This is a genomic window from uncultured Slackia sp. (assembly GCF_934630525.1).
Taxonomy (GTDB): Bacteria; Actinomycetota; Coriobacteriia; order Coriobacteriales; family Eggerthellaceae; genus Slackia.
On sequence record NZ_CAKTVX010000002.1, the window covers coordinates 57,672 to 115,342 of the forward strand.

Here is a 57,671-nt window from a genome sequence, read left to right on the forward strand (position 1 = left end):
GCCAAATCGACCGAGGAAGCACCGCCGAAACCGCCGGTAAACTTGCTGAAGAAGTCCATAAACGACATAGAGAGTGTCCTTTTCCGCTTCGTTTTCTCTACGTGTGATAAGCGCGTCGACAATATCGAACATCGCGAATATACCAGCTCGGTATTCTATCACGCGAATGAGCGGCGCTCGCGACGGTAGAAAGATGCACATAATTCGATAATGCAGAGCACCCATTACTACCCCCACCGGAGCGCACGGCAAACAAAGCGAATGCGCCCCGAGATGTCAGCGGCATCCCAGAGCGCTAGCAAAACCATGGCGTGCTTACAAACGAATCGCCCAGGAATTCGTCGCGTCAATGGCCTGTGCGACGCGCTCGATAACCTCAGGCGAAGGCTCGCTTTCAACATTGAGGAACACGAGCACCTCGTGGCAATCGGCGCGCTTGCCAATGGCCATGGTCGAGATATTGATGCCCTCTTCGCCCAGAATGGTGCCCATGCGGCCCACCTGGCCAGGCTCGTCGGCGTACGTGAAAATCAAGGCGTGGTCGCCCGGCACCACGTCGAGTCGATAGCCCAGAATCGAAACGACATGGGTCTCTCGATGCGCGCCCGGCACGGTTGCGGAAATCTCCAAGCCATCGGCCTCCATGCTCACAATGGAGTCGTAGCCGCGCGAATCGCTCGCCTGTTGGGCCTCCATTTTAATGCCGTGGCGACGCGCCGAAGCATCGGCATTTTCGGTCGACACGCTCGCCTGGCCTTCACGCGACAGCATGCCCGAAAGCGTCGCCGCCGAAAGCACCTGCATATCGCCCGCGCATGAACCCGAAGCAACAATAGAGAGTGCCTTGGGAACTTCGCGCGCGAGCTGCGTGAGCACGCTTCCGCACATCTGGCATGCAGGAATATAGGCGGCAGCGGCTTCATCGACCTCTTTGGAAACCATGTTCACGACCGTCGGCACCACGAGGCCCTCAAGGCCGTTGGCGACGTAGCGGGCAATGTTCACGCCGGCGCGCATTTGCGCCTCGAGCGTGTTGGCGCCCAAATGGGGAGTGAGCACGGCGCGGTCGAACTCGGCGAGCGGCGTTTCCGCGGAGGGCTCGGCCTCGAGCATGTCGATGCCACACGCGAAAACGCGGCCGGCCGCCATGAAATCGGAAAGGGCTTTTTCGTCAATGACGCCGCCGCGTGCTGTGTTCACGATGACAACGCCATCTTTCATCTGGGCAAACTGTTCGGCAGCGAACATGTGGTACGTGCCGTCGGTACGGGGAACGTGCACGGTGATGAAATCGGCGATGGGAAGCACTTCATCCATAGAATCGAACAGCGCGACGCCGAGCTGGCTTGCGCGAGCCGCCGAGCAATACGGGTCGAAGCCCACAACACGCATGCCGAACGCATGGGCACGCTCGGCAACGAGACCGCCAATACGCCCGAGGCCGAAAATGGCAAGCGTCTTTTCATAGAGCTCGTGGCCCATGAAGTGATCGCGGCTGAAGTTGCCCGCATGCATCGCGGCATCGGCGGCGGGAATTTCGCGAGCCGCCGAAAGCATGAGCGCCATAGTGTGCTCGGCCGCCGAAACGATATTGCTCGTAGGAACGTTGCATACGGGAATGCCGTGCTCGCTTGCGGCATCGACATCGATGTTGTCGCACGTCACACCGGCGCGGCCGATAATCTTGCAATTCGTCGCGGCCTCGATCACCTCGCGCGTGACCTGGGTGGCGGAGCGAACGATAAGGGCGTCATAGGCGCCGACGCACTCGAGCAGCTCGCTCGGGGACAGGCCGAAGCGCTCATCGACCTCGTAGCCCTTCCCCTTCAAGATGTCGATGCCCTCGTCGACGATTTTATCGGTCACCAGAATCTTCATTGCGATTCGCCTTTCACCGCGATCACGCCCGCACTGCGCGGGTGCGCATTTCGTTATAAGAGATTCGTCGATTATACCCACGCTTCGTTTCGAATCGGGAAACCTTCGGCAAGCGAGCATAGAGCATCTCGCGGGCGGCAAATTGACGATTCGTGAACAACGATCGCGTTCGCTTGCGCCACACCACGGCATTTTGCTAAGGTTGCCCGTCGCAATGTTTCAAGATTACGCCAGCATATATCGGCACGTGCGCCGCATCGAATCCTTCCTCGCTGAAGAAGGGGCGCCCACGCATGCCCCAGTGGCGCCCTCGCTTTCCTCAATGTTGATCTGAGGCTTTTCCCAAATCCCATAGATGCACCGCTTCCGCATAACGCGGCTGTCGCATCGCGCTTATTTTCATCGCCTCTCAGAGCGTTATGCCCTTTTGCGCTCAAACCCCAAACGAAGGAGAACCTTTGACATCCAATCAAGCTTCTGGAAAAACAACCGCACGGCAAATCCGCATCGTGGGAGTCGTGGTGTTCGGCGCGTTTTTGGCGCTGCTGAACCAAACCGTCATGTCGCCCGCGCTGCCCGCGATTATGGCCGACTTCGGCATCGACGCCTCAACCGCGCAATGGATTATGTCGATTTACCCGCTCGTGAGCGGCATCATGGTGCCTGTTTCGGCATTTCTGATCGATAGGTTCTCGACCCGCGCGCTCTTCTTCGCCGCCACGGCAACATTCGCCGCAGGAACCGCGCTTTGTGCAGCAGCGCCTACGTTTTTCCTGCTCATTTGCGGTCGCGTGCTGCAAGCGGCCGCCTCGGGCGTGCTTTTGCCACTTGTTTCCGTCGTCCCGATGCTCGTCTTCCCCGTTGAAAAGCGCGGCACGGCCATGGGCGTTGCGGGCATCGTGATGTCGGCCGGCCCCGCCGTTGGCCCCGTGCTTGGCGGCGCGATTATCGACGCCTACGGCTGGCGCGTAACGCTCGGCTGCATTGTGCCGCTCGCCCTTGTCGTACTGCTCTGCGGCGTATTTTTACTCGAAAACGTCGGCGAAGCAAAGCGCCCCAAGCTCGATGTCGCATCAATCGCGCTTTCCACCATCGCATTCGGCGGCCTGCTCTACGGATTCTCGAGCGCCTCGACGCTTGGCTGGACGAGCATCGCAGTGCTCGGCACTATTATTGCGGGCATCGTATGCCTTATCGCATTCGTCAAACGCCAACTTACGCTCGAGGAGCCGCTGCTCGATTTGCGTTGCCTGAAATCGAGCGACTTCGCCGTTGCCGCCATCGTGGTGACGCTCATCAACGCGGCGTGCCTCGTCACCAACACCCTGCTCCCCATTCTGCTCCAAACGGCCATGGGAGCATCGGCTCTCGAAACGGGCATCGTCATGCTGCCCGCGGCTGCAGCAGGCATTCTCATCAGCCCTATCTCGGGCATCGTATTCGACAAGTTCGGCCCGCGCGCGATTTCCGTGGGAGGCCTCGTGCTTATGACCGCAGCGCTCTTCGCCCTGTCACGCATGAACGCGGATTCGTCGATCGTCCTTGTAGCCGTGCTTTGCGCGGCTCAGGCCGCGGGCCAATCGCTCGCGAACATGCCCGTGAACACATGGGGCATCAATGCGCTTTCCAATGACAAAATCGCCCATGGCAACGCCATCGCCAACACCGGTCGCCAAGTTGCCGGCGGCTTGGGCACGGCACTTGTCGTGACCCTTATGACGAGCGTCACCGCGAGCTCCCTGGGGCAAGGCATGGCAACCGAAGCCGCAACGGCAGCAGGAACGAGCGCCGCCTATATGGCGTGCGCAGCAATTGGCCTGGTCGCGCTTGTCTTCGGCGTGTTGAAGATTCGCAACCCCAAACGTCAGGAAAACGTGCATGTTCTCGAAAAGAACGGCGTCAAGGTAAGCGAATAGCCGCGAAGGCGCTTCGCCAGGCGGCTGAAAAAATCTCAAGAAAGGCGTCTGGCGCCGGTACCGACGCCAGATGAGCTGCCAAGAAGCCTTACCCGCCAGAAGCGTTTTCGCTCCGCTGGAAAAGACCCTTTTACAACGAAACGCCCAGGTGCAACGAGCGCCTGGGCGTTAACTTTTATGATGCTTTCATTGGTGTTTCTAATCGTGAGGTACCTGTTCCACGAAACGACATGCGTCAGAACACGGTCTCACAATCCTGGAAACCGAGAGGCGAGTTCCGCCTTAGACCACGGCGTTTGGCTTGCGCGCTGTAAGCACGCGCGGACGCCCGGCCAAGTCATCGACAATGCGAACGTTAGTAAAACCGCAGCTCTCGGCAAAAGCCGCCGCCGCACCAAGGCAGGTCTCATGGAGCTCCACGGCAAAGCCGCCGCCAGCTGCAAGGGCGCGAATCGCCCACGTCGCCAAGGGCCTATACAAGTCAAGGCCATCGGCGCCACCGTCGAGCGCGAGCTCGGGCTCGTGCTCGGTTACCTCAGTCGGCATGCCGTCGAGCACCTGCGTGGGAATATAGGGCGGGTTGCTCACAACGAGCGAGAGCTTGCCCATGAAGCGCTCCCCCACCGGCGCGCCCAAATCGCCCTGAAGCACGGCGACGCGCTTTCCCAGGCCTAAAGCCGCCACGTTCTCTTTCGCAAGCGCGATTGCCTCGGGGGCAATATCGCAGGCCAGCACACGCGTTTTCGGATTTTCGAAAGCGATTGAGCACGCAATGCAGCCCGAGCCCGTGCAAATATCGGCGACATACAGCACGTCGTCGCACAAGGTATCGACCCCTTCGCGAGATGCCTCAATTGCGGCATCTGCGACGCGTTCGACCTCGCCTTCAACGCCCATGGCCCCATCTTGGCCCGGCAGCGCTCCATCGTCCACACCCGACGCTTCAAGGTCCGCTTTCGCCGCGGCTTCCGCCTGTAGCTCCTCGAATTCATCCACCGTAAGAGTCGAATCCAAGGCACGGCGACGTTCGGGGGCGGGCAAAAGAGCCAACGCCTCGCTCACGAGCACTTCCGTTTCAGGACGCGGAATGAGCACGCCTTCGCGCACCTTCACGGCGATATGACGAAATGCCACCTCGCCTGTGATGTACTGAAGCGGCTCGCCCGCGCCCCTGCGCGCTACCCAGTCGCGCAACGTAGCGCGCTCGTCAGGGGAAAGGGGGCGTTCGAAGTTGACATATAGCTCGACGCGACGCATATGGCACGCCTCGCACAAAAGCCACTCGGCCGAAAGGCGCGGGTTTTCGTCGCCCTTGCGCTGAAGGTAGCCGCGGCACCAATCGAGCGCCGCCTGAATAGTCCACACCTCGTCGGACATCTTTCTCCCCTCTCCCCTCGCAATAAAGCAGCAGGGTCCAATACCATAAAGAAGGACGAGCCCCACCGTGCGTCATAAGGCACGCCTGGAACGTTGTGCCGTTGACGTATGGTGGAGCTCGTCCGGCGGGATGTAATAAACCCTTACTCGGTGGCTTGTTCGAGCTTCCTTGCGCGATCGGCAGCCTGAAGCGCCGTGATCACGTCACCCAAGTCGCTGCCCATGAGCACGCCCTGGTAGGTACCGTTGTAGCCGATGCGGTGATCGGTCACGCGGTCTTGAGGAGCGTTGTACGTGCGAATCTTCTCGGAACGGTCGCCCGAACCAATCTGCGCCAGGCGCTCAGCGCCCTCGGCCGCCTGCTGCTCAGCAAGCATCTTCTCGTAGAGGCGCGCACGCAGAACAGCCATTGCGGCAATCTTGTTCTGCAACTGCGACTTCTGGTCCTGAGACTGAACCACAAGGCCGCTGGGAAGGTGCGTGATGCGCACAGCGGAGTCGGTCGTGTTAACGCACTGACCACCCGGGCCGCCTGCGCGATACACATCGATGCGCAGATCGTTCTCATTGATGTCGACCTCGACCTCGTCGGCTTCAGGAAGCACGGCGACCGTAGCGGTCGACGTATGAATGCGGCCCTGGCTTTCCGTCTTCGGAACGCGCTGCACACGGTGCACGCCGCTCTCGAATTTCATGACGGAATAAACCTTGTCGCCCTTCACCTTGAACTGGATTTCCTTATAGCCGCCAGCATCGGAGGGGCTCACATCCATGGTTTCGGTCTTCCAGCGCTGCGAGTCGCAGAAGCGCAGGTACATCTTGTACAAATCGCCCGCGAAAATGGCGGCCTCGTCGCCACCGGCGGCAGCACGAATCTCGACGATGATGTCTTTCTCATCGGCGGGGTCGCTCGGAATGAGCATGTACTTAATTTCCTCTTCAAGCGAAGGAAGCTGCGCTTCAGCGGAAGCAATAGTTTCCTGGGCAAGCTCGCGCATGTCGGGATCGTCGAGCATTTCCTTCGCATCGTCGATGTCGTCGCACGCCTGAAGGTATTCGCGAGCCTTGGCCACAAGCGGGCCCTGGTTGGAATATTCCTTGGTGAGCTTGGTGTATTCAGCGTGGTTGTTCAGAATCGCCGGGTCGGAAAGCTTGTTCTGGAGCTCCTCGTAGCCAGCGATGATCTTCTCGAGCCTGTCTCGCATGGTTCATCCAATCGGTTGATATGCCGCAGAGCGGCCGCATGATTTGCGTATAAGTTGCCAAACGAGAATACTACCACGTAAAACGCCCGCTCACGCGCTTTCCATAGCGAAAAAGGCTCCTATTTTCCGAAATTGAAAGGAGCAAAGAACCACACGACGCGACCGAGAATGCGCACGGAATCGTTGTCGCCCTCGGCGGACGAATACTTCTTCTTTTTGAAACGTGGGTCATAAGAGCTGGGAACGAGTTCAACGGAACTCTTATGGAAGTTCACGATTTTGACGGTCGCGTCAGTTCCGCCCACGCGCACAGCGTAGATTTTCCCGCTGACCCATTCCGCATCGGGGTCAATAAGCGCAATGCACCCGTCCGGAATGCAGCGATTCATCGACTCGCCCGACACGCGCAGCAAAAAGGAATCTGGATAGGCGTTGTAGATGTGCCCTGGAATAGGCATGGTCTCGCCAACGTCGATCATCTCAATCGGCGCTCCCGCGGCAATCGCCCCGTAAAAAGGGACGTCCACCACATCGAGACCCCTTGCTCGCTTAAGCGTTTTGCAGGCATAGCCGTATTCTTCGCTGAAAATGTCGTCATGCGAAAGCTCGGGGAATGCTTTGAAAAACTCGCTGGCATTTACTTTTCGGGGAAGGCTCTTGCCGTCCTCCCACGCAGATATAGACGTTTGGGAAACTCCAAGAATATTGCCCAGCCCTTCTTGCGAAAAGCCCTTGTGCGCGCGAAATGCCTGAATATTTCGCCCAATGAAATTTTCCATTGACTCCCCTTTTCAACTGCGGATAAAAGTCTAACAGGTTGAATAATGGACATAATTGACATGGACGGATTACCAGTTAAACTGGTAACTACTTATGCTTTGAAACACGAATGGAGATGGGGCATGAAAAGCTGGATGCAGCAAGCCCGCGAAGCGGCGGGGCTTACTACCATCGAATGTGCCAAGGCGCTTCTCCTATCAGAAAAAGAGTATCTCATAAGGGAAAACAACCCCGGCATGTTAACGATTGACGAGCTTGTGGCGCTCAGCTTCGAGCTTAACGACGAGAGCCGCCGCATCATCGTCGAAGGCGTTCGCAGCGCGATTCTGTAGGACCCTCCACCGTTTTCCGCAAAACCAAGCGCGCTTTTCACGCATCGCACACCACAAACACCCGAATCTGTCCGCCAAATCGGCTCAAAAAAAGGCGTCTGAACAGCAGATTTATAGAAAGTAGAGTATACTTTTCCTCAGTTGGAGGGCTCTGGAGCCCCATGGCCACAAAATGTGGAGGTGCGCAATGTCGAACAAGCACGAATTCAAAACGATTGTTGTCCCCTACGACGGTTCCGACCAAGCGAAGCACGCCTTTTCAATGGCGTGCGACCTTATCGGCGACGACCCCGATGCCAAGCTCATGCTGCTGCACGTCGTGCCTTCGGGCATGGTCGGCACAATGGATAATGCAGAAGGCAATACCATCGATGGAGTGCCGTGGGGCTTGCTCGATTACGAAACGTACAAAGACGTGGTCAATGCTGCCCTCGATCGCGTGAAGAAGGAAGTGCTCGACAGCCTTGGCGACAGCGCCAATGATACGCGTATTACCGTCGAAGCCATCGCCGACACCTCGCCCGCTGAAGCGATTGCGAAGTATGCCGCAACGCATGGAGCCGACCTTATCGTTATGGGACGCCGCGGATTGGGAGCATTGCGCGGCATGCTCGGCTCGGTAAGCTACGGCGTACTCCATAGCGCAGAAATGCCCGTGCTCACCGTGAAATAGAGCACACAAACTATGACAGAAAATAAGCCGGGAAGCATCTGCATCCCGGCTTTTTATATGCCACAGCTCGCATCAAACGCGTCGCGAGCCGCATCTTGGCAAACGGGCAATCAAACGCGACAAGTCCGAAGACCTCCTACAGCCGCCAGGCAGCTGCTTCCTTTTGCAGCGCGACCATGCGGGCAAATTCTCCGCCTGCCGCCTTGAGCTGCGCCGGAGTACCCTGTTCGGCGACCACGCCGTCCTTGAGCACAACAATCTTGTCGGCATTTTCGACCGTTCGCATGCGGTGGGCGATCACGATGACCGTTTTGCCAGCGAGCAGGCGAGAAAGTGCCTGCTGCACCACGGTCTCGTTCTCTACGTCCAGGCTCGCCGTTGCCTCGTCCAGCAGCACCATCGGCGCGTCCTTGAGTAACGCACGAGCGATGGAGATGCGCTGGCGTTCGCCACCGGAAAGCTTGGAGCCGTTCTCGCCGATCATGGTGTCGTAGCCCTGCGGCATACGGCGCACGAACTCGTCGCAGTTGGCAGCACGAGCGGCTGCAATAACCTCCTCGTCGGTGGCATCGCGACGGCCTAGACGAATGTTGCCCATCACCGTGTCGTCAAAGAGCAGCACGTCCTGAAACACGATGGCGTAGTCGCGCAGCAGCACCTCGGGGTCCACGCTCGCGACATCCACGCCACCCACAGTAACCTTGCCCGCGGTGGCATCCCAAAAGCGCGCGGCCAGACGGCTAACCGTAGACTTACCGGAACCCGAAGGACCGACCAGCGCCGTAACCTCGCCTTCCTTGGCGGTAAAGCTCACATCGGTAAGAACTTTCTCGCCGGCGCGGCCGTCCTCGCCTGCACCATAACCAAATGCCACGTGATCGAACACCACGTCGTGGCCCGCAGGCTCAAACTTCTCGTCGCCCTGCGCCACGGGCTCCTCCATGATGGAGCGCATGCGCTTGGCCGAAGACTCGGCGGCAAACAGCTCGGTCATCAACATCAACGCCTGGTCAAAGGGCGCATAGATGCGGCTCACCATAAGCAGGAAGGCAAACATCACCAAAAAGTCGACCTGGCCGGCGGCGACCATCGCGGCGCCCGTGACCAGCGTGGTAGCGATACCCAAACGAAGGATGGCAAAGGCGGAGTTAACCAACAGGCCGCTGGCGAGCTCTCCCTTGGTGGTCTCGCGCTCCTCGGCGTCGATCGCGGCGTTGAGGCCCTCAAGATAATGCGTCTCCTGATTGGTCGCGCGAATCTCGCGCACGCAGTCGAGCGTCTCTTGAATGGCCTCGGTGACCTTGACCTTCTCGGCGCGGACACGATCGAAGACCGGGGCCATGGGTCCGCGCGTCATAAACAGCACGGCAAAGGCAACGGGCACGCTCCAAAACGCCGCAATCGCCAGCTGCCAGCAAAAGAACAGCGACGCCACAAACACAATGGCGCTCGCAATGATGGCGCCCCAGAGCTCCCCGAGCACGTGGCTGTAGGCGTGCTCCATGGTCTGGACATCGCCCATGATGGTCTCGGTTAAATCGGCCAGGTCGCGACGGCCGAAAAACGACAGCGGCAGTTTGCGCAAGCGCTCGGCGATCTCCATGCGTTGCTTGCCGCACTCCTCGTAAAAGATGCAGTAGGTGTAGTAGTACTGCTGCCAATTGGAGGCAAAAAGCAGTACGAAAAAGACGACGAGGCCGCCCACGATAGGCAGTGCGTCCGGCAGATCGGCCCCGCTGGTGAGGTGCTCGATAAAGCCGGCCATGACCAGGAACAAAAAGCCCATGCCGGCCATGGTGATGAGATTGGTGAGCGCGGTCCAGAACATGCCGCGCTTTACGCCGGCGATACCTTTGTCGGACAGGAAATACTTCTTTTGGAATGAGGCGAACATTTAAGCCTCGCCTCCCTTCGCGGCGGCAACATCTGCGGTCGCGGCAGTGATCTTCCAGCTCGCGGCCTGCTCATACTCGGCCCACATCTTGGCGTACAGGCCATGCCGACTCAGCAGCTCGGCATGGGTGCCCGACTCCTGCACGCCGCCCTGGTTGAGCACCACAATTTGGTCGGCGCCCACCACGGTCGAAAGTCGATGCGCGATCATAATGACGGTGCGGCCCGCCGCCAGCTTGCTAAAGGCGCGCTGGATGAGCGCCTCGTTCTCGGGATCGGCAAAAGCCGTTGCCTCGTCGAGCACCACGATGGGCGCGTCCTTGAGGATGGCACGAGCAAGCGCCACGCGCTGCACCTCGCCGCCCGAAAGATATGCTCCGCCGGCGCCGAGCATGGTATTGATGCCCTGTGGGAGCTTGGCAACGATATCATCGCACTGCGCCGCAGAGAGGGCCGAACGCACCTCGTCATCGGTGGCAGAAGGCCTGGAGGCGCGCACGTTATCGGCAAGCGTTTGTCGGAACAGTTGGTTGGTCTGAAACACAAAGGCGACCTGGTCCATAAGCTCATGCGGATCCATGTCGCGAACGTCCACTCCGCCTACGAGCACGCGACCCGAGGAGACATCCCAAAAACGAGGGATGAGGCTTGCGCACGTCGACTTTCCGCCACCCGAGGGACCCACTAGGGCGAGGGTACTGCCTGCGGGGACGCTAAAGCTTACGTGGCTGACGGCAGGTGCTTCGGCACCCTCGTACGTAAAGCTCACGTCCTCAAAACGCACATCGCCGCCAACAGGGTGCTTAGGCTGGGCGGGCACGGGGAGCTGCTCGGACTCCATGATGCTTCGGATACGCGCCAGCGAATCGGCACTCATCTGAGATGCTTCGCCCACAAACATGAGCTTGGTCATAGCCGTCGGCACCACAGCAGAGAAGATCGCGTAAAAGGTGAAGTTGGTCAAAAAGTGCGCGAAGTCCGTCTCGCCTGGTGCTAACAGCAGCGCCACAGGTAAAAAGAACGCCACGAGACCGTTCAGCGCGGTCAGGTTGAGCACCTGCGGGCCGCGGCAGAACGTACCCGCATAGTCTTGCGCCATGCGCGCATACTCGGCAATCGCATCGTGGAAAGCCTTAAAAGAGTAGACCGTCTGCTGAAACACCTTGACCACGGGAATGCCGCGCACGTATTCGGTGCCGGTCTTGTTCATCTTGACCAGCGCACCCATGTAGGCCTTCATGAACTCGGCGCCCTTGCCGCTCATCATGGTGGCCATGGCGCCAAACGAAATGACGACCGAGATGAGGCACGCAGCACCCAAACGCCAATCGAGAGCAAAAAGCAACACGAGCAGGCCCACGACCATGGCGGCGGCGCCCGCGGTATCGGGCAGCATGTGCGCGAGCAGCGTCTCGGTAGAGGCGGCACACCCGTCTACGATACGACGCGACTCGCCGGTGGCATGCGTGTCAAAGTAGCCCAGCGGCAGTTTAAGCAGATGTTCGCTCGTAGCCTTGCGGATATTGGACGCGCAGCGAAACGCGGAGAGGTGCGTGCACATGAGTCCCGCAAAATAGACCACGATGCTTGCCAGGGCAAAGCCCACGGCCCACCAGCCATACATCGCGATGTCGCAGGCTTCACTCCAGTTAGGTGCCACGGCGATCAAATCGCGCGCGACAAGCCAAATGCACACGTACGGGCCAAAGCTCAGCAGCTGCGAGAGCGCCGAGAGCACCATGCCCAAATAGGTGAGCGATTTCCTGCTCCCGGCATAATCGAGCAATTGCGCGATTCCTCCGCGTTTGCGGCCTTTCCGATTATTCGAATTACGAGCGGAATCGCATTCCGCAGCGCGCATCGACTGAAAGTCTTCAGACATAGGCATTCCTTCTTCCCAGTTTCGATAATGAATAAAAACTCGGGCATCGCCAAAAGATACTTGTCAGTTACCCAAGCGAAACTTATCATTAAAGGAAGCCATGGCGAACATTTATCGCTACCTCTGTACGAAACCGAAAAAGCGAAAGACAGAATCGAATGGTGACCTCAAATTCGCATCTCTGTATTCCCCGCGCTCTGCGCTCACTTTACGAACCGCAGCTCAACCAATTCGACATCACGCTCCATCCCAATGGGGATGGCTGGTCTGGCACGGGACAAAGCCAATGGGGTCGAGGGTCGGCATGGGGCGCGGCAATAGGCGATTACTGCATCGTATTCAGCCATGAGATATGCATTGAACAAGAAATGAGGCTCATTGAATCGCCCCAAAGCGCGTATGCGTGCGTATGCCTTGTCTCGGAAGACACCCAAGTCACAATGCCAAAAACGATTGCCCAACCTCGCGCTCTGCTTGATGGCTCGCTCTACTCTTTCGTTCAACCCGCGGGACAATTCACGGGCCGCCTTCAAAAGGGCGGCGTCTACGCATCACGGTGCATCTGCTTTCTCCCTGAATATTTCGAAGAACTCGACGCTCAATGGCCCGGTACGTTCGCAGGGATGTTCGAAAGATTCGCGGATCCATGGAACGAAGAGGAATCCCGCGTCATTATGACGACGCTCTTAGGAACAGGGCCTCAACACGCGCCAGGCTTCGGACTGCTCCTACGCGCGCGGGTAGAGCAGATGGTCGCAACACTCGCAGCTGCGCAAAACAAGGAATACACCGCGCAGCAACGATTAGCGGCGCGCAAGAGAGACGGGCTCGCGCTCAAAGCCCAGATTATTATTGAAAGGATGATCGACGAAGGTCGCACACCCGCAGTGGGCGAAATTGCGCGCAGGCTTTTCGTGAGCCGGTCTCATCTTTGCGCACAATTCGACAAGGAAACAGGCCAAAGCATCGGTCGTTACGCAAAGACGCGCCGCATCGAGCGAGCAAAAACGCTGCTTGTGAATGGTGAATCAGTCGGTATCGTCGCAGCCAGACTTGGATGGCCGCGATGCTCGGCATTCTCACAAGCATTCAAACAGGCGACGGGAGTTTCTCCTTCCGAATGGCGCAACCTCTAACGCGACAGCGCCACGGATATAAAACGAGCTTAGTCAAAGAATGCGCTATGCCGCCGCATTCTTCGCAGCGACCTCGGCAGCATTTTCGGCAATCGTGCCGTCGTTCATATCCATGGCTTGAGCAACTTTGCTCGCGGCATCCGACGCGGCATCGGCCGCCTCGCCAGCAGGCATGAACGCCATCTTTTTCGCAACCTCGGCGATGCCGGATGCCTTTACGACGGCCTTGAACGGCTCCGGAGCCTCGAACATAGAGCCGTCGGCGTTAATGGGGGCAATGATTTCAACCTCATAGGTGCCCGGGTCAATTTGCACGCGCGTCGATGCGTTCAATGTGAGCGCGGTGCAAAAATCCACAGCTTCGCCAGCGTCGCTCGTGCCAGAGATATGGGCAATAGCGGGTGATGCCGTTTCAGCGTCATATCCCTCGGCGGAAATACGCATGCCGAGCGTTCCCTTTTCCGCCGCGGCCTGCTGCTCAGCAGTGGGTTGCTCGTTTTCGATAGCTTGCGCGGCGTCGGCCATCGACGAGCCGGAACCCTTTTCCGCATCGCGGGGCATAAGCACGAAAATAATTGCGGCAACGAGCACCACAACGATAAGGCAGCCGACCACAACGGCGGCTTTTTTCTTCGCAGGAGTATCCACGCGCTCGCGAGACTCTTCCGATGCCTGGTTAGATTCGTTGTTGTTTTCGATTTGCCTATCTTCAGTCATTGCGCGCCCGCCTATTCATTGCCCAGGCAGAAACGCATCGCACTCACGCTTACTGAGCCAATGCCTTCCTGCAAAACTCGGCTATTGTACGTCCACATCACGAGGCACGTTCCACGCTTCAAGATTTGCCACATGGTTCTCATCTATTACACGCACCCCTACGTCACGCAACGCAGCGGCAGCAATGCCCCACCCCTCGCAAAGCGTTCCAGAAAAGGTGCCGTCAAACACCGTTCCGCATCCGCACGAGGGACTTTTCGATTTCAAAATCGCGACGCGCGCTCCGCTCGATTGGGCCTTTTCGACAGCGATGCGCGCGCCCGCCTCATACTGAGCCGTGCAATCAACCCCATCAATGGAAATCGCGCGCACGCCATCGGGCGTCTTGCGCAGCTCGCACGGCGCATGGGGCACCGGCAAGCCGCCTTCGACCTCGGGACACAAAGGAATAAGAACGTGACCAGCATCGACAAGGCCGCATACCGCTTCGCAAGGCTTCGACCCGCCATCGTAACGACACGAATAGCCGAGCAAACACGCACTCACGAGAATATCCATCGTTGCCAGCCTTTCGAAAACAGGGGGAACAAAATACGGCCATGCGTCACCACAACACACAGCGGGTTCCATGCACGAAGAACATACGCTGCCATCTTATCGCAGGAAAGAACAACGACATGGTGCCGGTCGCTTCAAGCGCCCTCAGGCCACATCGCTGGTACCGCCGCCAATTGCCACCAATTAGCACTCACGAACGCTCGCAAGGCGCCCTTACGCGAAACCGACAAGCGTTTCGCATTTCAGTAAAGACAGCCGCATGCCGTCCCTCGCAGGTCCCGAGTACGATACAATCTCAGCATCAGTCAACAAAGCGGCAACAATCGCCAAATCGGCCCTATTGATTCCCGCTGAAATGCCCTTCTTGAAAGGAAGCCATCATGAACTGCCCGAATTGCGGAAAAGAATCTGTCGAAGGCGCGAAGTTCTGCGAATCCTGCGGCGCTCCCTTGGTCTCCGAGGTGAGTGAGCCGGCCGCAAAGCCCGCCGCTCCCGTTCCTCCCGCTCCCGCATCACCCTTCGATGCCCCAGAGCCATCCATGCCCGTCAACACCGACATGGCGCAGCCGAGCGCGCCTCAGGCCCCTGCACAAACGCAATCAGGCTATGCGCCTTACGAGCCGCCCGCGCAACCCTACGGCACCCAAAACGGCTATGCTGCCCCCAATGCCAATACGCAGCAGGGTTACTACGCCCAACCCGACCCCTCACAACAAAACCCTTACCAGAATGCCTACCAGGCACCATATGGCCAGCCCGCCTATCAAGGCGCGTATAATGGCGCGATTTACCCCATGTCCGATTCCGATCGCACACTGCGCCTCATCAACTTCATCCTGTGCCTCGTTTCGACCATCACCTGCGCCCTTTTGATCATTCCGCTCGCATGGATGCTTCCCATGACGATCATCAGCTGGGGAATCTACAAGGGCAAGAAGCGCAATACCACCGCATTTGGCGTGTGCACGCTTCTGTTCGTGAATCTCATTGGCGGCATCTTGCTCCTGTGCTCGCATAAAGATCAATAACGACAGCACCGCAACAAAGCTCGAACAACGCAACGAAGAATGGCCCGCAAGGGCCATTCTTTATGGGTATATGCGGTTGTCGCACCTGTGCGTCGATGCCCTCCAACAAACAAAGGCTAACCGGTGCATAAGAATTCCGAAAAGGTTTTGACGCCTGGCTCCTAGCGTTTCTGCAACACCACGTAGCGATTCATCGCGCCGCTCTTTCCGTCGGCGGAAAAACGAGCAATCTCGCGAGCTTTGTTTTGGCTGCATAAGGAATCGACGAGCGCATCGATTTCCCGTTCTTCGAAATGATGGCAATAACGCCACAATCCAGGTTCGTTTTGCCATCCGAGGAAATAATCGCCTGCTTCAAGCTGAGACGCATCGAGGCCAGCAGCGACAAGCTCGCTCGTCGCCTTCGAATTCCACGCTACAGCCTTTTTCGCAAACTTCTCATCGCCCATGAATTGCCAAAACGACGCGCACACAATACCGCCCGGGGCTGCCTTTTGAAGAAGCGCATCGATAAGCTGCGCGCGAAGCTCAAACGAGGGAACGTGGTGGAAGAACCCGAAGCATCCGACCAGATCACACGCGTCAGCATCGATTGCGGTCGCCAAACCCACGCCGGCCGCGAGCTCACCAATGATATCGAGGTTTTGGAAACAAGCGGAAAAGCCCTCGCCAGCAGGCAGGTGCGGAACCAGCCCCGCACAGTCGTCGACGGCAAAGTAGTCAATGTGACGGCCGCGAAGTTCTTCACGGAGAAACGCAGCAAAGCGCATATTGCCGCACGCCGCATCAAGCACGCGAACGGAAGCGCCCTTTCGGTTTGTTCCAGGCTGCACAGTTGCGCAGTCGCATGAACACACGCCCGCGTCATCGCATGAACGAGCATCCGCGTCGTCGAACGGCAGCGCATCTACGCCGCCGCTAGGCTGTTTGCAATCGTCATCGCATGAATACATACCTGCGTCATCGCACGAATGCACGCCCGCGTCGTCGCACAGCCGCAGGGCGCCGCAACCTTGCGCCGCTTCCAAACACGTGCGCCAACCAACCCACGGGGCGTTGCGCGTCGCAGAAAACGAAGGCGCGCAACGCGCATAGAAATCATTGTTCACCTGTCGCAGAAAGTCGATCGTCGTTGCGTCCAATGCGGTTCCCTTGAAAAAACGAGAGCTTACGCCCTCACTCTACTTGCTAAACAAAAGCGGCGCCTCTCACAAAGCGCCGCTTCAAACAATATCTCACGAGCGAGACGAGAATCGCGCTTCGCATGCACGAAACGCCCTCGCCCGCAAAAAGCTCAGCTCAGCCTACTCGACAGCGTTGGCCACAGCGGCAGCCACAACCTCGACCGCGCGCGGATCAAACGGCTCAGGCATGATGAAGTCTTCGCAAAGCTCCTCGTCGGTCACGAGCGCGGCGAGCGCCTCAGCGGCGGCAAGCTTCATTTCTTTGGTGATGCGCGTCGCGCGGGCCTCGAGGGCGCCCTTGAAAATACCGGGGAATGCAACCACGTTGTTAATCTGGTTCGGGAAGTCGGAACGACCCGTACCCACCACGCGGGCGCCGGCAGCGCGCGCAACGTCGGGGAAAATCTCGGGCGTCGGGTTGGCCATCGCGAACAGGATCGCATCCTCGTTCATCGACTGCACCATTTCGGCGCTCACGATGCCCGGAGCGGAAACGCCCACGAAAATGTCGGCGCCGCGCATGGCGTCGGCAAGGCCGCCCTTTTCGTCATTGAGGTTCGTCGTGGCGAGCATTGCGCGCTGCGCCTCGTTGATGCCCTCGCTGGTCGAAGAAATAATGCCACACCTATCGCACAGAAGCAGGTTGCGGAAGCCATAGTTCAGCAGCAGTTTCGCGATGGCGATGCCTGCCGAGCCCGCGCCATTGACGACAACGCGGCATTCTTCCTTCTTCTTGCCCGTCAGGCGCAGCGCGTTGATCACGCCGGAAAGCACGACGATGGCGGTGCCGTGCTGGTCGTCATGGAACACGGGAATATCAAGCTCGTCGATCAAACGGCGCTCGATTTCGAAGCAGCGCGGCGCAGAGATATCTTCCAGGTTAATGCCGCCAAAGCTCGGGGCCAAGCGCTTCACAGTTTCGACGATTTCATCGACGTCCTGCGTGTCGAGGCACAAAGGCACGGCATTCACGCCGCCAAACGCCTTGAACAGGGCGCATTTACCCTCCATAACAGGCATCGCGGCCAAAGGACCGATGTTGCCCAGACCGAGCACGGCCGAGCCATCGGAAACCACGGCAACCGTGTTCGCCTTCATGGTGTACTTGTAAGCATCGGCGGGGTTGTCGGCGATTTTGCGGCACGGCTCAGCAACGCCCGGCGTGTACGCCAGCGCCAGATCTTCGCGCGTTTTGATATCCATCTTCGGAACGGTATTGAGCTTGCCCTGCCACTGCTCGTGCAAACGCAGCGATTCTGCAGCGATATCCATGAAGAATTTCCTTTCAACCCGCGGCTCCACGCCGCAAACGATGCCGACGGCCCTTGGCCGCCAAAGCTAGCTTCGGCGATTATACCCGTTGCGATGCGCGCCCCACGCCGCATAACGACAAGCGGCGCAACATCTGCGAAAACAGCCCATACAAAAAGGCCCCGCATAATGCAGGGCCTTTGCGGAGAAGAACGTACGTTTCCATCTAGAGCGCTATTGCTGGACTTCGCTTGCAAAAAAGCGAGAAGTAAAAATCACGCAAGACATCCCATACTGCCAGCGTTGAAACAACAGGGGACGAACGTCTATCTATTTTAGTTCGTTCCACGCATCGTCTGACCGCCATTAGGGTGGCACTGGCCGCAGGTATCAACCTGCTGGGCATGGCCCTTGTGGCACTCATTGCAATTCAGCTGGCCATGAGGGGAATCGTGCGGATTATACGGTTCCAAATCGGCAGTCTGTTCAGCAAGAGCCTCATAGCTATCACCGTGACACGACAGGCACGTATCATTGTCAACATAATAGCGATCGGCCAAGCCAAGATTGTCGGTATCGCCCGACAGCTGACTTCCAAGCTCAGCAACCTGCGTGTTAATGTCGGCTTTATGGCAGTCAAGGCACGTCGTGCCCTCGTTCACGCCATGCCAATGGGCAAGGCCCGCTCCATTCGTATCGTCGGTGCCATAGTAATTATCAACATGCTCGCTCATAGAGCTATGACATACCGTGCCACAAAAACTCGGCGTATTGTGCCATGCGAAACCGCCGATACCAGCAACAACGAATACGGCAATGACAACGCCCACAACAACGGGCCAGCGCTTTTTGCCGACCTTTTCCGCCTTCGCCGTTTCGACCTGGGCGGCTTCCTTCATTTCTTCAGTCATTTAATTCACCCCCTGCGCGGCGGTCTGGCCCGAAACATAACCAAAGGTCACGCAACGACCAACCGACGGGCCGAAAATATGGCGCGGATAGTTACCCGAGAAAAAGCCGCCCGACGCACCGCCCGCAGCAAACAAGCCCTCAATAGGCTCGTTATCATAATCGAGCACACGGCAATGGTAGTCCACGACCAAGCCCGACACGGTCGCCAAAATAGACGACTGATGCTTGATGGCGTAGTACTTTTCGCCTTCAACCTTCGTAGCCTTGGCCATTGGACGATTGAACATCTCGTCTTTCTTGTTGTCGACAAAGGTATTAAACTGCGCAACTTCGGCCTTCAGCGTATCAGCAGGCACACCCATCCATTCGGCGAGCTCATCAAGGCTCGAAGCCTCATGCGCCCAATCCTTCTCAATATAGGGCTGCAGTTTCTCGAGAATAGCATCGGCGTTTTTGCCAAGCTGGGTGGTAGAAGCCACACGGAAGGTTTTCGTGCCATAATGAGCCTGTGCCGTAATAGCATTGGAGCGAGCCTGGAACGGCAGGCCCTCGCTGCAGAAGCGACGACCCTGCTCGTTGACCATGATGCCCTGCGAGACAAGCGCCGTAATGCCCAAGTTGCTCGCATAGAACGAATCTGGGCTGCCAAAGTCGAAGTTCATGATGGCCGCTGGCAGCGGATCCATCTGACCGCCCACGGCCAAGCCCATCAGCTGGCCGTCGCCCGTCGTGCCCTCGTTGGGGCACCAACTCGCGCATGCGGCAATATCTTCAGCACGACACCACGCCTTAAGCATGGCAGGGTTCGCATCAAAGCCGCCCGTCGCCAGCACAACGCCCTTCGAAGCATTCACGCGGAAATAGCCGTCGGAGTCTTTGCAAATGGCGCCCGTTACGCGTCCCTCGTCGTTGCGCTCCAGCTGCACAGCCGCGGTATTGTAGCGCAGGTCAGCATTTTCGCGCTTGCCCAGCGTATTGGCTAGGTCTGCGACAATGTAAATGCCGGCTCCACCAGCATTTTTCGTCGTTGTCTCGCTCCACTGCTCGCATTTGAATTCGATTTCCGTCTGCGGGACATCGAAATTATGCGCATTCGGGTTGTTGGCCTTATAAACCTCGACGATGCCAGCTTCGCCCTCATCGAATTTCTCCTGCAGCCAATCAGCGGCCTCGCCAGAACGATCCGCCCACAATTTAATGGGGTCGATGGGGACACGATAGTACGCAGCATGACGCATGCGGTCCATCATCTCTGCCTTGTCAACCACGTTGCCGACAGCCTCCATCACGCTGCCGCCAACAACGCCCATGCCCTCAAACATGCCGCGACCCTTAGACATCTTCTCAATGCAAAGTACGCGAGTCTTGCCGTCGTCACTCGCAGCCAATGCAGCAACCGACCCCGTAAGACCGCAGCCGCATACCAAGACGTCGGTTTCCTCGGTGCGAACAATTTCATTTTCCGCGATGGAGCGCATCTCGAACGCAACATTGCCCTGACGCACGATGCCGCTTTCGACATCGATCACGGGCACGTTGCGCGTTTTTACTGGAAACGCGTCGGTGTACAGGCTTTCATTGAAATCGCCGCAACCGCCCTTGTTTTCGACCGCCATGCCACTTTGGGCATTGTCGCCCGAACAGCCAGCGAGGCCCAATGCCCCACCAGCAGCCGCAGCACCAATAAGGCTCAGTCCTGCTGCGCGCACAAAACCGCGGCGGGAAAGCCCTTCAGTCCCTTCTGCCAATGTTCCTCCCTTAATCAACTCGGCGTCACGCGGCTCCATTCCGCAACGACGCCCCTTCCTTCACGCGCAAAACACGCGCCGACGGCCTTGACGAATCCTCAATACAAGGCCGTACATAGTACGGCTTTACGACAAGACGTATCTTAGTACGCTGTACGGAGTATTTCAAGACTACTGTTTGAAGACATTTCGAATGACTCGATTAGCGCACCATGCATTGACGCAACTTATGGGAAGAATGAGGGCAATCGCTCCTTGGCTGCATAACAAAGCGTTAGAATTCAATCAAAACGAAGCCCGCCATTAAAAGCGAGCGAAGCAAGGACCTCTACACCATCCAAGGAGCGTCTGTGGCCGAGAAAACCACCAGCGAACAAGCCAAGAATCGTACGGGCAAATCAAAGCCCGGCATGGAACGATCACTTTCGCAAGGGCAGGTGGTCGATGCAGCATTTCGCATGATTGACGAGCACGGCTACGGGAAATTTTCTATGCGTGCCTTGGCCGATAATCTTGGCATGGGAACCATGAGCATCTACACCTACGTTCCATCCAAGCAACAACTTCTCTTTCTTGTAATTCAAAAAATGATGGACGAGTACGACAATGCCCCCGTCCCGGGAGAGTTTTGGGAAGACACATTGCATCGCACTTGCGAATCGATTCTCACGGTAAACCTTCGCCACCCCAACATTCGCATTATGCAGCTTCAAACGCAGCTCAACCCGCCGCAACAGCATCAACGAAGCGTCTACTACCTGCATGCCGACCAAGGCATGCCGCTCAAGGTATATGAGGTCATGTATGGCGTACTGCGCTCGTTCCTTACTGGCTTCATCGATGCCGCGGCGAAACGCCAGCTCGAACTCGAAGAACAGGGCGACGATTCCAATGCGGGCGGCGAATGGTCGCGCATCTCCGCGAACGACACCGACCTCGAGCTCTTCCGCCAAGGCATCGACTTCATCATCGCCGGCACGCGGACATTCGCCATGCCAGACCCATGCGACTGGCACACACCGAACGATCCGTTAAGCTGGACATGGGGTCGGGGGGAATAGCCGCCCATCTATCGAAACCGCTTGATGCAGCAAAATGCTTTATTTTCGCAGGTTTTAGAATCATCGGCGCAAGGCGAGCGAAAAGTTAGGCGCGAATCCCAGCCCAAAGTCCTGAGCATTAATGAGCTACTCGCGGCAATTTGAAAAAACCTGCGCAAATCGCGGCTTTTTGAAAACGACGTCGGCGCGAATCGGAATCGCATCACGCCTTCCGTTACAATTCGCGTATGGAAGATTTCATTTTGGACATACTCGCTCGCATTCGCGAGCTTGAACGCGCGCTCACGGCAAACGAGCTCGAAGATATCGTGCGCGCCCACAACCAGGGAATACGCGAAAACCAATCGCATATCTCGAAGCGACGCGCACTGCCGTTTTTTCTCAAAGTGCGCGAGAGCGACCCGCAGCGCTGGGCCTCGTGGAACATTTCGACCAACGAAGACGCCCTTCTGCTTCAAACCTTGCGCATGAAACCGCGTCGCACCGCATCGGGCGTCGCCACCATCACCGTCATAACCAAGCCGTGGCTCTGCTCGGGCGCGTGCATCTATTGCCCCAACGACGTGCGCATGCCGAAAAGCTATTTGCACAACGAACCCGCATGCCAGCGTGCAGAACGTAACTGCTTCGACCCCTACCTGCAGGTGTCATCGCGCCTGCGCGCGCTCACGAGCATGGGCCATGTGACCGACAAAATCGAGCTCATCGTATTGGGTGGCACGTGGAACGATTACCCCGAAAGCTATCGCATCTGGTTCGTGCGCGAACTGTTCCGTGCCCTTAACGACGCGAAAGAAAGCGATACGAAGCGCGCTGACAACGCATGCGAGAAGACCTCGGCAGTCGTCCCGCACGATAACTCCCTTACGCAAAGGAGCGAAGTCGACGACAAAAATGACCGCGACGAAATCGCTGATGACACTGATTCAGCCAATCAACCCATCACCGCGCGTGCATTCGCCCACCAAAACGAAACCGAACGTCGCGCGTTCTACGACGAGGTGGGTATATCACACGACCCCGAGGCACTTGCCGAGGCATGCACCTACGCTCAACAGCGCGTATACAACGGCGAAGAGACCCACGCCCAGGCGATTCGCGAACTCTACGGCGATAATCACGCTTGGCAACACGTATCGACCATGCAAATCGCCACGCTCGACGACGTTTTCCACGAGCACGTGCGCAACGTAAACGCCGCGCACCGCAACGTGGGCCTCGTCATTGAAACGCGCCCCGATTCCATCAACTGCGAGTCGCTCGCCCTTATGCGCGCGCTCGGCTGCACCAAAATCCAAATGGGCGTGCAAAGCCTCGACGAGCACGTGCTCAAGGCGAACAAACGCTATACCTCGCCCGAGCAAATCGCTCGGGCATTCGCGCTCTGCCGCCTTTTCGGCTTCAAATCGCACGCGCACTTCATGGCGAACCTGCATGGGGCCACGCCTAACGGCGACGCCTCCGATTTCCGCACGCTCGTAAGCGACACGCGCTTCTTGCCCGACGAGGTGAAAATGTACCCCTGCGCGCTCATCGATGGCACGGGGCTCATGGCGCACTATGCCGACGGCACGTGGCGGCCCTACAACGAACGCGAACTCGTGGGCGTGCTTGCCGACAACGTGCTCGCAACCCCGCCTTACACGCGCATCTCACGCATGATTCGCGATTTCTCATCGGGCGATATTGTCGACGGGAATAAGAAGGTCAACCTTCGCGAAGTCGTGGAAGCGGAAGCCGATCGCTTAGCCGCACAAAACGACACGCCAATCCAGGAGATTCGTCATCGCGAACTCGCGGGAGCGCAGACGGAAATCGGTAAGCTATCGCTCGTCGATTTCGAATACGAAACCTCAAACACAAACGAGCATTTCCTGCAGTGGGTGACGCCCGAAAATCGCATCGCTGGCTTTTTGCGCCTCTCGCTCCCCTGCCAGCACGAGGTCGAAAAGTTGCAAGAAACCGAAGGCGCCTTCCCTATCGAAGCCGGACAAGCCATGATTCGCGAAGTGCATGTATACGGAAAGGTCGCCCAGCTTCACGGCGAGGGGCAAAACGCTCAGCACCGAGGCCTCGGCAAAGCGCTCGTCGAGCGCGCATGCGAAATCGCACGCGATGCCGGCTATCGAAGCATCAACGTCATTAGCGCCATTGGCACGCGCGGCTACTATGCCCGTCTCGGATTTGAACAAGCCGAGCTTTACCAGCGACGAACCCTGCGCTAGCGAGCCGCCGAATGGTTACAATATCGGCAACGCAACCATTCGAGGAGGAATACATGGCGCAAGCTCAAACAAAGCTTACAACGTGGCAAGCCGCATGCATTATTACTGGCTATGGCGTAGGTAGCGGCATCATGACGCTGCCGTATCTCGTCAATCGCGCGGGGATCATTTCATGCATCGTCATCCTGCTTATCGCTTTCTTCTTCAGCTATTGCATGCACATGATGCTTGCAGAAATGATCATCGGCTCGGGTCGCGACGCCCAAATTGTCACCATGTTCAAAAAATTCTTGTTCAAAGGAAAGTTCGCAAGGGTCCTAACCGCAGTTTTCTTCGCACTTACCGTTGTCGTGCTCATCGCAAATTTAGCCGCATACATTGCCGGCGGCGCAGAAATCCTGCAAGCAGCCGGGCTTCCCCCTATGGCAGCCAAGCTCGTCTTCTACGCTATCGCAGCATCGGTTGTCTTGTTCGGATTAAAAGTACTCGGCATGTCCGAGTCGATTTCAATTGCAATCATCATTGCAATCATTGCCGTTTTGGCTGGAGCCTCCCTGTTTCACCTCGACAATCCGTTCAATCTCTCCGCAGGCCAACCTAATGAGCTGCTCGCATTCTTCGGCATGGCGATGTTCTCATTCGTTGCTTTCTTTAGCGTGCCTCAAGCAGTACAGGGACTTAATGGAGACCCCACGAAAGTGCGGCATGCCATCCTCCTTGGGCTTGGACTGAATCTCGCATTCATCGTCGTCATCGTCGGATGCTCGCTAGCTGCATCGGCTTCCATAACCGAGCTCGCCATAATCGGCTGGTCGCAAGGCATCGGCACATGGGCGCAAGTGCTCGGCTCGGTTTTCACTATACTCGCGATGCTCACGACGTATTGGTCTATCTCTTTAGCATTGTCGGATATCGTACGCGAGCAAACCAACTGGAATAAAAATCTCTGCTGGCTCATCGCGACACTGCCTTCGCTGCTCCTCGTACTCGCAAATGCTGGAAGCTTCCTTGATATTATGCGCATTGTCGGCGGACTCATCTCGGTCATGATTGCCATCTTGGTCGTTCCTGCCTATCGTGCTTGTCGAAAAGAAAATGGGCAAACGCTGCTACCAACCTCCCTTAGCAGTCTGCCCATGCAAATCCTAGTTGCTGGAGCATTTATCATTGCGGCCGTCGGAAGCGCCGTGAGCATTTAGGAGGATCGAATGAAAACGGTATTCACCAACGCCATCTTCCATACTATGGAAGACGAGAACGACCTCTGTGGCACCATCGTCGTCGAGGACGGCCGCATCGTGGCACTTGATTCGCCTGCAGGTGGGCGAAGCCCACTTAACATAGATGAGCTCGCGACAAAAGATACCAAAGTCGTCGACCTGCATGGTGCGCATGCATTTCCTGCACTCATTGACTCGCATATGCATATGATGGAAGCAATCGCTTTCAACGCTATGACCGTCGAGATATGCCATTTCGAAAATGGCTCTGTCGAACCACATACTTTAACGGGAGCCGAGAGCATTATTCGCAACCATGTCGCCAACACAAAACCCGATTCGCTTTCAGTATTCGCCAACTACTTCGCCGCAACGTTCGATGAAGGCCGCCTTCCCACGCGCTTCGAGCTTGACGACTGGGGCGCCGGACGCGAGATACTCGTTCTCAATTTCGACGGACACTCAAGCTCCTGTTCTACCTCCCTGCTCAAGGCGGTTGGGCTTTTCGGAAAAGTAGCAGACAATGGCATTCTAAGTGGCCCCGACCACGATGCGAACATCGGAACGCTCACGGCGCATGCTGTAGGGTCTCTCACCCCTGCAGCGATAGCACGCGGCACCGCTGAATTCTGCAACGCATGCGCTTCGTACGGCATCGGAACGATATGCGCACTCGAAGGGACCGACGACGGCCCTCGCGACCGTGCAGTGGAAGCCTTTGCGCATTACGCCAAGCGCCTCCCTCTTGACGTCCGCCTGTTTCCGCAATACATGGATGAGGAAAGGCTCTCCCGAGTACTGCCCACCATGCGCACGCCACGCGTCGGCGGATGCATGAAATGGGAGCTCGACGGGTCAGTCGGGTCGCATACGGCCGCATTCGAAACACCTTATATAAACGGATCGCAAGGTTCGCTTTACTTCGAAACGGAGAAGCTAGAAAAAACCGTTCGAAGCCTCGCCGAACGAGGCTTCACGGTATCGGCCCACGCGATTGGCGAGTTGGCTATTGAACAGCTCGTCGGCATTTACGAGCGCCTCAATGAAAAAGACGCAATCGTCACCAACCCCGATGCCCCAGGTGCGGCGCGCATAAAGCACCGCATCGACCACTGCGAGTTTCCTTCGGTCAGCGACAGGGAACGAATTAACGTTCTTCGACCTTATATAACCATCCAGCCTGGCTACTCATGGATAGACAAACGATACTTGCACGGATATGAGAGGCTCCTCTCACCCGAAAAAATCAATCAGCAAATTCCGTTGAAAGACTTCGCCGAGGCTGGCATTCCAATGCTTGGTTCAAGCGACGCACCAGTGCAAACCGTCGATCCCTATTTACAAATGCGCGGAATGCGAGAGTTTTACTTGGAAGACCAATCGCTCACTGCTTTCGAGGCTCTGAAGACCTATACAGTGAACGGCGGAGCGGCGCTCGGCGAGGCCAAGGGACTTCTGCGCGAAGGATACGAGGCGAGCTTTTTCACCTGTGATGTAGACCTCATAAAATGCGAGCCGTCTGAGCTGGAAGGATTCCATGCCACCAGCCTTTGGATGCATGGAAAGCGCTATGAGCCCCTTCCAGCAAACATTTCAACACTTGCGCGAATTGCCGTTACCAAGCCTCGCCTGATTTAGGAAAACGCAGAATCGAAAAAAATGGGCTGTTCTCAAAAGAACAGCCCATTGCACTTTAAGGGGTAATGTGCCTCGTTTAGGCGAAGTAGCTCACGCCGCCCTCGAAGAGCGGTTGATACTTATCGCCCGGCACATTCTTGTACAAGCCAGCGCCACTGCGCTCAGAGTGACCCATCTTGCCGAAGATGCGGCCATCGGGGCTCGTAATGCCTTCGATAGCGAGCACCGAGCCATTCGGATTTGCGCCGAGCGCCATGCTCGGCTCGCCCGCAGCATCGACATACTGCGTGGCGATTTGGCCGGCGGCCTTCATTTGGGCAATGACTTCATCGCTTGCAACAAAGCGGCCCTCGCCATGGGAAATCGCCACCGTGTGAATGTCGCCCACTTCGCAGCGGGAAAGCCACGGCGAGAGGTTCGAGGCGACGCGCGTGCGCACAAGCCCGCTCTGGTGACGACCAATTTCATTGAACGTCAGCGTCGGCGCTGCGGCGGTCGCGTCAACGATGTCGCCGTAAGGCACCAAGCCCAGCTTCACGAGCGCTTGGAAGCCGTTGCAAATGCCCAACATAAGGCCGTCGCGATTCTGCAGCAAATCGCGCACGGCTTCGGTCACCTGCGGCGCGCGGAAGAATGCCGTGATGAACTTCGCGGAGCCATCCGGCTCGTCGCCGCCCGAGAAACCGCCCGGCAGCATCACAATCTGGCTGCGGTGAATAGCCTCGGCCAGCGCAGCCGTGCTTTCGGCAACCTTGGCGGGCGTGAGGTTGTTAATCACGAACACCTCGGCCTCGGCACCAGCGCGCTCGAAGGCATGCGCCGTGTCGTATTCGCAGTTCGTGCCCGGGAACACGGGAATCACGACATGCGGGCGCGCGATAGAGCCAGCGAACGTAAGCGGTTTGGCTTCAGTGAAGCTCACTTTTTCAACCTTGGCATGCGCGGCAGCGTCGTCGGCGGCGCTGCGATACGGGAACACGCCTTCGATGCCGTGCTCCCAAGCTTCCTGCAGTTCAGCCATATCGAGCGTCTCGTCAAGCGTGCCAAAGACATATGCCTCACTGGTTTCGCCCACATGCTCGATAAGCACGCCATCGGTTGCGGGAATCTCAACGCCATCGGCAAGCTCGATGAAGAAGCTGCCGTAAGCGAGCTTGAACAGCTCATCGGCGGAAAGCACGTCATTAAGCACCACGCCGATCTTGTTGCCCAGGCACATTTTGAAGAGCGCCTCAGCGGAGCAGCCATAGCCAGGCGTTGCCGCAGCGAGCACCGAGCCGTCGCCGATGAGCTTCTCGACGAGCGCGAGCGTGGCGTTGAGCGAATCGGCCGCAGGAACCAGGTCGGCCGCATCGTACGCATTAGGAGCGATGCGAACCACCTTATGACCTGCGCCCTTGAACTCGGGAGAAGTCACGCGATCGACCTCGCCGGTAGAAACCGCGAACGAGATGAGCGTCGGGGGCACATTGATTTCGGTGTCGCCTTCCTCAAAAGAGCCCGACATGGAATCTTTGCCGCCAATAGCGCCAATGCCTAGGTCGATCTGCGCTTCCAGGGCACCGAGCACAGCCGCCATGGGCTTGCCCCAGCGCTCGGGAACGTCGCGCAGGCGCTCGAAGTATTCCTGGAAGGAAAGGTATGCGGCATCACGCGTGAAGCCAGCGGCAACAAGGCGCGCAACGCTTTCCACAACCGAGATATACGCACCCTTGAACTGGTCTTTCTCCATGATGAAGGGATTGAAGCCCCACGCCATGGCGCTCGCGGTGTTCGTTTCGCCATCGACCGGGAACTTCGCGACCATAGCCTGCGCAGGCGTGAGCTGGCGCTCGCCGCCGAACGGCATGAGCACCGTGGCCGCGCCAATGGTGGAGTCGAAACGCTCGCCCAAGCCCTTGTTCGAGCACACGTTCAAATCGGTCACGAGGCTCTTCATGCGCTCGGCAACCGTAGCGCCCTCCCAATGCGGAGCATAGGGCTCGGCAGCAACTACATGGGCGGCCTGGTGCTTCGGTGCGCCATTGGAATTCAAGAATTCACGCGAAATATCGACGATAGCATCGCCGCGCCACGTCATGAGCAAGCGCGGGCTTTCGGTAACCGTGGCAACCACGACGGCTTCGAGATTTTCCTCATGCGCATAGCCGATGAATTCCTCGACGTCCTCGGCGGCCAAAGCCACCGACATGCGCTCCTGGCTCTCGGAAATAGCCAGCTCAGTGCCATCGAGGCCGTCATATTTCTTGGGAACCATATCCAAATCGATGGACAAGCCGTCGCACAGCTCGCCGATGGAAACGGAAACGCCGCCAGCGCCGAAGTCGTTGCAGCGCTTGATCAGGCGGCACGCGTCGCCGCGGCGGAACAGGCGCTGAATCTTACGCTCGACGGGGGCGTTGCCCTTCTGAACCTCGGCACCCGAGGTCTCGATGCTGTCAACGTTCTGCGTTTTCGAGGAGCCGGTCGCGCCGCCAATGCCATCGCGGCCCGTGCGGCCGCCAAGCAGCACGACCTTGTCGCCAGGAGCCGGGCACTCGCGACGCACGTGGTTTGCCGGAGTCGCGCCCACAACGGCGCCGACTTCCATGCGCTTGGCCACATAACCGGGATGATAGAGCTCATGAACCTGGCCGGTCGCAAGACCGATCTGGTTGCCATAGCTCGAATAGCCCGCGGCGGCGGTGGTCACGAGCTTGCGCTGCGGGAGCTTGCCCGACAGCGTTTCAGAAACCGGACGTGTGGGGTCGGCCGCGCCGGTCACGCGCATGGCCTGGTACACGTAGCTGCGGCCCGAAAGGGGGTCGCGAATCGCGCCGCCCACGCACGTTGCCGCACCACCGAACGGCTCGATCTCGGTGGGGTGATTGTGGGTCTCGTTCTTGAAGAGGAACAGCCAGTCCTCGTCTTCGCCGTTTACGTCGACGGTCACCTTCACCGTACAGGCGTTGATTTCCTCAGACTCGTCGACATTCTTCATAATGCCCTTAGCCTTGAGGTACTTCGCGCCAATGGTGCCCATGTCCATGAGGCACACCGGCTTATGCTCGCGGCCAAGTTCGGCACGCATGGCCAGGTATTTGTCGAACGCGGCCTGCACGCAGGCGTCGTCGATGGCGATATCGGTAAGCTCGGTGCCGAACGTGGTGTGGCGGCAGTGGTCGGACCAATAGGTGTCGACAACCTTCACCTCGGTAATGGTGGGGTTGCGGCCCTCTTTTTGGAAATAGCTCTGGAAGAACGTGATGTCGGCCAAATCCATCGCCAGGCCGCGCTCGGAAAGAAACGCCTCCAAGTCCGCTTCATCGAGGTCGATAAACCCGTCAATAACCTCAACGGGATCAGGGTTCACGACCTGCATGTGCAGAGTCTCGCGCGGCGCAAGGGATGCCTCGCGGGCTTCAATCGGGTTGATGACGTAATGCTTGATGGCGTCGACATCGGCGGCGGAAAGCTCGCCCTCGAGCACGTACACCTTGGCGGAGCGCACGTCGGGGCGCTCACCCTGGCTAATAAGCTGCACGCATTCGCTTGCGGAATCGGCGCGCTGGTCGAACTGGCCAGGCAAGAATTCCACGGCGAACACCGCCACGCCCGCAGGAGCGCTCACGCTTCCGTCGTCGGCGATCGTCGCACCCTCAACGGGCAATTCGGCCGTTGCGACATCGGCCTGCGGCTCGCTGAATACCGTAGGCACGCACTGGTCGAATAGTTCAGATGAAATGCCCTCAACGTCATAGCGATTGATCAAGCGTACGCGGGAAAGCCCGTCGATACCGAGAATCGTGCGCAGCTCGCCCGCGAGCTGGCGCGCCTCGACGTCAAAGCCGGGTCGTTTCTCAACGTAGATGCGTGAAACCATGGAGTTCCGCCCTTCCATTAAAACTTGCAAAGTTGGCTGTTCGCATAACCGTTTCATGATATCCCACTCTTGAGAGCGAAAGCGATGGAACCCGCATTTCCTTGGGGCAAACGCACGAAACGCGCGAGATTCGGAAAAAGAATCGCGCCACCCCTTCGCAATTGTCGCCATTCATTGCTCGATTTGTATCCCTTGATTAACTTTTTTCGCAAATGCACTTGGCGAAAGGCCGCTCATACGGTATAAGCACTATTTGTTAGCCGTTGGTAACTGTTTACAGGAAGCGGTTGCCGTTTGCACACGAATCATTTTGATAGGAGGAGTTTTGCCACCCATCATTTCGCTTGAGCCATCGCTGCGCCCCGATTCGCGCGCGATGGGCATGGCGGTGCGCGATCTTGAGACAAAGCTCGTGCGCCACGCCGCCCCTACCCTCGCAGGCATGAAACCCGCCAATCTATTCACTTATCGCACCACAAACTTCACGGAAGAGGAAGCGAGCTCGGCCATCGCGGAGATTTCCTCAAGGCTTGCCGGGTTTCATCTTCGCGTAGAACCCCTTGCAAACCGAGCCCGAGGCGTTTTGCTTTTGGTATTCCGTCCCGAGCTCGTCGAGAACGCTCTGGACAATGAACACGCCTGCAAGCTGCTTATGCAGAGTGGTTTCAAAGACCTTTCTGCCGAAGGCGTCGTATCGGAAATCAAGCGCCGCATCCAAGCTGCCGACGCATCGCGCGCGACGCGCGTTCAAACGAATCGCGAAGCCACGCCCGGGCCCAAACTCGAACGATTCGTTCCTTGCTGCGCCACGGGCCACCACCACGGCCATGGCCCGAATCACGTTTGCCAGTGCCGGGCAAAAGCCGCGCTTTCGCGAGAAGAACTCGAAACCACGCAAGGCGAATCGACATTCCCACACGAAATCGGGCTCATTCTTGGCTACCCTCCAGCCGATGTGGCGGGATTCATCGCCCAAAAAGGCGCAGGGTATCTCGCCTGCGGCGGGTGGAAAGCGTATTCGGAACCGCAGAGCGCCCTCGAAACATTTCAGCGCAATCGCCGTTGTACGGAAGAATTCCAGGCGCTTTACGCGCAAGGAGCACCCCTCGAAGCCCTCGCCGATACCCGAAGCGGCACTGCGGTAAGCATATTCGATATGGCGCGAGCCGCGGTGTAGGCGCCTTGGCCTCGCCGTCAGGCGCGGCCAAACACACTCAGGGGCCGCGCTGCAGCTAGGCCCCATCCAAACCCAGCGAAAACGCTTTCAGCGACGCATAGAAGAAAAGCACTCACTACTAAAAGGAGACACAATGAGCAAAATCGCAATCGTATATTGGAGCGGAACTGGAAACACCGAGGCCATGGCCGACCTCGTTGCACAGGGCGTTCGCGCGAAAGGCAGCAACGCCGACCTCATCAGCGCCACGGATTTCGGCCCCGAGCGCCTCGACGAATACGACGCATACGCCTTCGGCTGCCCAGCAATGGGTGACGAAGAACTGGAAGATACCGAGTTCTTGCCGATGTACGATGCCGTTGAGCCGCTGCTCGAAGGCAAACGAGTCGCTTTGTTCGGGTCGTACGATTGGAATGACGGCGAATGGATGGAGCTATGGGAGCAGCGCGCCGAAGAAGCGGGGCTCGTTGTGGTCGATTCGGTTATCGCGAAAGATTACCCCGACGATGACGCGAGCGCCGATTGCATGCGCCTCGGAAGCCTTATCGCGCAATAGCCCCATGCGACGCGCCATGAGCAAATAGGATCTTTCTTTGTGTATAACGGTTTTCTATACATCGTATAGAAAACCGTTTATCATATGCCGAGCAGAGAAAGGAAACCCGTGGCGTACGCAAAGCAACAACGCAAAAAAGGAACGCTCACTAAAGACGAGATCGTGCAGTGCGCGTTCAACCTTATTGCCAACAAAGGCACCGAGGGGTGTTCAATGCGCGCGCTGGGCAACGAACTTGGCGTAAGCGCCATGGCCCTGTACGGCTACATCCCCTCGCGCGAGAGCTTGCTTAATGAAGTGGTCGAACGTTTTCTGAAAACAGTCGACACCCGCGCACTACGGGGCGAGCGCTGGGAAGACACGCTCATCCGCACAACCCTCTCGCTGCGTCAAGCCTTCGTTTCGTCCCCGCATTTCGCTGAACTCATGTGCGACCCATGCGTCGGGCCTGGCATCGAGCCCTATATGCTCGAGCTGCGCCTTATCTATCTGGGCCAAGGAATGCCCGAAGATATCGCCGTGCAGCTCATCACCATCACCGACTCGTACCTTACGGGCTTCGCATTGCGTGCTCGCCAAAATTTGCGCATCGAGCAAGCTGAAGCGGCGCGCAAGCAGGCAGAGGCCGATGCGGCGCGCTTTGCGACGACGTCGCGCGTCCCAGGCATGCTCACGGGCAAAGCGAATCCCGCTGCCGAACAACCGCGCTTCAATGAGCGTTGGCGCCAAACTGTCGCCGAAGGCTACTCCGAAACCTCGTTCCAAAAGGGCCTGCTCGTAATTATCGAGGGCATTCGCGCCGGCATGGCAGGACAACCCGCAAACTGGCAAACGCCCCAATAGTCTGCTAAATGCTCGCAGCGTTTAGCAGGTTCCTAAACACATATCTCGACAGAAAAATGGGTGGCCCCATTGCGGAAGCCACCCATTTTGTTGAAAGCACGCGCCACGAGACATGCTTGCTTTAGCCAAGCCCTCGGGGCCGAAGCACCCATGGGCTAACCGCACTTCCTTAGAACAAGCCACCCAAGCCGGAACCGTTGCCCGAGCCTCCGTTGTAACCGTACCCGTAGCCATAGTCGTACCCGTTACCAGAGCCGTAGCCGTTGCCGTAGCCATTGCCCGAACCGTAGCCGTTGCTCGAACCACTATTCGAGCTTGAACCTAATGAGTTCTCATCGCTGCCAAGCGTCACGGTAATAGTCTTCTCTTCGCCATCGCGATTCACGACGACATCAACCTTGTCGCCGACATTTTTGGAGCGAACGTCAATCGTGAGCTCGGAAGGCGACGTGACCTTCTGGCCATCGAAAGACACGATGATGTCGCCTTTCTGAATGCCCGCATCGGCAGCAGCGGTTCCGTCATAGACGTTGGCCACATATACACCCTCATCGGTGGCCAAATCGTAATACGTCGCCATCTGCGAATTGATTTGCGCCATAGAAACGCCAAGCTGGGCATGGGTGGGCGTTTTGCCTTCGATAATCTGCTGGGCAAGGTCAATCGCGTAATCGATAGGAATGGCGAAGCCGACGCCCGAAGATGAACCAGAATACGACGAGATCATCGAATTAATGCCGATCAATTTGCCTTGGGAATCGACCAGAGCGCCGCCCGAATTGCCCGGGTTGATGGTCGCATCGGTCTGAATCATGTTCGGGTAAATCACCGTTTCGCCCGTGGTGGAGTCTTGCATGGTATTCGAACGCTGCAATGCGCTCACCACGCCGGTCGACACTGAGTTTTCCAGACCGAACGGGCTGCCAAGCGCCATGACCCACTCGCCCACCTGCAAATCGGACGAGCTGCCGATTTCGACCGGCGTCAAATCGTCGGCATCGACCTTAATCACCGCGATGTCGCTCGAAGAGTCACTGCCCACGACCTCCGCGTCGTATTCCACGCCATTCACGGTCGCCTTAATGGCATCGGCACCCTCGACCACGTGGTTGTTCGTGATGATGTATCCGTCTTTCGAAATCACGACGCCACTGCCAAGCGACGTATTGGTAAGCGTGGAATCGTCATTGGTTCCAGGCATTTCGAAGCCATACATCGAGCTCGAAGACGAGCTCTTGGTATAGATGTCGATGCTCACGATCGAAGGCAGACATTTCTGCGCCACCTGCTCGGCAAGCGTCGAAGAATCGCCCGAATCGTCGGGAGAGGCGGAAATCACCGTGCTTGTCGTGGAGCCAAGCGTGGTCGAGCCCCCGTCATCACCCGTAAGGGCGTTATAGCCAGCAAACCCGCCAGCGCCAAGCACCAACGCAAGCGCGGCGCCACCAAAGCCCGCCGCGAACGTTTTGCCGAGGCCCGCCTTCATGTTGGAGTCAGCCTTATGGGCCGCTTTGGCGTTCGCTTTGTTTTGGGCCTCGCTTGCCTGCTGCGCGGCATATACGGAGTACTGGTACGCCTGTTGCTGATAGGCCTGCTGGCCATAGGGTTGTTGACCATAAGGCTGCTGGCCATAGGGTTGCTGATTCTGCGCGGGCGCGGTGTATGCACTCTGCTGGTATTGCTGGGGCTGCGGAACCTGAGTGCCCTGGGAATCAACAGAACCAGGGAAGTTTTTATTCTCGTCGGTCATCTCAACCACTCGCTTTCGTGAGTTCGTCCTTCGCTGAACCGAACTCTAACACCGCGCGATGCCGCCGAAGAAGCAACGCGCGTTTTCGTAACAACCGCGTTGAATCACGTACGTCAAACGGCGTACGCCAACCATATTTCCAACACAAAACTGAAAGACCCAGCCAAACAAGCTGGGTCTTCGTCGCAAGTTATTTGGAATTACAGGCTGTCCACATATTCCACGAGGTCGCCCATGGTCTCAAGGCCTTCGGGTTCGCCAAAGTCAACGTCCAGGCGCTCTTCGAGCTCGCAAATGAGCTCGACCATGTCGAGCGAATCGACGCCGAGCGATTCGAAGGTCGAATCTACATCGACGTCCTCGGGCGCGATGTCGAGATTTTCCTGAAGAATGTCTTTAATGGTGTCGAGCGTGGCCATGTTCGTCCTCTCGATGTCGTCGAATACCACAAAGCACGTCGTGCGCCGCTTATTGTAGCGCTCTTTCGCTTATTTTACGCGCAGGGCGATAATCGCGAAACAAGCAATGGCGAAAGCGGCGGAAAGCCCGAATGCGGCATGGAACGCCGCCTCACCCGCCAATGTGCCGCCGCAAGCGAAGAACACCATGCCGGCGCAGCCAATCGAGGCGCATGCTTGACGCGCCGCCGTGCCAAAACCCGAGCCATCGGAAATCTGGCGACCGCGAAGCCCCGACAAGCTCCACGCGATAAGCGGGCCAATAAGGCCCGAGACGCCCGTCGCGCGCACGCCCTGCATAGCGCACACGACCCACAAAGGCGTCGAGGCGCTGCACGTAACCATAAGGCACGAGCCCACAACAAGACACACCCCGAAAAACAGCGTGACAGGTCGCGCCCCAATTTTGTCGACGAGCAGGCCCGCAAGCGGGTTCGCGATAAGCGCGGCAACCGTGCCCGGCAAAAGCACGAGACCGGCCTGCATGGCGCTTCCCCCGCACAGGCCCTCAACATAAAGCGGCACGAGCAGCGTAATGCCCATGAACGACGCGAACAAGCAATTGAGCGCCCAGAAGCCGTCAACGAATTCCCTGTTGTCGAAAATAGCCAAATCGACAAGCGGGTTTTCCAAAGAGCGCTGTCGCTTCGCAAAGGCGAAAAGGCACACAGCTCCCGCGATCAACGGAGCCCACACGAGCGGATGGGCGAAGGAATACGACGAAACCTCCGAGGCTCCCATGAGCAAACCACCAAATCCGAGCGCGGAAAGCACGAAAGAAAGCACGTCGAAGCCCGCGGGATACGAAGCATCGTCACGGCGCTTCACGGCAAGCTGGCAAACGATTCCAACAATAACGGTCAATGCGACAAGCAGCCAGAAGAAGCTTCGCCAGCCAAGGCTCTCGACCATCGCGCCGCCAATCGTGGGGCCGATATTCGGCGCAAATCCCATAGCAATTCCCGAAATGCCCATGGCGGTTGCTTTGCGCCCATCGGGAAAGCGCGTCATGGCGATAGTCTGCACAAGCGGCAAGAGCATGCCCGCCGCAACGGCCTGTGCCAAGCGACCCAAAAACAACACAGCGAAACTCGGGGCAACCGCAGAGACGAACGCGCCCACGGCGAACAACGCGATGGAGATAAGCGTGAGATCTTTAAGACGGAATCGGCCCATGAAATACGAGGACAGAGGCACGACGATGCCCAGCACGAGCATATACGACGTCGTGAGCCACTGCCCCACTCCCTCGACGATGCCGAACTCGGCGCATACCGACGAGAGCATGGCATTCAGGCCGGTCTGGGCCAAATTCCCCACCGATGACGCCAACACCACCAACGCGAACAATACGATGGTCTGTCGATGCTCGTTCTCTCGCACGGTATTCCTTCCACGCATGTAAAAAGAACCGTCCCGAAGGACGGTTCACAAATGATACGCCATTTAAAGCATTACGCGCACGCCCCGGGCTACATAAGCGTCGTATCCCTCGAAGTGTTGGTGCCTTGGCCCTTTTTCGCAGTACGGGCAAGGAACTCTTTGTTGTCGTCGGTCTGCTTGAGCGACTTGATGAGCATATCCATGGCGCGCTCGGTATTGTTCATATTCGCGAGAATGCGACGAACCGCCCAAATGACCGGAGCCTCTTGGGGGTCGAGCAGCAAATCTTCGCGACGCGTGCCGCTTGCAATCGGGTCGATTGCCGGGAAAATGCGTCGGTCGGCCAACGAGCGGTCAAGCTTGAGCTCCATGTTGCCCGTGCCCTTGAACTCCTCGAAAATGACCTCGTCCATCTTCGAGCCCGTCTCGATAAGCGCGGAAGCCAAAATGGTGAGGCTGCCGCCGCCTTCGATGTTGCGGGCAGCGCCAAGGAATCGCTTCGGCGGGTAAAGCGCCGTGGAGTCAACGCCGCCCGACAGGATGCGGCCGCTCGCGGGCGTTGCCAAGTTGTAGGCACGCGCGAGACGCGTGAGGCTGTCGAGCAGAATAACGACGTCTTGCCCCATTTCCACCAGGCGCTTCGCACGCTCGATGACGAGCTCGGAAACCTGAATGTGGTCTTCGGTCGGCATATCGAACGTGGACGCGATAACCTCGCCAGCGATGGAGCGCTGCATATCGGTTACTTCCTCGGGTCGCTCGTCAACGAGCAGGCACATCAGGTGCACGCTCGGGTTGTTCGCCGTGATAGCGGCGGCGATATCTTTGAGCACCGTGGTTTTACCAGCCTTCGGAGGCGACACGATAAGGCCGCGCTGACCCTTGCCGATAGGCGAAACCAGATCAATCACACGGGCGGTAATCGTGGAGTGGCCATGCTCCATAGTGAGCGGCTCATCAGGGAAAATCGGCGTGAGGTCGGCGAATTTCACGCGACGGCCCTGCTCTTCAGGAGCGATGCCGTTAACCGAGATGACCGTTTGGAGCGCGGCGTACTTCTCGTTTTCGCGGGCGGGGCGCGTTTGGCCCTTCACCATATCGCCCTTGCGCAAGTTGTTGCGGCGAATAACCGACGTGCCAATATACACGTCGTGCTCGCTGGGCAAATACCCTTTCGTGCGCAGGAATCCGTAGCCGTCTTGCATGATGTCGAGAATGCCGGTGACTTCGATAAAGCCTTCGGCGCGCACGCTTGCCTCGAACACCTTATCGACGAGCTCGGCCTTCTTCATGCCAGCCGTGATTTCGATTTCGAATTCAGCGGCCTTTTCACGCAGCTCCGCTACGCGAAGGGCGGACAGGTCATCGATATTGGTTTTCGGAGCATATTGATCGCGGCGATTGTTGCGGTCGCGGCGATTGTGGCGATCGTTGCGGTCGTTGCGGTCGTTGCGACCATTGCGCGAATCGCGGTTGTCGCGCTGGTTTTTACCGTTGCGATCGCTGCGATTATCTCGACCGTTGCGCGAATCGCGTTCGCCCTTGCTTTGGCGATCATTGCGCTCCGCACGCTGGCTGCGATCGCGCTTCTGATAGCGCTGGGCGTTGCCGTCAGCCTTCGGCTCGCCCTCGCTGGAGGAAGCGTCGCCCTCGGCAGCAGATTCGTCATTGGAAGATGTATCGATTTGCACAGATTTGCGCGGACGAGCGGCACGACGGCGCTCGGTGCGCTCTTCGGCGCCAGATTCGACGGAAGCATCGTGCTCCGAAGCAGTACCCTCACGCTCATCATTGTGAGATTCGCCATTGTGCGCAGCCTCTTTTTCAGAAGCCTCGACGGCGGCACGAAGCTTCGTCGAACGACCTGGACGCTTGCGCGTCTTGGGGGCCTCTTCGACCTGGTCTTTCTTCTCGGCCTGAGCGCCCTCTTCGCCTTCGGAGGCAGAAGCGCTCGCCTTGCGACGCGTGCGACGCGCGGGCTTTTCGGCCACGGCTTCGTCTGCGGCTTTGTCGGCAGAAGCGGCCTGTTCGACGGAATGAGATGCATCGGCAGATGCCTTTGCGTCGGAAGCAGCCGATTTCGCGCGGCGCGTCGTGCGCTCGGGCTTTTCGGCGAAAGTTTCGCTCACGACGTCTACCGCAGGCACATCAGCGGCGGAAGGAGCCTCAGAATCGGCCTTGCGAGGACGGCCGCGACGCTTCTTGGGAGCTTCGGCGGCAGGTTCGGCAGACTTGGAAGTGGCCCCATCGGCCTTTTTCATGCGACGAGCGCTGGGCTTCTTCGGCGCAGCTTCGCTCGCGGCGCCATCGGACGCAGGCGCGGCCGCGGGGGCCGCCGCGGGTGCGGCGGCCGGCTCGGTGATCATCTCGTCGGCGATCATGCGTTAGCGACCTTCTCCCAGTCCTTCAGGAAGGACTCGAGACCGCGATCGGTAAGCGGATGCTGAATCATTTTCTTCAGAACATTGAAGGGAACGGTGGCGACATCGGCGCCCATCAGGGCAGCCTGCGTCACGTGGTTCGCGCTGCGAATGGAAGCGGCGATGATCTCGACCTGCTCATGGTTGACGGTGTTCTCGCTGTAGTCGTAGTTATTGATAGCGGTCACGACGTTTTCGAGCTGGGAAAGACCGTCTTCAGAGATGTCGTCGAAACGGCCCACAAACGGCGAGATGTAGCGAGCGCCAGCACGAGCGGCCAAAATGGCCTGGGGAACGGTGAAGCACAGCGTCATGTTCACGCGAATGCCCTCGTCGGCGAGCGTGCGGCATGCGGCCAGGCCCTCGACCATCGTGGGGATCTTCACCACGACGTTGGGGGCGATGGCGGCCAGCTCGCGGCCATCGCGCACAATTTCGTCGCGCGTCATGGCAACGCTCTCGGCGCTCACGGGGCCGTCGACGATTTCGCAGATGCGCGCGATGTGGTTGTGGAAGTCGTCAAGCTTGCCACCGATGCGCGAGTACAGCGTGGGATTGGTGGTTACGCCAGCGAGGGCGCCCCAGCTCGCAGCTTCTTTGATCTCGTCGAGATCGGCGGTGTCGAGAAAGAACTTCACTTTTCCTCCTTTATATGCAGGAATGCCCGAACCTTTTGGCAGGGGCCTATACACGATTGATTGCGCGGAAAGGCGCGCGAGAATTGAGTTCTATGGAAAATGGGATAGATTTCTGAGAACGGGCCGATAATACCACGTCGCACGCCAATCCGTAACCAAAATGAAGGAAAAGCCGCGAAGCGCACACCGCAGCGCAGAAGGAGCCCAAACCGCAAAAAAGGCGCCCGCATGCCGCGAACGCCTTTCCAAAAGATCGATCCATTCCGCTCGGCTCCCCGAGCGGCACGAACATGACCCCAGCGCTAGTCCAAATGGAACGCGCACGGCAGGTCAACGCTCACCGGCGAATTGTCGGGGTTCGTCTCCATGACCGATGCCATGAATTCCCACCACTTCTTGCAAATGTCGGTCTCGGCCGATTTCGCATAGCGTTCGGGATCGTCAAGCTCGATGTAGCCAAACAGGATATTCGTCTCTTCGTCGATGAAGATCGAATAGTTGTGGCCGCCGTATTCGTGCAGCATGTCGGCCATTTCGGGCCACAGTTCGTTATGGCGGCGCTCATACTCCTCGGCGAAACCCGGATACAATTTCATCTTGAATCCGTTGATGGTACGGCCATCGGCAGTTTTGCGAATAGTCATGACAGCCCCCCTACTGCAACTTCCCGTAACGCTCTTCGGTGATTTGATCGAGCGTCTTGCCTTGGGTCTGCGGGCACCACACCACGCCAACCACAAGGCTGATGAGCAGAACCACGCACATGATGACGGCCGCCGGGAAAAAGCCCGCCGGGTTTGCGGAAATGTCGCCCATAATGGCGCCCACGCCCACGAGCGACCAAATTCCCAATGCCGCGCGCACCAGGAAGAACATGATGCCCTGCGCGCCGCCGCGGTATTGCGTGGGGAACAGCTCGGTGCCCCACAGCGCATAGAAGCACTGCGCCGAAAAGCCCGCCGAAATGCCCCACAGAATAACGTAGGCCCACAAGCACCAGCCCATGGAGTCGGTGGTGCCGTTGTTGAGCGCCATGCCGAAAGCCGCAATGCACACCCATGACAAAAGCGCCAGCACGGCCGATGCGCCGAACAGCACGCGATGCGGAACTTTGTCGCCCAATTTGCTAAAGATGGCAAGCGAGCAAATAGCCACGAGCACCCACTGAACCACGCCAAGCAAGCTCTGGCCCGTAGAGTCGATGTTGCCCGCCGCGGCATACAGGTACGGCATGAACTGGCCATTCGTACCAGCGGCCAAGTTCCACGTCAGATACACGGCGACCAAGAACACGATGGTCTTCACGTTGACGGGATTCTTCAAAGCGTTGGCCATCATCGCGCCGAACGATTGCTTTTCGTCCGCCTCAGCCGCAAGGTTCTTCTCAACCCAGTCGGCCGATTCCTGCAACTGACGCTGCAAATTCCACGCCACAAGAGCCACGACCAAAAGAACAAGGAACAGCAAGCGCGTAGCGAGCATTCCGTCAAACGGTCCATACGTGCCAGCCGGAAGAAGCGTCGTGCCATCGGCCGCGAAGCCAGGAAGCACGAACGACAGCGCCAGCGACAAGATGAAGATGATCGCGGGTCCACAACTCCATGCGAACTGGCTGATGCCGATGTTCGCCGCGCGGTTCGTCGAGGCCGAAGTCTCGGAAATGTAGCTCCACGATGCGGGCACGCCGGCGCCAACCGACAAACCGGAAAGCACAACGCCCACCACGACCATGGGCAAGTTCACCGCGCACATGGCGATTGCCACGCCCAGCGCGTATACGAGCAGGTTGTATTTATAAATAATGGTGCGGCCGTATTTGTCGGTCAAAAAACCGCCGATGAGCGCGCCGACCGCAGCGCCGAACGCGTTCGCTCCAATAGCGCCCAGAATCGACGTCCACATGGAGCCGAACCCAAACGCCGCCGCCCACGCCGTGAGCGCAACCGATGAGGCTACAATGCAGCCGGAATCGAGGAAGTTCGTCAACGACACCGCAATGGTGCCCTTCCTCTCTTGCGACATTGCCATAGTAATTCTCGCCTTTCTCTGTGCTTGCTCGAACGCCTAGTCCAAGAAGCTCTCATTAATGTCGAGTTTGAAATCACGGGCGATTGCGCGCAGGCCTTCGTCGGTAATCGTATTCTGGAAATCGTCGCTGCTGCCATTGAGCATGCGGGCCTCGGCATAAATAGCCGCCGCCTTCTCGATGGTATGCATGAGGCCGAACGTGGTGTCGAAATCGGGGCCCGAGCAGAACAGGCCGTGCTGCGCCCAAATTGCCGCGTCGTAGGTCTTCATAAGCTCCGATGTCGCCTCCGCGATCTCAGCGCCGCCCGGCACCATCCACGGCACCACGCCGACGCCCTTCGGGAACACCACGATGCATTCAGTCATAGCTTTCCACAGCGCACGGGTAATCGTGCGCGCGTCGAGAGGCATCACGAACGTCAGGGCAATCACATTGCCGGGGTGGGCATGGTAAATCACGCGGCAGGCATCATTGGTCGCCTTCATGCGAACCGAATGGTTCATGAAGTGCGTCGGGAATTCCGACGTCGGCTTGCCGCCGTCTTTCAGGCCCCATACAATGCGCCATGCGTCGCCCGCGTCGTTGATTTCGACGATACCGACGTTGTGTGCCGGATCAAGCGGCACGTTGCGCATGTAGCGGCCCGAGCCGGTCGTGGTGAAGAAAGCGCCGCGCAGGTTGTCGGCCTGCACGCCCATCGAAACCCACTCGGACGGAATATCGTTGAAGAACGGGCGGCACGCAGTCACTTCGGCATCGGTCATGCGGTACGTCAAGTTTCCGCCATTGCGCTCATGCCAGCCCTGGTCCCAGCCATCGCCGCACAGTCGCACAAAGCCCTTCATGAACGGCTGCTGCTCAACCGCAACGCCCGAAACGGCGGATTTCGCGGCCGAAACGCCCTTTCCAACCACATCTTGGGCGCTATCGAGAATACCCATTGTCTTGCATACCTTTCTTAATTCGCGCGCGTCGCGCGCTCTACAGAAACGCGGAGCCGCAACCCCGCCATAGCGAAGCGGCCCAACCGCGCGCACGCGCGCAGCTGAGCCGGAACATGTTGATTTAGCAGCGCTGAGAGAGCACGTCGTCCTCATACGCCTTGATGGGAGCCCACAGCTCGCCATCGACGGGAACGCCGGCGCGACGGCAGAACTCATCCCACACGGCGCCAAACGGCATGGTCTTGAACTGCTCAGTCACGATCATCTTTTCGGAGAACTGATAGGTGTCCTGCAGCTTCTTCAAACGATCCCAAGGCTGGAGCATCTCGAACAGCAGGCTCTTCTCCATGGCGCGCGTGCCCGTGCACCATGCGCCAATGCGGTTGATGGACGCGTCGAAGAAGTCGAGGCCGATGATGATCTTGTCCCAGCCGCCCGGGCAACGCACCACTTCAGAGGCGATTTCCTTGATGTTGTCCTCGAACAGCACCACGTGGTCGGAATCCCAATGCATGGAGCGGGTAACGTGCAGCGGCACGTACGGGAAGAACAGCAGCAAGCTCGAGAGCTTGTCGGAGATGTTTTCCATGGGGTTGAAGTGGCCGGCGTCGATCAACGTGACGATGTTGCCGCCCTTCTTCGCCGCATAGGACACATAGAATTCCTGGTTGCCCGTGGTGAAGCCCTCGACGCCGATGCCGAAGACCTTCTGCTCGACCGAGTCGATGACGTGCGGGCACTCGAACGAATAAATCTCGTCCAGAGCATCCTTCAGGCGCTCGCGCATGCCGTAGCGGTCGGCCGCGTAATCTTTCAGGCCGTCGGGAATCCAGAAGTTGTTCAGCACCATGTCGTCGAGCTCTTCGCCGATGCGCTCCGCGATTTTGCGGCACGCGATGCAATGGCGAATCCAGAAATCACGCACGTCTTTCTCGGGAGAGGAGACCGTGAGGCCCTCTTTCACCATGGGGTGGCTGAACAGCGTGGGGTTGAAGTCGATGCCGTAGCCATGCTCTTTGGCCCATGCGACCCACGGCTCGAAATGCTTATATTCGATCTCGTCGCGATCGACCCAGGGGTTCTCGTCGGTGAAAATGGCGTAGCTTGCGTGCAAGTTGATGCGCTTCTTGCCAGGAATGAGGCTGCATGCCTTTTCGAAGTCGGCGGTCAACTCCTCAAACGTGCGGGCACGACCGGGATAATTGCCCGTGGTCATAATGCCGCCCGATGCCGCATTATCTTTCTGATCAAAGCCCATAACGTCATCGCCCTGCCAGCAATTGACCGAAATGGCCTTGCTGGCGAGCTTCTCGAGAACGGCTTCGGTATCGATGTCCTCCGCCGCGTATGCCTCGCGTGCCAGTTCGTAGGCTGTGCTCATGTGCGCTCCTATCTAATGTGTTCTCTCTATCCAAGGTCGCCGAGGCGACTGTGAATTGCTTTGTTTTCGCCCGCGTTATTCGGGCTGGTAAACTTCGACATCGAACGATGCCCGAATGGCATCGCGCGCCTGTTGCAAATTGTCAAAGCGGCCATCGCCGATCATTTGAACGACAAGATTGCCCAAACTCGTGCCCTCAATAGGACCCGCATACACGGGCAAGCCGCATGCATTCGCGGTCATTTGGTTGAGGTATGCGTCTTGGCAGCCGCCGCCGACGATGTTGATGGATGTGTATGTGCGCCCGGTAAGCGCGGAAAGTTCATTGACGGAATCGGAATAGCAGCTGGTCAAACTCGAGTAGACGCAGCGCATAAGCTCGCCTACGCCCTCGGGGACGTCTTGGCCGGTTTCGCGGCACGCCTGACGGATTTCGTCGATCATCGACGCGGGCGCGAGAAAACGGTCGTCGTTGACGTTGACGAAAGATGCGGGACGGCTCGCCTGCGCATCGGCCTCACGAGCCGCTTCAATCAAATCGCCGAAGCCCCATTCCTTTTCGGCGCGCTGCCTTCCCGAACCAGAGCCGGCAACGTAATCGACGCCGTTGAGTTCACGGCGAATGGACTGGATCATCCACAAGCCCATGATGTTTTTCAGGAAGCGGTAGCGCTTCCGATATCCGCCCTCGTTCGTGAAGTTCTGGAAACGGCTCGCGTCAGACGTGATGGGACCTTCATGCTCCACGCCAAGCAAGCTCCACGTGCCGCTCGACAAATACACCGCGTCTTCGTCGCACGCGGGAACAGCCAAGAAAGCCGACCCAGTATCATGCGTCGCAGGAAGCATAACCTGCGCGTCGAAGCCCACGCGCGTCTGGACCTCGCTGGTCAATCCACCGAGCACCGTGCCCGGCATAGAAACGTCGCCGAAAATGCGAGACGGCGCGCCCGCCGCCGCAAGGGCCTGCTCATCCCATGCACACGTACGCGCATTGAGCAGATTCGTGGTGGTGGCATTGGTGTATTCGTTCGCCATAACGCCCGTGAGCAGGTAATTTAAATACTCAGGCACCATAAGGAAGCGATCCGCCGATTCAAGTTCTTCGGGATGTTCCGCGGAAAGCGCGGCCAGTTGGTAGATGGTGTTGAAAGCCTGGCGCTGAATGCCCGTGGCGCGATAGAGCGAATCGAGGCCCACGGCACGGTCGACCTTTGCGGCAACCGGCTGCGTGCGAGCGTCGCGATATGCCACGGCGTCGCCCACGCGGTTTCCGCACGAATCGACCAGCACGAAATCGACGCCCCAGGTGTCGATGCCGATCGTTGTGGGAATTTTGCCCGCGGCGGCGCATTTCTCAAGGCCAACCAGGACGTTTTCCCAAATCATATCGATATCCCAGCAATCATGGCCGCGACGGCGCACCTGGGTGTTATCGAAACGGTGCATCTCTTCGAGCACGATTTTTCCGTCTTCGATATGGCCAAGCACGTGGCGCCCGCTCGACGCCCCAATGTCAATTGCCAGGTAATAACGCTGCTCGGGCATTAGCGCTCCCCTTCCGTATGAGGCTGGCACATGCCATCGTTTTCGCGAATTTGCACGACGTACATCACATTCGTCGCCGCAACCGCATCGGGCGCGCCATCGGTACCCGGCGACACCACGGGACTCGTGGCGCGATCACCCGCCGTGATAACCGCGATATCGCCATCATGCACATAGCCATGCGAAACAACGGCCTGGCGGGCGTTCTCGACAACCCTGATCATGTCGCCTTGCACATCACCAAGCATGGGGGTCACGCCCCAATGGATTTGCTGTTTGCGCATAACGCGCGGCGAGGGAGTCACCGCGTAAATCGGCACCCTCGGGCGCAGGTTCGACACCAAGCGCGACGTGCGGCCCGACATCGTGGGAGCCACGATGCATGCCGCGTTCACGTTTTCGGCCGTTTGCACCGCCGCGATGCCCACCGCAAGCGCCACGCGGGCGCGCACGCGCGTACGGTCGGGAGTGCTCTCGTCGAACATATAGGGCTCCGACGCCTCTGCGATGCGCGACATCATTTGCACGGCGGGAACCGGATAACGCCCACATGCCGTTTCGCCCGAGAGCATAACCGCATCGGTTCCGTCGTAGATGGCGTTCGCCACATCGCCCACCTCGGCGCGCGTCGGGCGCGGGTTGCGAATCATCGAATCGAGCATTTGCGTGGCGGTGATAACCGGCTTGGACGCGCGATTGCACGCGCGGATGATTTCCTTCTGAATATGCGGAACCTTGTGAGCAGGCACCTCGACGCCCAAATCGCCACGCGCAATCATGATGCCGTCGGATGCGTCGATGATCTCGAGAATGTTGTCGACGGCCTCAGAGCACTCGATTTTCGAAATGAGCGAAATGTCCCCCCCGCCGTTGTCGTCCAAAAACTGGCGTATTTCGCGTACGCCAGCAGCGTCCCTCACGAAAGATGCCGCCACGAAATCGATGTCTTGCTCAATGCCGAACAGCAAATCGGAGCGATCTTGGTCGGTCATGGTGGGCAGCGGCACGCACACCCCTGGCAAGTTGATAGACTTGCGCTCCCCGAGCATGCCCGAGTTCTGCACGGTGCAGTGGATATCGCTACCCTCGACAGAATCGACGGCAAGTTCGATCAACCCGTCATCAACAAGAATAATCGTGCCTGGCTCCACAACTTCGGAAAGCCCATGGCACGTTTGGGTCACAACGCGGTCGGTACCCTCGATTTCGCGCTCGGTAAGCGTGAAAGCACGCCCCGCCATCAGGCGAATAGGCTCGTGCCCAGCAAGCAGCCCCGTTCGAATTTCAGGGCCTTTCGTGTCGAGCAGCACCGCGCAAGGCGAATCGACTTCGCGGCGAACTTTGCGAAGACGCTCCATGCGCGCTCGATGTTCCTCGTGCGTTCCGTGGGATAGATTGAATCGGGCAACATCCATACCCGCAGCAATAAGGCCCTTGAGGGTCGACTCGCTGTCGACCGAAGGGCCCAGGGTGCATACGATTTTCGTTCGTTTTGCCATACATCCTCCAGCTAAGCCTTCGAATTAAATGAACGCATTTGTGACAAAACTATAGTGCTGATTCATTCGATATGCTGAATAAACAAGAAAAAATATCGAAATGACCCACCCCCTCATTAAATGGAACTTATCCACTTTCATTTCGCCGAGCAAAATCGTACGGCTTCCCGCACTCGATGCGCCGTTTTGCCCCAGGCAGCAGAAAAGGCCGCCCATAGCGACCTTTTCAAGCATTCTCAAGCGTATGCGCTGCTATTCGGCGACTTCGACGAGTTCGATCTCGAACGTGAGGTCTTTGCCGGCGAGCTCGTGGTTCATATCGAACACGCACTTCTCGCTGTCGACCGAAACGACTTTCGCCGGGAAGGGTCCCATGGGGCCCTGGAAGTACACCGTCTGGCCAACGGGCAGCTGATCGGCGTTGGGGACCTGAGAAACAGGAACTTCCTGAACAGCCTGCGGATTGTATTCGCCATAGGCGTCGGCAGCGGGGATTTTCACCGTTTTCTTCTCGCCCACGGCCATGTCCTTCACGGCGGCGTCGAAGCCGGGAATCATCTGACCGGCCATGCAGGTGAACTCGATGGGTTCGTTGCGATCGTAGCTGCAGTCGAACTGCGTGCCGTCGTCGAGCGTGCCGCGGTAGTGGGCCTTGACCTTTTTGCCTTCGTTGCTCATGGGAGCACGTCCTCTCTTCGTATTGAAAGATGCATGCCGCCCACTATACCCGATTGGCTTCGTTATTTCGACGCAATGTGCCAGCCACCGCGAATCGATACAGAACCGTGAAGGTGGGCAGCCGCGCACGCCAGACAGCCTACGCCGCGATTGGCTGCGTATACTGCCACCCAACGAGCATGGTCACCACGATGGCAACAAGCGAAGCCGCCACGGCCGCGAGAATCGTTTGCCACCAGTTCAACCGCGCCAGCACAGGGAATCGCACCTGCAATCTGCGGCGATCGAGAAGCGTATAGGCGGTCGACGTGAGCATGGTGCCCAGCATAAACCAGTACTCAAGAAGGACGAACCAAACCGTGATTAGCGAGCAGCCATTGCAGATATTCGGGCAATGTCGGGGCCTGCAAATCGTGCGTGCTCGTAAACTGTTCCGGGCTGGGGCTTTCGAGCAATTCGCACAGCAGCTCTTCGGTAAGCGGTTCCTTCACGCGATATTTTCTTCGTTTTCGTCAGCGGGTGCGGTCCTGCGCGCGGGCGGCTGGTTCATCGTTCAGCCATTCGCGCGCTGGCTCCCCGTAGGTAAATGCAGAATTGCCCACAATTGTACCCCGCGAAAATGCGTCCGACTACATGTTCGCGATTGCGCAGTCTGCTTCTTCTTCGGTGAATTTCTCGCCGTATTCGGAAATGAGCTGATCATGAATCGCGGCCGGCGACATATTCATCATTTCCTCGTACGATTTTGCCTTTTCGAGAGCATTTGCGTTCCAGTCGGCAACCACGTTGTCAATCGCATATTGCGCTGCCTCGGCAGAGAACTGTTCACCGTATTCGCTCGTCAGTTGATCATAGATGCCCTGCTTCGACATATGCATCATGTCGGAATAGCTCTTCACCTTCGCCAAGGCAGATTTATATTCCCGAGGGACCTCAGGTTCGGCAGGCTGCAGTGAGGCCGCCTGCTGGCTCGATTCCTCAGCCGAAGCATCGGGCGCCGTCGAGCTCGTTTCGCCTGCAGACGGAGCCTCGCTTGACGCGCTCGCACTCGTCGCAGCAGAACCGCTCATCGCGTCGTCAATCGCCGCCGAATACATGCTCTGCGTCGCCAAAACCACGACAAGCGCAACCACGTTCAGAACAAGTCCGACAATGGCCAAGACCTTGCCCGATTTCTTGCCACGAATGACGGCGATAACGCTAATCACACCGAAAATGCCGCCCAATAGCGCAAGCAGCGCAGAGAGGTTATTCACGATAGGCATCCACGACAAGACAATCGCGATAATGCCGAGCACGAGAGACGTAATGCCCATCGCCGTCTTCGGCATTGCGGCTTCGGACGCTGGCTGCGGAGCCTGGGGCTGGTACTGCGTGTTTTCCATTTCTGATTCCTTCCCATAAGAATGCATGGTTTATTTCGCGAACAAAACCAGGAATCATGCTAGGGGTTTCCGCATTCAAAAACATTTGCTGGCAGCTAATGAAAGTTGTGTTCCGATAACGCAAAATTGTTGCGCAACAGATTTTCGAAAAACAGTGATACGGTTGTTGCATGCCAAGCGCTCCGCCGCATTCCTCCACGCAAATTTGGAGTGCCCGGGCGCTTGGCCCCTTTTCGTCGGTCTCGCAGCGCATTCTCCCGCAGAGCATGCCAAATGCTGGACACGCCGCATCCACCGCAAAACGTCGCGGCCCAAGCCGAAACCGCAGAGGAGTTCGGCAAACCAGGGCAAACAACGCAACTTTCTCGCGCGTCGCTTGGCCCGCAGGACCCACTCGCCCGCAAAGCACCCTTCCCATCTCCTGAAATATATGCTTCTTTGATATCATTTCCCCTTAACGGGAAAGGCGCATTTCGGCGCCCTGAACAAGGAAGGGAATCATGAAGAAACTGAAGACCGGCGCACTCGCGACGCTTATTGCGTGCGCAATGGCTGCTTGCTTGGGCCTCGTTGCCTGCTCGAGCGGGCCCACCGACGAGGAAGTCATCAAAGAAGGCATCGCCAGCGAGCTCGACCCCATCAAGAACCTCGATGACGCCACCTTGGATGAAATCCTCGCGGAAGCCGACAGCGAATTCGCTATGCTCGAGTCGATGGGCATCGACGGCAAGGCACTCGTGAAGTCGTACCTCGACGGCTTTGACTACACCATCGATTCGGTCGAGGTCGACGGCGACTCCGCAAAGGCAACCCTTACTGCAACCTGCAAATCGTTCACCGACGCAAGCGCAAAGGCTGAAGAGCTTGCCGAGGCTTTGGGCGAGCAGATGACCGACGAGCAACTTGAGAGCATGACTCAAGACGACATTACCGCGAAAATCGGCGAAATCACCATGCAGGCCATCGACGAGACGCAAGCCATCGACATGCCCCTCGTGCTTACGTTCAGCAAGAACGACAACGAGTGGACTCCCGACGCCGACGTGCTCGGATCGTTGCTGAATCTTTTCGAATAAGACCCACGCCAATCGATAACGCATTTCGGGCAGCTTTCGGGCTGCCCGTTCTTTTTGCTTTATTGCTCCCTTTTCGGCTTCTTTGCGCTACTATAGTAGAACACTTGTTCGTTATTCATCGGCGAAAGGAAGCTGGGCCTTGCAAAACCGGAGCGGCAAAACGTATGTATGCATCGACTTGAAAAGCTTCTACGCCTCGGTCGAATGCGCCGAACGAGGACTCGACCCCGATAAGGCGCTGCTCGTCGTAGCCGATCCCGCGCGCTCCGAGAAAACCATCTGTCTTGCCATATCGCCCGCCATGAAGAAGCTCGGCGTGCGCAACCGGTGCCGCGTTTTCGAGATTCCCGAGGGCATCAAATACTTCAAGGCGAAGCCGCGCATGCGGCTCTACATGGAGCGCTCCGCCCAAATCTACGGCATCTATTTGCGACATGTATCTCCCGCCGACATCTATCCCTATTCAATCGACGAGTGCTTCATCAACGCAACGCCCTATCTGGCGCTCGAAAAGAAAACCGCGCACGAATGGACGGCCGAGCTCATAGAGGCCGTGAAAGCGGAAACGGGTATAACGGCCACGGCGGGCATTGGGGAAAACCTCTTCCTGGCAAAGGTTGCGCTCGACGTGCTCGCAAAGAAAAGCCCCGATTTCATTGGAGAACTCACCGAGGCCTCATTTCGGGAAACCATGTGGCACCACGAACCCATCACCGACATTTGGAACATCGGCCCTGGTATTGCGGCGAGGCTCGCCAAACATGGCGCACGCACGCTTTATGACGTAACGCAGCTGCCAGAAGATGTGCTCTATCGCGAATTCGGAGTAAACGCCGAATTCATCATCGATCACGCCTGGGGCCAAGAGCCTTGCACCATCGAGGAAATCAAGGCATGGAAGCCCGTCGGAAAGTCCATAGCCAACGGGCAGGTGCTCGAGCGCGACTACTCATTCGAAGACGCCCGCACCGTGCTGCGAGAGATGGTCGAATCGAGCGTGCTCGACATGATTGAAAAGGGTTTAGCAGCACGGCGCGTATCGCTGCATGTAGGCTATGCGAAGGCCCGTGGCGCCACCGCAACCGGAGGCTTCATCCACGCCCAAACGCAAGCCGAACTGAAGCACGCTTACGACAATGCGAGATTCAACAGGGGCCAAAGCCATCGGCCACATCGCCATGCGAACGACGAAACACGCGTTTTCGTCGGCGAGCACGGCACACGAATCGTTGGGCCTGGCGCGCGCAACAGCGGCTACCACGAAGCCACAGGTGGAGCATGCACGCTCGATGCGCCCACGAACTCATTCCACCTCCTGTTCGGCGCCGCGGCGCAACTCTTCGACGGCCACGTCGATCCCGAGCGCCCAATACGACGCATTATGCTGGGTTTTTCCGAAATCGTCGAAGCGGAAGACTGCCAAATGAGCCTTTTTTCCGCACCCGATGAAGAACAGCGCGAACGGGATGTACAAAAAGCCATGCTCGCCGTGCAATCGAAGTTCGGCAAGAACTCCGTACTCTTCGGCACGAGCTTTAAAGAGAACGCGACGATGCGCAAGCGAAACATGCAGATTGGAGGTCACAATGCCGGCTGAGTGGGACGCTTATCTTGAACGCATGGGTGCCGAAGAAGCACATGCGCCCGAACATAAGGCGCGCGCCTATCCCGAGCGAGCACGCCAATTCATGCCATTTTCGGCGTTGAGGGGCTACGAGGAAATGCTCGCCGAAGTAGAGCAAAACGCCATCGCGGAAGAAGAACGCTTCACGGAAGCGTACCGCGACGACGTTCCATAAAAGAAGGCTCGCCCATCCCCGAAGGCAGCCAACAAAAAAAGAGACCGAAAGAAATTTCGGTCTCTTTTCGTTTCGAGCGAAAGGTTTTACGCATTCAGCTTCTTGGCAAGCAGCTGGTTGATGACCTTCGGATTGCCCTGGCCGCGCATTTCCTTCATGCACTGGCCCACGAAGAAGCCGATGAGCTTCGTGTTGCCCTCTTTGTAACGAGCAACCTCATCGGGGTTCGCGGCAATCACGGCATCGACAACGGCCTCGATGGCGCTCGTGTCGCTTACCTGCTTCATGCCACGTTCGTCAACGATGACCGAGGGGTCTTTATCCTCGTCAATCACGGCGGCGAAAACTTCCTTGCCCTGCTTCGAGGAAATCGCATCGGTCGCGATAAGCTCAACGAGCTCGATTGCGCGCGCGGGCGTAAGCGAGCATTCCGCCAAGTTGAACGACTCATCGGCGTTCATGCGCGCCGTGATGTCGTTAATCGCGAGGTTCGCGAGCGGCTTAGCCAGCTTGGAAGCCTTATCGCCCGCAAGCTCCATGCCCTTCTCGAAGAAGTTCGAGGTGGCACGATGCTCAACCAAATGGCGAGCGTCATAGGCCGAAAGGCCGAAGCTTTCCTGGTAGCGCGCGGCCTTCTGGTCGGGCAGCTCGGGAAGCTTGGCGCGAACGCCGTCGATCCACTCGTCGGTCAAATCGTACGGAGCAAGGTCGGCCTCAGGGAACAAACGGTAGTCATCGGCGGTTTCCTTCACGCGCATCACGATGGTACGCTTCGCCGACGGGTCCCAATGGCGCGTTTCCTGGTAGATTTGGCCGCCCTCTTCAAGCACCTGGGCCTGACGGCAAATCTCATAAGCCAAGCCGTCGTGCAGATTCTTGAACGAATTCATGTTCTTGAGCTCGGTCTTCACGCCCAAGCCCGTAGAACCGCGGCGGCGCAGCGACACGTTGCCGTCGCAACGCATGGAGCCTTCCTCCATGGAGCAGTCGGAAATGCCGATGGCCAAATAGATTTGGCGAAGCTTCTGCATGAACAGGCGGGCTTCTTCAGGCGTGCGCAAATCGGGCTCGGTCACAAGCTCGATGAGCGGCGTGCCCGCGCGGTTGTAGTCGACGAGCGAGTGCGTGGCACCGGCGATGCGGCCTTCGTCGCCGCCGATATGCACCATCTTGCCCGCGTCCTCTTCCATATGGATACGCGTGATACCAACATGCGCCACGTAGCCGTCTTCGGTCGCGGTGACGTTGCCCTGGCTCTCGCCCGGCTTCAAACCATCAAGGTCGATGCGCTCTTTCGCGCCGGCGCCGTCAACCTCAAGGTCGAGGTGGCCGCGCATGCAGAACGCCACGGGGCCCTGCGTGGTCTGGAAGTTCTTCGCCATATCGGGATACATATAGTTCTTGCGGTAGAACATCGAATGCTTCTCGATATCGCAGTTGGTGGCCAAGCCGGCGAGCACGATGCTCTCGATGGCTGCCTTGTTCGGCACGGGGAGCGCGCCAGGCAGGCCCAAGCAAATGGGGCACGTGTGCGTATTGGGGTCGGCGCCGAATTCGAGTTTGCAACCGCAGAACATCTTCGTGTTCAGCGTGGTGAGCTCGGCATGGATTTCCAAGCCGATGACGGCTTCCCAATCCTGCAAAACCTCTTCGAGCTTCTTCATGCTATTCACCGGCCTTTCCAGCCGCAAAATCGGGCGCGATGGGCGCTGCGCCATACACGGCTTCAAGCGCCGCCGCAGCGCGGAACATGTTCTCGTCTCTGAACTGAGGCGCGATGAGCTGCACGCCCACAGGCAGGCCCGTATCGTCGCCAAGGCCACACGGCACGCTCATGCCGCCGTTGCCTGCGATATTGATCGACACCGTGAAAATATCAGACAGGTGCATCTCGACCGGGTCGCCGATTTCGCCGAACTTGAATGCGGTACGCGGGCTCGTAGGCGCGAGAATGACGTCGCATTTCTCGTATGCAGCCTGGTAGTCCTGCGTAATAAGCGTGCGCACCTGCTGAGCCGGATAATAGTACTTCTCGTACACGCCGCTCGAGAGCAGGTAGCTGCCCAGCATAATGCGGCGCTTGGCCTCCATGCCAAAGCCGGCAGCGCGGCTTGCCTCGTATTGGCTGCCGAGGTCTTTGTGGCCTTCGGCGCAATGGCCATAGCGGACCGAGTCAAAACGCGCCAAATTCGAGAACGCCTCGCACGGGCCCAGCACGTAATATGCGGAAATGGCCGCATCGGCATGAGGAAGCTCGACTTCCACGATTTCGGCGCCCGCCGCACGAAGGGCCTCGGTGGCCTCAGAAACACGAGCCTTCACTTCATCGGTAAGGCCGGGAGCATCCATGAATCCGGGTACGACGCCAATGCGCATGCCTTCGACGCCCTGCTCGCACGCCGCGCGGAAATCGGCCTTCACGTACTGCGAAGTGCAGTCCATGGGATCGTGGCCGCAAATGGCGTCCATGGCGGCAGCGGCATCGCGAACGCTACGCGCGAACGGGCCAACCTGGTCAAGCGAGCTGCCGAACGCGACAACGCCGTAACGCGAAACCATGCCATAGGTCGGCTTCACGCCAACAATGCCGCAGAACGCTGCAGGCTGGCGAATGGAACCGCCCGTGTCGGAACCGAGCGTGACGCACGCAAGGCCAGCCGCGACCGACGCCGCAGAGCCGCCGGAGCTGCCGCCCGGGACGCGCTCAAGATCCCACGGGTTTTTGGTGGGGCCGAACGCCGAAGTCTCGGTAGAGCTGCCGAATGCGAATTCGTCCATATTGAGTTTGCCCAGCGGAATACCGCCCGCTTCAATAGTTTTGGCAACGCACGTCGCGGTATAAGGCGAGACGTAATTCTCGAGCATGCGGGAAGAACACGTGGTGTGCGTGCCCTCGTAGTTCATGTTGTCTTTGAATGCCACGGGCACGCCAGCGAGCGGGCCCATCTCATCGAAGGTGCCGTTTGCGAGCGCCTCGTCGATTTTCGCGGCCTGTTCGAAAGCGGCATCTTTCGTGAGCTCCAAGAATGCATGCACTTCGCCATCGAGTTCCTCGATGCGCTTGAAGCTTGCCTCGGCGACTTCGCGCGCCGTGAAATCGCCCGCCAGAAGGCCAGCACGAATGTCGGCCACGTTCATATTCGCGTTATATGCCATTACTGATCGCCTCCGCCCAAAATAGCCGGGATAAGGAAGCTGCCGTCTTGCTGCTTAGGAGCATTGGAGAGCGCCTGTTCCTGCGTGAAACCAGGCACTTCGACGTCTTCGCGCATCACGTTGGAAAGGCCTCCGATGGGATGGAACGTAGGATCCACGCCCTCGAGGTCGAATTCGGTGATGGGCTTAAGCGTCTCGATGATGCTGTTCAAATCAACTGTCATCTGAGCGAGCTCTTCATCGGTGAGCCCGATGCGCGCATACGTGGCAATGTCACGCACGTCGCGTTCTGTGAGTTGCTGAGTCATGCGACTTCTCTTTCCTTCTCGATTCGCTTTTCCGCAGGCAACCTGCCAGCAGTTTCCCAAAGCGAACTGCATGAGAACATAACGTTCGTATGATAGCAAACCCGCAGGCAACTACGCACGAGCCAACCAGATGCCCAGTAAAGTTCAACAGACCGAAATACGCAGGACGCGTGTGCCCGGTTGGAGCAACCTGTTTGTCGGAGACTCGGATCCCAACGGATGGGCGCTCGGCGGGGCTTTCCCCTGGGCCACGACGGGCTACCGCTCGAAGGGAGTCGCAATCGCCCCTACTCCCCTGCCTCGAACTTCGCGATGGCGTCGAGGAACGCTTCGCCATAGCGCTCGAGCTTGCGCGAGCCCACGCCGTTGACCTCGAGGAAATCGAGCGCGTCCTTCGGACGGCGCGCGCACATATCGCGCAGCGCTCGGTCGGAAAACACCATGTAAGGGGCGATATTCCCTGCATCGGCGAGCTGTTTGCGCAACGCGCGCAGCTCTTCAAACAGCGCATCGTCGCCCGCGCTCGTCGCACCAACGCCAAACGTCGCGGAAGATGCGGACGAGGACGCCGCTTTTCCTTTCTTGGGAAGTGTGGGCTTCTTCATCTGTTTGATTGAGAACGTGAAGTCTTCCATGAAGGCCTCGTGCGAGCGTTCGCCAAGACCGACGGTCGGGAACTTCCCTTCGCTCACCTGCAGAAAGCCCTCGGACGCAAGCAATTCGATGACCTCTTTGACCTGCGAAATCGAGTCGCTCACCGTATCGTAGGAATCAAGCGTTTCAAAATTCCCCTCGAACACGCGCTGCGATTTGGAGCCGCGCACGATATCGGCCACGAGGGTCTTGCCAAACGCGCCGCCCAATTCGCGCACGCACTTCACGCAGGCGCGCGCCGTATCGGTCACGTCGATCGATTCGAATTCCCCAAGGCAATTCAAGCAGTTCCCGCACTCGGCCGAACCATTTTCAAACGGCGTTTGGTCGCCGAAATAATTGAGGATATATCGGCGCAAACAGCCCGTCGTGTGGCAATACCCCACCATAGCCTCGAGCATGCGACGCTGAGCGGCTCGCGCGATTTCGGCCTCTTCCGGCTGTTGGGTGGCATACTCGCTGTCGCCTTCGATAAAGAAGCGGCAGGTGGACACGTCGCCATCGCACCACAGAAGAAGGCACTCGCTCGGCTCGCCATCGCGTCCCGCGCGACCCGCCTCCTGATAATACGCCTCAAGGCTTTTCGGCATGTTGTAATGCACAACCCAGCGCACGTTCGACTTGTCGATTCCCATGCCAAAGGCATTCGTCGCAACCATAATGGGAGCATCGTCATTGATGAACCGCTCTTGGGCGTCGTCGCGCTCGGCCTTATTCATGCCGGCGTGGTAGCGAGCCACAGGCAGCCCTTCGGCGGCAAGCCAGCCCGAAAGGCCGTCGACATCTTTGCGCGTCGAGCAATACACGATGCCCGAATCGCCCGAATGCGCCGCAATGAACTGGGCGATTCGCGTGCGCTTCTGCTTCGAATTGAGCTTTTCGACGCCGAATTTCAAATTTGCGCGATCATAACCTGTCACGACGCATTCGGGGTTTCGCAGCCCAAGCAAAGCCGAAACGTCGCGGCGCACTTTATCGGTCGCCGTGGCGGTAAGCGCGATGACGGGCGGTCGCTTCGGCAGACTTTCGACGAAATCAGAGATGCCAGTATAGGCAGGGCGAAAATCTTGGCCCCATTGAGACACGCAATGGGCCTCGTCAACGGCGATAAGGGGAATTTCGATGCGGCTCGCGAACTCTTGGAATAGCGGATCGGCCAAACGCTCGGGCGCTACGTACATGATTTTGTACGTGCCCGCCTCGGCGCGCGCAAGCACGGTGCGCTGCTGGCCGGGCGTTAAGGTCGAATTCAAAAACGCTCCGCGCACACCTGCATCGATAAGGGCGTTCACCTGGTCTTTCATAAGAGAAACGAGTGGAGAAATCACCAACGCGAGCCCCGGCAGAACAATCCCAGGAATCTGATAGCACAACGACTTGCCAGCACCCGTGGGCATAATGCCGAGCGCGTCACGGCCAGAAAGCACGGCGCCAATGAGCACCTCTTGCCCCTGGCGAAACGCTTCGTAACCGTAATACGTCGAAAGGGCCGCTCGGGCGGCGTCCATAGAAG

Annotated in this window: 48 protein-coding genes (2 of these 48 cut by a window edge); 15 read left to right on the forward strand and 33 right to left on the reverse strand. The window is 58.1% G+C overall.

Going from position 1 to position 57,671, the window contains the following annotated elements; all coding sequences use genetic code 11:
- Together Q0D41_RS02275 and serA are read right to left on the reverse strand one after the other, a co-directional pair.
- Positions 1-68, reverse strand: partial view of a rod shape-determining protein gene (locus tag Q0D41_RS02275; protein WP_114615806.1) — the 5' end (the start) only. 1,000 nt of this gene lie to the left of the window's left edge; the window shows 68 of its 1,068 coding nt (coding positions 1-68); it begins with the start codon at positions 66-68; the stop codon falls past the left edge of the window.
- A 247-nt stretch (positions 69-315) separates the two neighbouring features.
- On the reverse strand, positions 316-1,878 hold the full coding sequence (gene serA, locus Q0D41_RS02280; protein ID WP_294374620.1) for a phosphoglycerate dehydrogenase: 1,563 nt from the start codon (positions 1,876-1,878) through the stop codon (positions 316-318).
- A 458-nt stretch (positions 1,879-2,336) separates the two neighbouring features.
- On the opposite strand from serA, the gene Q0D41_RS02285 reads away from it, so the two are divergent.
- The gene (locus Q0D41_RS02285; RefSeq protein WP_294374621.1) at positions 2,337-3,794 is read left to right on the forward strand and encodes a DHA2 family efflux MFS transporter permease subunit; all 1,458 of its coding nucleotides are present in this window, start codon (positions 2,337-2,339) and stop codon (positions 3,792-3,794) included.
- A gap of 282 nt (positions 3,795-4,076) precedes the next feature.
- Here Q0D41_RS02285 and Q0D41_RS02290 read toward each other — a convergent pair whose 3' ends face one another.
- The 3 genes from Q0D41_RS02290 to Q0D41_RS02300 form a co-directional block, all read right to left on the reverse strand.
- Positions 4,077-5,171, reverse strand: a complete 1,095-nt coding sequence (locus Q0D41_RS02290; protein WP_294374624.1) for a HemK/PrmC family methyltransferase — start codon at positions 5,169-5,171, stop codon at positions 4,077-4,079.
- Positions 5,172-5,314: 143 nt separating this feature from the next.
- Entirely contained in the window at positions 5,315-6,376 is a 1,062-nt protein-coding gene (prfA, locus tag Q0D41_RS02295) for a peptide chain release factor 1 (protein WP_114615809.1), read from the reverse strand.
- A 119-nt stretch (positions 6,377-6,495) separates the two neighbouring features.
- The gene (locus Q0D41_RS02300) at positions 6,496-7,155 is read right to left on the reverse strand and encodes a LexA family transcriptional regulator (RefSeq protein WP_288483433.1); all 660 of its coding nucleotides are present in this window, start codon (positions 7,153-7,155) and stop codon (positions 6,496-6,498) included.
- A gap of 45 nt (positions 7,156-7,200) precedes the next feature.
- Here Q0D41_RS02300 and Q0D41_RS02305 point away from each other — a divergent pair, with 45 nt between their 5' ends.
- Both Q0D41_RS02305 and Q0D41_RS02310 read left to right on the forward strand, forming a co-directional pair.
- Positions 7,201-7,488 (forward strand): hypothetical protein, encoded by a 288-nt coding sequence (locus Q0D41_RS02305; RefSeq protein WP_288483435.1) that lies wholly within the window; start codon positions 7,201-7,203, stop codon positions 7,486-7,488.
- A 187-nt stretch (positions 7,489-7,675) separates the two neighbouring features.
- Positions 7,676-8,161, forward strand: coding sequence for a universal stress protein (locus tag Q0D41_RS02310; RefSeq protein ID WP_288483437.1), 486 nt, complete (start codon positions 7,676-7,678; stop codon positions 8,159-8,161).
- 136 nt (positions 8,162-8,297) lie between these two features.
- Here Q0D41_RS02310 and Q0D41_RS02315 read toward each other — a convergent pair whose 3' ends face one another.
- Together Q0D41_RS02315 and Q0D41_RS02320 are read right to left on the reverse strand one after the other, a co-directional pair.
- A complete protein-coding gene (locus Q0D41_RS02315; protein WP_294374634.1) occupies positions 8,298-10,055 on the reverse strand; it encodes an ABC transporter ATP-binding protein in 1,758 nt (585 codons plus the stop codon).
- Entirely contained in the window at positions 10,056-11,936 is a 1,881-nt protein-coding gene (locus tag Q0D41_RS02320) for an ABC transporter ATP-binding protein (protein WP_294374637.1), read from the reverse strand.
- A 158-nt stretch (positions 11,937-12,094) separates the two neighbouring features.
- On the opposite strand from Q0D41_RS02320, the gene Q0D41_RS02325 reads away from it, so the two are divergent.
- Positions 12,095-13,072, forward strand: coding sequence for an AraC family transcriptional regulator (locus Q0D41_RS02325; RefSeq protein WP_288483445.1), 978 nt, complete (start codon positions 12,095-12,097; stop codon positions 13,070-13,072).
- Between the two features lie 45 nt (positions 13,073-13,117).
- Here the strand turns inward: Q0D41_RS02325 and Q0D41_RS02330 are convergent, their stop codons facing one another.
- Together Q0D41_RS02330 and Q0D41_RS02335 are read right to left on the reverse strand one after the other, a co-directional pair.
- Positions 13,118-13,789 (reverse strand): hypothetical protein, encoded by a 672-nt coding sequence (locus Q0D41_RS02330; protein WP_294374642.1) that lies wholly within the window; start codon positions 13,787-13,789, stop codon positions 13,118-13,120.
- An 81-nt stretch (positions 13,790-13,870) separates the two neighbouring features.
- Positions 13,871-14,347: a DUF523 domain-containing protein gene (locus tag Q0D41_RS02335; RefSeq protein ID WP_288483449.1), complete on the reverse strand. Its 477-nt coding sequence runs from the start codon at positions 14,345-14,347 to the stop codon at positions 13,871-13,873.
- A gap of 380 nt (positions 14,348-14,727) precedes the next feature.
- Between Q0D41_RS02335 and Q0D41_RS02340 the strand changes: the two genes are divergently transcribed.
- A complete protein-coding gene (locus Q0D41_RS02340; RefSeq protein WP_288483450.1) occupies positions 14,728-15,375 on the forward strand; it encodes a zinc ribbon domain-containing protein in 648 nt (215 codons plus the stop codon).
- A 161-nt stretch (positions 15,376-15,536) separates the two neighbouring features.
- On the opposite strand, the gene Q0D41_RS02345 is transcribed toward Q0D41_RS02340, so the two are convergent.
- From Q0D41_RS02345 to Q0D41_RS02360, 4 genes are all read right to left on the reverse strand, one after another.
- Positions 15,537-16,517, reverse strand: coding sequence for a hypothetical protein (locus Q0D41_RS02345; RefSeq protein ID WP_294374648.1), 981 nt, complete (start codon positions 16,515-16,517; stop codon positions 15,537-15,539).
- A 162-nt stretch (positions 16,518-16,679) separates the two neighbouring features.
- On the reverse strand, positions 16,680-17,831 hold the full coding sequence (locus Q0D41_RS02350; RefSeq protein WP_294374651.1) for an NADP-dependent malic enzyme: 1,152 nt from the start codon (positions 17,829-17,831) through the stop codon (positions 16,680-16,682).
- A gap of 314 nt (positions 17,832-18,145) precedes the next feature.
- The gene (locus Q0D41_RS02355) at positions 18,146-18,721 is read right to left on the reverse strand and encodes a cytochrome c3 family protein (protein ID WP_294374654.1); all 576 of its coding nucleotides are present in this window, start codon (positions 18,719-18,721) and stop codon (positions 18,146-18,148) included.
- Positions 18,722-20,509 carry an FAD-binding protein gene (locus tag Q0D41_RS02360; protein ID WP_294374658.1) on the reverse strand — a complete coding sequence of 596 codons (1,788 nt, stop codon included), beginning with the start codon at positions 20,507-20,509 and terminating at the stop codon, positions 18,722-18,724.
- 311 nt (positions 20,510-20,820) lie between these two features.
- Between Q0D41_RS02360 and Q0D41_RS02365 the strand changes: the two genes are divergently transcribed.
- The 4 genes from Q0D41_RS02365 (at position 20,821) to Q0D41_RS02380 (ending at position 26,614) form a co-directional block, all read left to right on the forward strand.
- The gene (locus tag Q0D41_RS02365; protein ID WP_294374661.1) at positions 20,821-21,531 is read left to right on the forward strand and encodes a TetR/AcrR family transcriptional regulator; all 711 of its coding nucleotides are present in this window, start codon (positions 20,821-20,823) and stop codon (positions 21,529-21,531) included.
- A gap of 242 nt (positions 21,532-21,773) precedes the next feature.
- On the forward strand, positions 21,774-23,756 hold the full coding sequence (locus Q0D41_RS02370) for an elongator complex protein 3 (RefSeq protein ID WP_294374664.1): 1,983 nt from the start codon (positions 21,774-21,776) through the stop codon (positions 23,754-23,756).
- A gap of 53 nt (positions 23,757-23,809) precedes the next feature.
- Positions 23,810-24,955 (forward strand): aromatic amino acid transport family protein, encoded by a 1,146-nt coding sequence (locus Q0D41_RS02375; protein WP_294374665.1) that lies wholly within the window; start codon positions 23,810-23,812, stop codon positions 24,953-24,955.
- 9 nt (positions 24,956-24,964) lie between these two features.
- A complete protein-coding gene (locus Q0D41_RS02380; protein ID WP_294374667.1) occupies positions 24,965-26,614 on the forward strand; it encodes an amidohydrolase in 1,650 nt (549 codons plus the stop codon).
- Between the two features lie 76 nt (positions 26,615-26,690).
- Here Q0D41_RS02380 and Q0D41_RS02385 read toward each other — a convergent pair whose 3' ends face one another.
- The gene (locus tag Q0D41_RS02385; protein WP_294374668.1) at positions 26,691-30,476 is read right to left on the reverse strand and encodes a phosphoribosylformylglycinamidine synthase; all 3,786 of its coding nucleotides are present in this window, start codon (positions 30,474-30,476) and stop codon (positions 26,691-26,693) included.
- Positions 30,477-30,801: 325 nt separating this feature from the next.
- On the opposite strand from Q0D41_RS02385, the gene Q0D41_RS02390 reads away from it, so the two are divergent.
- The 3 genes from Q0D41_RS02390 (at position 30,802) to Q0D41_RS02400 (ending at position 33,052) form a co-directional block, all read left to right on the forward strand.
- Positions 30,802-31,653 (forward strand): DUF3793 family protein, encoded by an 852-nt coding sequence (locus Q0D41_RS02390; RefSeq protein ID WP_294374670.1) that lies wholly within the window; start codon positions 30,802-30,804, stop codon positions 31,651-31,653.
- Between the two features lie 133 nt (positions 31,654-31,786).
- Complete coding sequence (locus tag Q0D41_RS02395; protein ID WP_288483473.1) at positions 31,787-32,209, forward strand: flavodoxin; 423 nt, start codon at positions 31,787-31,789, stop codon at positions 32,207-32,209.
- A 108-nt stretch (positions 32,210-32,317) separates the two neighbouring features.
- Positions 32,318-33,052, forward strand: a complete 735-nt coding sequence (locus Q0D41_RS02400; RefSeq protein ID WP_294374675.1) for a TetR/AcrR family transcriptional regulator — start codon at positions 32,318-32,320, stop codon at positions 33,050-33,052.
- A gap of 169 nt (positions 33,053-33,221) precedes the next feature.
- On the opposite strand, the gene Q0D41_RS02405 is transcribed toward Q0D41_RS02400, so the two are convergent.
- The 15 genes from Q0D41_RS02405 to Q0D41_RS02475 form a co-directional block, all read right to left on the reverse strand.
- Entirely contained in the window at positions 33,222-34,802 is a 1,581-nt protein-coding gene (locus Q0D41_RS02405; protein ID WP_294374678.1) for a S1C family serine protease, read from the reverse strand.
- Between the two features lie 200 nt (positions 34,803-35,002).
- Positions 35,003-35,221 (reverse strand): acyl carrier protein, encoded by a 219-nt coding sequence (locus Q0D41_RS02410; RefSeq protein WP_294374681.1) that lies wholly within the window; start codon positions 35,219-35,221, stop codon positions 35,003-35,005.
- 69 nt (positions 35,222-35,290) lie between these two features.
- Complete coding sequence (locus Q0D41_RS02415) at positions 35,291-36,643, reverse strand: DHA2 family efflux MFS transporter permease subunit (protein ID WP_294374685.1); 1,353 nt, start codon at positions 36,641-36,643, stop codon at positions 35,291-35,293.
- Positions 36,644-36,732: 89 nt separating this feature from the next.
- Complete coding sequence (rho, locus tag Q0D41_RS02420) at positions 36,733-39,024, reverse strand: transcription termination factor Rho (RefSeq protein ID WP_367113800.1); 2,292 nt, start codon at positions 39,022-39,024, stop codon at positions 36,733-36,735.
- A complete protein-coding gene (gene fsa / locus Q0D41_RS02425; RefSeq protein WP_114616290.1) occupies positions 39,021-39,701 on the reverse strand; it encodes a fructose-6-phosphate aldolase in 681 nt (226 codons plus the stop codon). Before fsa ends, rho begins: the two co-directional genes overlap by 4 nt.
- Before the next feature lie 302 nt (positions 39,702-40,003).
- Positions 40,004-40,345: an L-rhamnose mutarotase gene (rhaM, locus tag Q0D41_RS02430; RefSeq protein ID WP_294374692.1), complete on the reverse strand. Its 342-nt coding sequence runs from the start codon at positions 40,343-40,345 to the stop codon at positions 40,004-40,006.
- 10 nt (positions 40,346-40,355) lie between these two features.
- Positions 40,356-41,729, reverse strand: coding sequence for an MFS transporter (locus Q0D41_RS02435; protein WP_294374694.1), 1,374 nt, complete (start codon positions 41,727-41,729; stop codon positions 40,356-40,358).
- A 36-nt stretch (positions 41,730-41,765) separates the two neighbouring features.
- Entirely contained in the window at positions 41,766-42,671 is a 906-nt protein-coding gene (gene rhaD, locus Q0D41_RS02440; protein ID WP_294374696.1) for a rhamnulose-1-phosphate aldolase, read from the reverse strand.
- Positions 42,672-42,795: 124 nt separating this feature from the next.
- Entirely contained in the window at positions 42,796-44,055 is a 1,260-nt protein-coding gene (locus Q0D41_RS02445) for an L-rhamnose isomerase (protein WP_294374698.1), read from the reverse strand.
- Between the two features lie 75 nt (positions 44,056-44,130).
- Positions 44,131-45,603, reverse strand: coding sequence for a rhamnulokinase (gene rhaB, locus Q0D41_RS02450; protein ID WP_294374700.1), 1,473 nt, complete (start codon positions 45,601-45,603; stop codon positions 44,131-44,133).
- On the reverse strand, positions 45,603-47,102 hold the full coding sequence (pyk, locus tag Q0D41_RS02455; protein WP_294374702.1) for a pyruvate kinase: 1,500 nt from the start codon (positions 47,100-47,102) through the stop codon (positions 45,603-45,605). The genes rhaB and pyk overlap by 1 nt, the downstream gene beginning before the upstream one ends.
- A gap of 252 nt (positions 47,103-47,354) precedes the next feature.
- On the reverse strand, positions 47,355-47,780 hold the full coding sequence (locus Q0D41_RS02460) for a peptidylprolyl isomerase (protein ID WP_114616289.1): 426 nt from the start codon (positions 47,778-47,780) through the stop codon (positions 47,355-47,357).
- Between the two features lie 139 nt (positions 47,781-47,919).
- Positions 47,920-48,108 (reverse strand): hypothetical protein, encoded by a 189-nt coding sequence (locus tag Q0D41_RS02465; RefSeq protein WP_294374707.1) that lies wholly within the window; start codon positions 48,106-48,108, stop codon positions 47,920-47,922.
- 10 nt (positions 48,109-48,118) lie between these two features.
- The gene (locus Q0D41_RS02470) at positions 48,119-48,271 is read right to left on the reverse strand and encodes a hypothetical protein (protein ID WP_294374710.1); all 153 of its coding nucleotides are present in this window, start codon (positions 48,269-48,271) and stop codon (positions 48,119-48,121) included.
- Positions 48,272-48,409: 138 nt separating this feature from the next.
- On the reverse strand, positions 48,410-49,165 hold the full coding sequence (locus Q0D41_RS02475) for an Ltp family lipoprotein (protein WP_294374713.1): 756 nt from the start codon (positions 49,163-49,165) through the stop codon (positions 48,410-48,412).
- 500 nt (positions 49,166-49,665) lie between these two features.
- Between Q0D41_RS02475 and Q0D41_RS02480 the strand changes: the two genes are divergently transcribed.
- The 3 genes from Q0D41_RS02480 (at position 49,666) to Q0D41_RS02490 (ending at position 52,040) form a co-directional block, all read left to right on the forward strand.
- Positions 49,666-50,241: a hypothetical protein gene (locus Q0D41_RS02480; RefSeq protein ID WP_294374715.1), complete on the forward strand. Its 576-nt coding sequence runs from the start codon at positions 49,666-49,668 to the stop codon at positions 50,239-50,241.
- Between the two features lie 139 nt (positions 50,242-50,380).
- Positions 50,381-51,838: a DNA repair protein gene (locus tag Q0D41_RS02485; RefSeq protein ID WP_294374718.1), complete on the forward strand. Its 1,458-nt coding sequence runs from the start codon at positions 50,381-50,383 to the stop codon at positions 51,836-51,838.
- Complete coding sequence (locus tag Q0D41_RS02490; protein WP_288483491.1) at positions 51,828-52,040, forward strand: hypothetical protein; 213 nt, start codon at positions 51,828-51,830, stop codon at positions 52,038-52,040. The genes Q0D41_RS02485 and Q0D41_RS02490 overlap by 11 nt, the downstream gene beginning before the upstream one ends.
- Before the next feature lie 86 nt (positions 52,041-52,126).
- Here Q0D41_RS02490 and gatB read toward each other — a convergent pair whose 3' ends face one another.
- From gatB to recQ, 4 genes are all read right to left on the reverse strand, one after another.
- The gene (gene gatB, locus Q0D41_RS02495) at positions 52,127-53,704 is read right to left on the reverse strand and encodes an Asp-tRNA(Asn)/Glu-tRNA(Gln) amidotransferase subunit GatB (RefSeq protein WP_294374721.1); all 1,578 of its coding nucleotides are present in this window, start codon (positions 53,702-53,704) and stop codon (positions 52,127-52,129) included.
- A 1-nt stretch (position 53,705) separates the two neighbouring features.
- A complete protein-coding gene (gene gatA, locus Q0D41_RS02500) occupies positions 53,706-55,196 on the reverse strand; it encodes an Asp-tRNA(Asn)/Glu-tRNA(Gln) amidotransferase subunit GatA (RefSeq protein ID WP_294374724.1) in 1,491 nt (496 codons plus the stop codon).
- A complete protein-coding gene (gene gatC, locus Q0D41_RS02505) occupies positions 55,196-55,504 on the reverse strand; it encodes an Asp-tRNA(Asn)/Glu-tRNA(Gln) amidotransferase subunit GatC (RefSeq protein ID WP_288169178.1) in 309 nt (102 codons plus the stop codon). Before gatC ends, gatA begins: the two co-directional genes overlap by 1 nt.
- Before the next feature lie 287 nt (positions 55,505-55,791).
- Positions 55,792-57,671, reverse strand: the 3' portion of a protein-coding gene (gene recQ / locus Q0D41_RS02510) for a DNA helicase RecQ (RefSeq protein WP_294374737.1). It continues 49 nt past the right edge of the window; only the last 1,880 of its 1,929 coding nucleotides appear in the window; the start codon falls outside the window, past its right edge; its stop codon occupies positions 55,792-55,794.

Coding starts and splice junctions, on each gene's coding strand:
- serA (WP_294374620.1), bottom strand. CDS start 1,878: ATGAAGATTCTGGTGACCGATAAAATCGTCGACGAGGGCATCGACATC.
- Q0D41_RS02290 (WP_294374624.1), bottom strand. CDS start 5,171: ATGTCCGACGAGGTGTGGACTATTCAGGCGGCGCTCGATTGGTGCCGC.
- prfA (WP_114615809.1), bottom strand. CDS start 6,376: ATGCGAGACAGGCTCGAGAAGATCATCGCTGGCTACGAGGAGCTCCAG.
- Q0D41_RS02300 (WP_288483433.1), bottom strand. CDS start 7,155: ATGGAAAATTTCATTGGGCGAAATATTCAGGCATTTCGCGCGCACAAG.
- Q0D41_RS02305 (WP_288483435.1), top strand. CDS start 7,201: ATGGACATAATTGACATGGACGGATTACCAGTTAAACTGGTAACTACT.
- Q0D41_RS02310 (WP_288483437.1), top strand. CDS start 7,676: ATGTCGAACAAGCACGAATTCAAAACGATTGTTGTCCCCTACGACGGT.
- Q0D41_RS02315 (WP_294374634.1), bottom strand. CDS start 10,055: ATGTTCGCCTCATTCCAAAAGAAGTATTTCCTGTCCGACAAAGGTATC.
- Q0D41_RS02320 (WP_294374637.1), bottom strand. CDS start 11,936: ATGTCTGAAGACTTTCAGTCGATGCGCGCTGCGGAATGCGATTCCGCT.
- Q0D41_RS02325 (WP_288483445.1), top strand. CDS start 12,095: ATGGTGACCTCAAATTCGCATCTCTGTATTCCCCGCGCTCTGCGCTCA.
- Q0D41_RS02330 (WP_294374642.1), bottom strand. CDS start 13,789: ATGACTGAAGATAGGCAAATCGAAAACAACAACGAATCTAACCAGGCA.
- Q0D41_RS02335 (WP_288483449.1), bottom strand. CDS start 14,347: ATGGATATTCTCGTGAGTGCGTGTTTGCTCGGCTATTCGTGTCGTTAC.
- Q0D41_RS02340 (WP_288483450.1), top strand. CDS start 14,728: ATGAACTGCCCGAATTGCGGAAAAGAATCTGTCGAAGGCGCGAAGTTC.
- Q0D41_RS02350 (WP_294374651.1), bottom strand. CDS start 17,831: ATGGATATCGCTGCAGAATCGCTGCGTTTGCACGAGCAGTGGCAGGGC.
- Q0D41_RS02355 (WP_294374654.1), bottom strand. CDS start 18,721: ATGACTGAAGAAATGAAGGAAGCCGCCCAGGTCGAAACGGCGAAGGCG.
- Q0D41_RS02360 (WP_294374658.1), bottom strand. CDS start 20,509: ATGGAGCCGCGTGACGCCGAGTTGATTAAGGGAGGAACATTGGCAGAA.
- Q0D41_RS02375 (WP_294374665.1), top strand. CDS start 23,810: ATGGCGCAAGCTCAAACAAAGCTTACAACGTGGCAAGCCGCATGCATT.
- Q0D41_RS02380 (WP_294374667.1), top strand. CDS start 24,965: ATGAAAACGGTATTCACCAACGCCATCTTCCATACTATGGAAGACGAG.
- Q0D41_RS02385 (WP_294374668.1), bottom strand. CDS start 30,476: ATGGTTTCACGCATCTACGTTGAGAAACGACCCGGCTTTGACGTCGAG.
- Q0D41_RS02395 (WP_288483473.1), top strand. CDS start 31,787: ATGAGCAAAATCGCAATCGTATATTGGAGCGGAACTGGAAACACCGAG.
- Q0D41_RS02405 (WP_294374678.1), bottom strand. CDS start 34,802: ATGACCGACGAGAATAAAAACTTCCCTGGTTCTGTTGATTCCCAGGGC.
- Q0D41_RS02410 (WP_294374681.1), bottom strand. CDS start 35,221: ATGGCCACGCTCGACACCATTAAAGACATTCTTCAGGAAAATCTCGAC.
- rho (WP_367113800.1), bottom strand. CDS start 39,024: ATGATCGCCGACGAGATGATCACCGAGCCGGCCGCCGCACCCGCGGCG.
- rhaM (WP_294374692.1), bottom strand. CDS start 40,345: ATGACTATTCGCAAAACTGCCGATGGCCGTACCATCAACGGATTCAAG.
- Q0D41_RS02435 (WP_294374694.1), bottom strand. CDS start 41,729: ATGGCAATGTCGCAAGAGAGGAAGGGCACCATTGCGGTGTCGTTGACG.
- rhaD (WP_294374696.1), bottom strand. CDS start 42,671: ATGGGTATTCTCGATAGCGCCCAAGATGTGGTTGGAAAGGGCGTTTCG.
- Q0D41_RS02445 (WP_294374698.1), bottom strand. CDS start 44,055: ATGAGCACAGCCTACGAACTGGCACGCGAGGCATACGCGGCGGAGGAC.
- rhaB (WP_294374700.1), bottom strand. CDS start 45,603: ATGCCCGAGCAGCGTTATTACCTGGCAATTGACATTGGGGCGTCGAGC.
- pyk (WP_294374702.1), bottom strand. CDS start 47,102: ATGGCAAAACGAACGAAAATCGTATGCACCCTGGGCCCTTCGGTCGAC.
- Q0D41_RS02460 (WP_114616289.1), bottom strand. CDS start 47,780: ATGAGCAACGAAGGCAAAAAGGTCAAGGCCCACTACCGCGGCACGCTC.
- Q0D41_RS02465 (WP_294374707.1), bottom strand. CDS start 48,108: ATGCTGGGCACCATGCTCACGTCGACCGCCTATACGCTTCTCGATCGC.
- Q0D41_RS02475 (WP_294374713.1), bottom strand. CDS start 49,165: ATGGAAAACACGCAGTACCAGCCCCAGGCTCCGCAGCCAGCGTCCGAA.
- Q0D41_RS02480 (WP_294374715.1), top strand. CDS start 49,666: ATGAAGAAACTGAAGACCGGCGCACTCGCGACGCTTATTGCGTGCGCA.
- Q0D41_RS02490 (WP_288483491.1), top strand. CDS start 51,828: ATGCCGGCTGAGTGGGACGCTTATCTTGAACGCATGGGTGCCGAAGAA.
- gatB (WP_294374721.1), bottom strand. CDS start 53,704: ATGAAGAAGCTCGAAGAGGTTTTGCAGGATTGGGAAGCCGTCATCGGC.
- gatA (WP_294374724.1), bottom strand. CDS start 55,196: ATGGCATATAACGCGAATATGAACGTGGCCGACATTCGTGCTGGCCTT.
- gatC (WP_288169178.1), bottom strand. CDS start 55,504: ATGACTCAGCAACTCACAGAACGCGACGTGCGTGACATTGCCACGTAT.